Here is a 54,965-nt window from a genome sequence, read left to right on the forward strand (position 1 = left end):
CCGGAACTGGTCCGAACCCGATACCATCCCCACAGGACTCACCGCCTGAGTGGCTACAAGATCCGTACGCAGGTCAGTCCAACTCACCATCCTTCTTTAGGCGCTGAATATCGTTAGAGATCGTCTTCTGTGAGCGAAGCGTCAGCTTTGCGATCTCGGTTTGTGTGAAGCCCTCTTGAAATAGTTGCTTCACCGTCTGCCTACGCTCATCAGCGGGCTGCCTTTCGATGCGGGTTTCTTGTTCTCGTATCAAGCCGGGCCTTACATCTCTGCTACGGATAAGCCTTTGGGCGCCATCCGGCGAATCTACAGTAAGCGTGACGGTATTGGAGGTCTGCTTGAGTTCGTACTGCGTGATGGTTCCGGTACGGATTCCGTCTACCAGTGCCTGCAATTGGTTGGCTACGGCAATCGCGTTATGAGAGGTAGCGGCATCAGGTGTGAGCGAAATCGGAAGATTAGGGTCAGGCGGATCAAAAGGAGAGTTAGGCATGCCTAGGGTCTCTTGGGTTGCGGGGCATGCACTTTAGTAGATTCTAGTAATTTTCGCAATATCCTAGTAATTTCTCCTTTGCCGACGACCTAGTGCAGGTCGCGCAGGTCGAGGTCGCGCAGCTTCGGCGCGCGCCAGGCGGTCAGGCCGACCACGCCGAGGGTCACGCAGCCGCCGATGACGACCGCGTGGATCAGGCCGAACGCCCGCGCCATCACGCCGTCGTAGAACGCGCCGAGTTCGTTCGACGAGCTGATGAAGATGCTGTTGATCGACGACACCCGGCCGCGCATGTGGTCGGGCGTCACCAGTTGCAGGATGGTCGAGCGCATCACCACCGAGATGCCGTCGCAGACGCCGTAGGCCAGCAGTATCGCGAACGACAGCAGCAGGTGGCGCGACAGCGCGAAGGCGATCGTGCACAGGCCGAATCCGGCGACCGCGAACAGCAGGATGCGCCCGGCGTTGCGTTCCAGCGGATGCCGCGCCAGCCACAGCGCCACGCAGACCGAGCCCAGTGCCGGCGCCGCGCGCAGGAAGCCCAGCGCGTCCGGGCCGGCGTGCAGCACGTCCTTGATGAAGGCCGGCAGCATCGACACCGCGCCGCCCAGCAGCACCGAGAACATGTCCAGCGCCATCGCGCCCAGCATCACCTGCTGCGAGAACACGAAGCGCAGGCCCTCGGCGATGCTGGCGAACACCGGGCCGCGCGCCTCGGCCGGCGGCGGTTCGCTCACGCGCAGCGCGACCAGCGCGCCCGCGGCCGCCAGCGCGACCGCGATGCCGGTGGCGTAGGCGACCGACTTGCCGGCGACGCCGATCAGCACGCCGCCGATCGCCGGGCCCAGCACCAGCGCCGCCTGGAACACCACCGCGCCGATGCTCGACCCGCGGGTGAACCGGTCGCGGGGCAGGGCGCGCGCGAACAGCGTGTTGTAGACCGGGCCGAGGAACGAGCGCACCGCGCCGGTGAACACGATCGCGGCGTAGATCATCCACGTCTGCGCCCGCGGGGCATCGGCGTGCAGCCAGCCCTGCGCGATCGCCAGCAGCAGCGCCGGGGTGATCGCCAGCCCGAGGCAGGCGACGATGCCCAGCCGCCGCTTCGGCAGGTGGTCGACCAGATGACCCGCGAACGGCGCCACCGCGAAGAACGGCAGCACCTCGGCGAGGCCGACGAGGCCGAGCTTCCACGGGTCGCGGGTGAGTTCGTAGATGTGCCAGCCGACCGTCACCGCCACGATCTGGTACGAGAGGATCGTGAACAGCCGGTACGCCATCAGCGCGACGAACGCGCGGCTGCGCAGCGGCGAGGCCTGCGCGGGGGTGGCGTCGGCGGCGGTTTCCATCGCGGCGCGGTCAGTGCGCCGCGTCGCGGGCGGCCTGTGCGCGGGCCTTGATGAACGCCAGCAGCGCGGCCAGACCGTTGTTGCGCGTCGGCGAGAGATGCTTCGCCAGCCCGATGTCGGCGATGTAGCGCGTCTCGGTGGCGAGGATCTCCTCCGCGCTGCGGCCGGCATACACGCGCAGGGCGAGGAAGATCAGGCCGGAGACGATCGCCGAGTCGCTGGCGGCGGTGAAGTCCAGCCGCGCCGCGTCGCCGTCGGCGACGATCCACACCATCGACTGGCAGCCGTGCAGGCGGTGCGCGTCAGTCTTCAGCGCGTCGTCCATCGGCGGCAGCTTGCGGCCGAGGTCGATCAGGTACTGGTAGCGCTCGGACCAGTCGCCGAAGAACGCGAACTCGTCGCGGATGGCGTCCTGGGCGTCGCTGGCGGTGGGTTCGAGGGGGAAGGTGGTCATCGGCGACATTGTAGACGCCACGTCGGGCGCGACCGGATGCGCCAACGGTCGACTGCGTTCCGCTCGGTGCGGTCGCGGATTTCCCCTCTCCCGCGGGAGAGGGGCAGGGGAGAGGGCCGGTCTGCCGCGATGCCGGATCGGCATCGTGCATTCCACGCCCTCATCCGGCGCTGCGCGCCACCTTCTCCGGCGGGGAGAAGGGCGTGGCGTCGAACGTTACGGCGTCAGGCGCGCTTCCACCGAACTCCTTGTGGCGTGTCTTCCAGCAGGATGCCTTCGTCGGCGAGCTGCTTGCGGATGGCGTCGGCACGGGCGAAGTCGCGGGCCTTCTTGGCGTCGTTGCGTTCGTCGACCAGCGCCTGGATGCGCGCATCGTCGTCGCCGGAGGCGCCGCGGGCGAACCACGCTTCGGGCGCCTGCTGCAGCAGGCCGAGGGCGAGGCCGGCACCGAGGAGCGCCGATTTGATTCCTGCAAGGTGGGAGTGTTGATCGGGGTGAGTGGATCGATACCCCATGGCAAGCAGTCGCCTTGCTTCACTGGCGTAGTTGTTCATTTCCGCGATTGCGGAGGGTGTATTTAAGTCTTCGCTGAGAATGTTTTCTATGCCTGGCGTGATTTCCGCTCCAGCTTCGACATCCGCGAGGTCGCGCAGCGTGCCGTACAGCCGGTCCAGCGTCTTGATCGACTGCTCGATCAGCGCGTCGGACCATTCCAGCGGCTGGCGGTAGTGCGCCGACAGCAGCGCGTAGCGCAGCGCTTCCGGCGGGTATTCCTGCACCAGGTCGTGCACGCGCTTGATGTTGCCGACCGACTTGGCCATCTTGGCGCCGCCGAAGTTCAGCATGCCGTTGTGCAGCCACCAGCGTGCGAACGTCGTGTGCGTGTGGCCGTGCTTGTGCGCGCACTCGCTCTGCGCGACCTCGTTCTCGTGGTGCGGGAACATCAGGTCGTTGCCGCCGGCGTGCAGGTCGATGGTCTCGCCGAGGTGGGCCTCGGCCATCGCCGAGCACTCGATGTGCCAGCCCGGGCGGCCGCGACTCCACGGCGAATCCCAGCCCGGCAGGTCGTCGGTGGACGGCTTCCATAGCACGAAGTCGCCGGCGTTGCGCTTGTACGGCGCCACTTCGACGCGGGCGCCGGCCAGCATCTCGTCGATGTCGCGGCGCGAGAGCTTGCCGTACTCGGGGAAGCTGTCGACTGCGAACAGCACGTGGCCCTCGGCGGCGTAGGCGTGGCCGTTGTCGATCAGGCGCTGGATCATCGCGATCATGTGCGGGATGTGCGCGGTCGCGGCCGGCTCGATGTCCGGGGCGAAGTCGCCGGCCACGCCCAGCGCGGCCATGTCCTCGCGGTAGGCGGCGGCGAACTTGTCGGTGATGACCGAGATCGGCACGCCCTGTTCCTTCGCCGCGGCGTTGATCTTGTCGTCGACGTCGGTGATGTTGCGGGCATAACGCAACTTGCCGTAGCGACGGCGGAGCAGGGCGGCGAGCACGCCGAACACCACCGGGCCGCGCGCGTTGCCGATGTGCACGTAGTTGTAGACGGTGGGTCCGCAGACGTACATCGTGGGCCCGGAAGCGGGGTCGCGGGGTTCGAAGGCCTCGACCCGGCGGGTCAGGCTGTTGTAGAGCTGCAGGGACATGTGGGGGTCATCCATGGAAGGCATCACGATTCTAGCCGCCCCGTTCCCGCCACGACAGCCGCGATTCAGCCAGCGCCCCCCATGGCCGCCTACACTCGGCGGTCCCATGCGTCCCCATCCCCTCGCCTTCCTCCTGTCGCTGATCCCCTGCCTGACCGCCGCCGTGCCGGCGCGCGCGGAGGATCCCGGCATCACGCCGAACGTGCGCACCGAGTACGCCCAGGTGCTGCGGGTGGATCCGGTCTACCAGACCCTGCGTGCCCAGGCGATCGAACAGCGCTGCGACCACCCGGCGGAAGCGACCGGCGTGGCCCCGACCAACCGCAACTGCCGGCCGGTGCGGGTGACGCGCGAATTCCAGCGGCCGGTGGCTTACGACGTCGACTACATCCATCGCGGCGTGAAATACCGCTCCCGCCTGCCGGTCGACCCGGGCAAGCGCTTGCGGATCAAGATCTCGATCACCCCCGACATCCCCCCCGGCGAGCGCCGCTGAGCCCGCAGGTGCCGGCGCAGCCGCCGGCAACGCACCGGCGGTCCATCCGACCTTGGTCGGAACAGGGTGGGAAATCCCCGCCGATTGCGGCCAAAACCCCGGTTTTGCCCTTGCGCGCCCGCGCCACGCGTGCGAGCATGCGCCCCCATGACGCACGCCCAGCCCCTGTCGACGAGCAGCGCCCGGATGGCCTCCGGCATGACCTCGCGCGCGCGCCGACCGGAACCCCACATTCACGCTGGGTAATCCGGAACGTCGTCCCTACGCAACGACACAAGTTTCCAGGAAAGGCCCGGCTCCCGCCGGGCCTTTTCGCTTTTCCATTCTCCATTCTCCGTTCCCTCTCCCGAGACCCGCCATGAAGCATTTCCTGAACACCCAGGACTGGAGCCGCGACGAACTGGACGCCGTGCTCACGCAGGCCGCGCTGTTCAAGCGCAACCGGTTGGGCGACCAGCTCAAGGGCAAGTCGATCGCGCTGGTGTTCTTCAACCCGTCGATGCGTACCCGCACCAGCTTCGAGCTCGGCGCGTTCCACCTCGGCGGGCACGCCGTGGTGCTGGCTCCGGGCAAGGATGCGTGGCCGATCGAGTTCGACCTCGGGACGGTGATGGACGGCGACACCGAGGAGCACATCGCCGAAGTCGCGAAGGTGCTCAGCCGCTATGTCGACCTGATCGGCGTGCGCGCCTTCCCGAAGTTCGTCGACTGGTCGATCGATCGCGAGGACCGCGTGCTCAAGTCGTTCGCGAAGTACGCGACGGTGCCGGTCATCAACATGGAGACGATCACCCATCCCTGCCAGGAACTGGCGCACGCGCTGGCGCTGCAGGAACACTTCGGCACCCACGACCTGCGCGGCAAGAAGTACGTCCTGACCTGGACCTACCATCCGAAGCCGCTGAATACCGCGGTCGCGAACTCCGCACTGACCATCGCCACCCGCCTCGGCATGGACGTGACCCTGCTGTGCCCCACGCCGGAGTACGTGCTCGACGAGCGCTACATGGGCTGGGCCGAGCAGAACGTCGCCGAGAGCGGCGGCTCGCTGACCATCAGCCACGACACCGACAGCGCCTACGCCGGCGCCGACGTGGTCTACGCCAAGAGCTGGGGCGCGCTGCCGTATTTCGGCAACTGGGCGCCCGAGAAACCCATCCGCGACCAGTTCAAGCACTTCATGGTCGACGAACGCAAGATGGCGCTCACCAACGACGCCGTGTTCTCGCACTGCCTGCCGCTGCGCCGCAACGTGAAGGCGACCGACGCGGTGATGGACGCGCCGTACTGCATCGCCGTGGACGAAGCCGAGAACCGCCTGCACGTGCAGAAGGCGGTGATGGCCGCGCTCGCGCACCAATGACCCTCTCCCACGAGTCGCCCCTCCCCATGAACGCATCCAACGACATCGTCCTCGCCTTCTCCGGCGGCCTCGACACCAGCTTCTGCGTGCCCTACCTGAAGGAGCGCGGCTGGAACGTCCACACCGTGTTCGCCGACACCGGCGGCGTCGATGCAGAAGAACGCGCCTACATCGAAGCGCGCGCGCATGAACTCGGCGTCGCCTCGCACGTCACCGTCGATGGCGGCCCCGCGCTCTGGGACGGCTTCGTCAAGCCGTTCGTGCGCGCCGGCGAGGCCTATCAGGGCCAGTACCCGCTGCTGGTCTCGGACCGCTACCTCATCGTCGACGCCAGCCTCGCGCGGGCGCGCGAGCTGGGCACCAATGCGATCGCGCACGGGTGCACCGGCATGGGCAACGACCAGGTGCGGTTCGACCTCGCAGTGAAGGCCAGCGGCGATTTCCGCATCGTCGCGCCAATCCGCGAAATCCAGAAGGAACACACCCAGACCCGCGCCTACGAGCAGAAATACCTCGAAGAGCGCGGCTTCGGCGTGCGCGCCAAGCAGAAGGCGTACACCATCAACGAGAACCTGCTGGGCGTGACGTTGTCCGGCGGCGAGATCGACAAGTGGGAAGCCCCGGGCGACGGTGCGCGTGGCTGGTGCGCGCCGCGCCGCAACTGGCCGGACGAAGTGCTGCACGTGACCGTGCGCTTCGTCGAAGGCGAGGCGGTGGCGATCGACGGCAACGCGATGGCAGGCGCGCAGCTGCTGGCGCGGCTCAACACCATGTTCGCACCCTATGGTGTGGGCCGCGGCATGTACACCGGCGACACCACGATCGGCCTGAAGGGCCGCATCGTGTACGAAGCGCCGGGCCTCGTTGCGCTGCTCACTGCGCATCGCGCGCTGGAGGAAGCGGTGCTGACCAAGCAGCAGAACCGCTACAAGCCGGATGTCGCGCGCAAGTGGGTGGAACTGGTGTACGAAGGCTTCTGGCACGATCCGCTGAAGGCCGACCTCGAAGCCTTCCTCGCCTCGTCGCAGCGCCAGGTCAACGGCGACGTCGTGCTGGAAACCCGCGGCGGCCGCGTCGACGCGGTGGCCGTGCGTTCGCCGCACATCCTCAACGCCAAGGGCGCGACCTACGCGCAGTCGGCGGACTGGGGCGTGGAGGAAGCCGAGGGCTTCATCAAGCTGTTCGGCATGAGCAGCACGCTCTGGGCCGAAGTCAACGGCGCGGAATGAACGCGACGATCGACATGCGCGACGAGATCCTCACGCACCTCGCGGCCCTGGTCGCGTTCGACACCCGCAATCCGCCGCGCGCGATCGTGCCGGCGGGCGGCATCTTCGGCTACCTGCGTGCGCAGTTGCCCGGCTTCACCTGCACCGTCACCGACCACGGCGACGGCGCGGTGTCGCTGCTCGCGGTGCGCGGCAAGCCGACGCGGGTGTTCAACGTGCACCTCGACACCGTGCCGTCGTCCGAAGCGTGGACCGCGGACCCGCTGCGCCTGCGCGTGACCGGCGATCGCGCGATCGGCCTCGGTGCCTGCGACATCAAGGGCGCCGCTGCGGGCCTGATCGTCGCCGCGCGCCATGCGAAGGGCGATGCCGCGTTCCTGTTCACCACCGACGAGGAAGCGAACGATGCGCGCTGCATCGCCGCGTTCCTCGCTGCCGGCCATCCGTTCCGCGACGCCATCGTCGCCGAGCCCACGCGCTGCGAAGCCGTGCTCGCGCATCGCGGCATCAGCTCGGTGCTGCTGAAGTTCCGCGGTGCCGCCGGCCATGCCTCGGGCGCCAACGCGATGCAGAGCAACGCGCTGCACCACGCGATGCGCTGGGGTGCGAAGGCGCTGGACGTGGTCGAAGGCGAAGCGCACCGCCGCTTCGGTGGTCTCACCGGCCTGCGGTTCAACATCGGCAAGGTCGAAGGCGGCATCAAGGCGAACGTGATCGCGCCCAGCGCCGAGGTGCGTTTCGGCTTCCGGCCGCTGCCGTCGCACGGCATCGACGACCTGCACGTGCGCTTCGGCGCCTGCGCCGCGCCGGGCACGCTGGAGCGCTACCAGGAAACCTTCCGCGGGCCGTCGCTGCCTGCGGGCGACGTGGCCGATGCGGAGAATCGCCGCCTCGCCGCGCGCGATCTCGCCGATGAACTCGGCCTGCCGATCGGCAACGCCGTCGATTTCTGGACCGAGGCCTCGCTGTTCTCGGCCGCCGGCATGAACGCGATCGTCTACGGGCCCGGCGACATCGCCCAGGCCCACACCGCCGACGAATGGGTCGCGCTCGATGATCTCGAGCGCTACACCGCGTCGATCGTCCGCATCCTTTCCGGTAGTCAAGCGGCATGAACCTGTTGCCCGAATCCGGGGTCCACGACCCCCAGACCCGGCAGACCATCGTGCGTCTGCTCTCCAGCATGGCCGGCGCCAAGGAAATCTCGCAGTACCTCAAGCGCTTCTCGCAGCTGGATGCCGCGCGCTTCGCGGTGGTCAAGGTCGGCGGCGCGGTGCTGCGCGACGATCTCGATGCGCTGACGTCGTCGCTGGCGTTCCTGCAGGACGTGGGGCTGACGCCGATCGTGATCCACGGCGCTGGCCCGCAGCTCGACGAGACGCTGTCGGCCGCGGGCATCGAGAAGCACACCGTCAACGGCCTGCGCGTGACCTCGCCCGAGGCGCTGGCGATCGTGCGCAAGGTCTTCCACGTGCAGAACCTCAAGCTGGTCGAGGCGCTGCAGGCGCGTGATGCACGCGCGACCTCGATCGTCAGCGGCGTGTTCGAGGCGGACTATCTCGATCGCGACACCTACGGCCTCGTCGGCGAGGTGAAGCGCGTCGACCTCGCACCGATCCACGCCAGCCTGCAGGCCGGTTCGATCCCGGTGATCGCCAGCCTCGGCGAGACCGCCGGCGGGCAGATCCTCAACGTCAACGCCGACTTCGCCGCGAACGAGTTGGTGCAGAAGCTGCAGCCGTACAAGATCGTGTTCCTCACCGGCACCGGTGGCCTGCTCGACGGCGACGGCAACGTCATCGACTCGATCAACCTGTCGACCGAGTACGACGCGCTGATGGCGCAGCCGTGGATCAATGGCGGCATGCGCGTGAAGATCGAACAGATCAAGTCGCTGCTGGATGCGCTGCCGCTGTCGTCGTCGGTGTCGATCACGCGCCCGGACGAACTGGCGAAGGAACTGTTCACGCACAAGGGCTCCGGCACGCTGGTGCGCCGCGGCGAGCGCGTGCTCGAAGCGCGCACGTGGGCCGACCTCGACACCGATCGTCTGCGCATGCTGATCGAATCCGCGTTCGGCCGCACGCTGGTGGCCGACTACTTCACGCGCACCACGCTGCATCGCGCCTGGGTCAGCGAGAACTACCGCGCCGCGGTGGTGCTGACGCTGGAAGACGGCGTGCCGTACCTCGACAAGTTCGCGGTGCTGGACGACGCGCAGGGCGAAGGCCTCGGTCGCGCGGTGTGGCAGCTGATGCGCGAAGCTGAGCCGCGGCTGTTCTGGCGCTCGCGCCACGGCAATCCGGTCAACGCCTTCTACGATGCCGAAGCCGATGGCGTGGTGAAGCAGCCGCGCTGGCGTGCGTACTGGTACGGCCTCGGCGATCCCGAAGGCGAGGCGATGACGACGATCCGCGCCTGCCTCGCGCACTGCCGCACGCGGCCTGCGACGCTGGTGGATCGCGCATGAGTGCCGCGTGGTCCACGCCGACGCTGAGCGGCCGCCATGTGCGGCTGGCACCGTTGTGCGCGGACCATGCCGACGGGCTGCGCGCCGCGGCCGCCGACGGCGCGCTGTGGACACTGCGCTTCACCAGCGTGCCCGGACCCGATGCGGGCGAGGCCGAGGCCTACATCGCCGCGGCGCTGGCGCAGCGCGCTGCAGGTGCGGCGCTGCCGTTCGCGGTGTTCGATGCTGAAGGCACGCTCGTCGGCAGCACGCGGTTCTACGACATCGACCGGGGCGTGCCACGGCTGAAGATCGGCTACACCTGGTATGCGGCGCGCGTGCAGCGCACCGCGCTCAACACCGAGGCGAAGCAGTTGCTGCTCGGCCATGCCTTCGACACGCTGGGCTGCGAATCGGTGACGCTCGAGACCAGCCACGAGAACCTGCGCTCGCAGGCGGCGATCCTGCGCCTCGGGGCGCAGCGCGACGGCATCCTGCGCGCGCATATGCGCCATCGCGACGGCACGCTGCGCGACACCCACGTCTTTTCGATCCTGCGCGCGGAGTGGCCGGCGGTCGCCGCGAACCTGCGCGCGAAACTGGAAGCGAATTCCCATGTTCCCGTCCAAGACTGACACCGCGCCGATCCGGGTCGGCATCGTCGGCGCCCGCGGCCACGTCGGCGCCGAGCTGATCCGCCTGATCGCCGCGCATCCGCGGTTCGTGCTGCATTTCGTCAGCTCGCGCGAACGCGACGGCGAGCGCGTCGCCGATCACCACGACGGCGTTGGTGGCGACCTGCGCTATACCGCACCGTCGCACGAAGACCTGCCGACGCTCGGCGCGGACGCGGTGGTGCTGGCGCTGCCCAATGGCAAGGCTGCGGCCTGCGTGGCGGCGTTCGATGCCGCGGGCGTTGACCCGGTCATCGTGGATCTCTCCGCCGATTATCGCTTCGACGACACGTGGTATTACGGCCTGCCCGAACTCACCCGCGACGCGTACCGTGGCCAGCGCCGGATCAGCAATCCCGGCTGCTACGCCACCGCGATGCAGTTGGCGGTCGCGCCGATGCGCGGCCTGCTCGCCGGTCCTGTGCAGTGCTTCGGCGTGTCCGGCTACTCGGGCGCCGGTACCACGCCGTCGGACAAGAACGATCCGGAGAAACTGCGCGACAACCTGATGCCGTACGCGCTGACCGGCCACGTGCACGAGCGCGAGGTCACGCGGCACCTCGGCCATCCGGTCGAGTTCATGCCGCACGTCGCGCCGCATTTCCGCGGCCTGACCATCACCGCGAACCTGCCGCTGCGCGAGGCGACGACGCGCGACACCGTCCTCGCACGCTACCGCGACGCCTATGCCGGCGAGCGGCTGGTGCGCGTGTGCGACGACGCGCCGTGGGTCAGGGAGATTGCCGGAAAGCACCACGTCGACCTCGGCGGGTTCGCGCTGTCGGAGGACGGCCGCCGCCTCGTCGTCGTCGCCACCGAGGACAACCTGCTCAAGGGCGCGGCCACGCAGGCGCTGCAGAACCTCAATCTCGCGTTCGGGCTCGACGAGATGGCCGGGATTCCGGTGTGAATCTTCCTGTCATCCCGTACGCGCTCTACTTGCGGTCATCCTCGCGCAAGCGAGGACCCAAACATGATCGCCCATCGAACCTGGGTCCTCGCATGCGCGAGGATGACGGCGCTTTTGTACCGTATGTTCCGTCGATCAGCGTGGTCGATTTCCCGAGGACAATCCCATGAGCGGTCTCCTGTGGCAGAAACCCGGCGTGCAGGTCGACGCGCGCATCCAGCGCTTCCTCGCCGGCGAGGACGTGGTGCTCGATCGCGAGTTCTTCCTGTTCGACATCGAAGCCAGCCGTGCGCATGCGCACGGCCTGCTGCGCATCGGCATCCTCGCCGCCGACGAACTCGCGGGCATCGACGTCGAGCTGACGAACCTCGCCGAGGATTTCCGCAACGGCGACTTCGTGCTCGACGAGCGCTTCGAGGACGGCCATTCGGCGATCGAGGCACGGTTGATCGATCGCCTCGGCGATGCCGGCCGCAAGATCCACACCGGCCGCAGCCGCAACGACCAGGTGCTGGTCGCGACGCGCCTGTGGCTGAAGGATCGCCTCGCGCGGCTGCAGGCGCTGTGCGTCGAGAGCGCGCAGGTCGCGCTGGCGCGCGCCGAGACCGAGGCGTCGGTGCCGCTGCCCGGCTACACCCACCTGCAGCGTGCAGTGGTGTCGTCGCTGGGCATGTGGTGGGCCGCATGGGCGGAAGGATTCATCGACGATGCGCAGCGCGCGCGTGACACGCTGGCCTGGGTCGATGCCAACCCGCTGGGCAGCGCTGCGGGCTACGGCGTCAACCTGCCGCTCGATCGCGACCATGTGACCGAAGCACTCGGTTTCGGCCGGCTGCAACTGTCTGCGGCGTACGCGCAGCTGTCGCGCGGCAAGTTCGAGATCGCCGCGGTCGAGGCGTTGGGTTCGGCGCTGCTCGACCTGCGCCGGCTCGCGTGGGATCTCAGCCTGTTCACCAGCGCCGAGTTCGCGTTCGTCGCGCTGCCGGCGCAGTACACCACCGGCAGTTCGCTGATGCCGAACAAGCGCAATCCCGATGTGGTCGAACTGATGCGCGCCAGTTACGCCAGCGTCGCCGCCGCGCGCAGCGAGATCGAACAACTGCTGTCGCTGCCGTCCGGCTACCACCGTGACCTGCAATTCAGCAAGGGCGCGATCTTCCACGCCTTCGGCCGCGGCCTCGGCGCGCTGGAACTGCTGCCGGACCTGCTGCGCAACCTCGAATGGAAGACGGACGCGATGCGTGCCGCGCTTGATCCGTCGATGTACGCGACCGATCTCGCGGTCGACCTCGCGCGCCAGGGCGTGCCGTTCCGCGATGCCTACAAACAGGCCGCCGATCCTGCGCGCTGGTCCGCCGGCGATCCCGACGCCAGCCTCGCCGCGCGCACGTCGCCCGGTGCGGCGGCGGCCTTGCGGCTCGATGCATTGAAGGCGCGCCTGTCGGCACTGTGAGACCGCGATGACCACGCCTGCTGCCTTCACCGAACAACCATTGCCCGCATGGAAGCGCGCCGTGCTGAAGGTCGGCAGCAGCCTGCTGGCGGGCGAGGGCGGCCTGACGCCGCGCAACGCCGAACATCTCGCCGCGTTCGTGCGCCACGCGCAGGCGCAGGGCCGCGAGGTGGTGATCGTGTCGTCCGGCGCGGTCGCCGCCGGTCGCGCGCTCCTGCATGCCGCACCGCATCCCGGTGCGGCGATGGCCGAACGCCAGGCACTGGCCGCGCTGGGCCAGGCAAAGCTGATGGCGTTCTGGCAGGGCTTCTTCGATCGCCCGGTCGCGCAGGTGCTGCTGACGCACGACGATGTGCGCAATCGCCGACGCTATCTCAATGCCCGCGCGACGTTGCAGGAACTCCTGCGTTGCGGCGCGCTGCCGATCGTCAACGAGAACGACACCGTCTCGGTCGACGAACTCAAGCTCGGCGACAACGACACGCTGGGCGCGATCGTCGCCGCGCTGATCGACGCCGACGTGCTGTTCATCGCCACCGACATCGACGGCCTCTACGACCGCGACCCGCGCAAGCACGCCGACGCCAGCCCGGTGCTGACCGTGACCGAGATCGGCGAGGACATCCTCGCGATGGCCGGCGGCGCCGGCAGCGCGGTGGGGACGGGCGGGATGCGGACGAAAATCCACGCTGCCCGCGGTGCGTCGGTGTCCGGAGTCGACACCGTGCTCTTCAACGGCACGCGCGCGGACGTCGCGAAACGTCTGTGCGAAGACCGGCTCGCGGGTACGCGTTTCGTGTCCGAACGCAGTCGCCTGCTGGCTCGCAAGCAGTGGATGCGTCATGCGCCTACCCGTGACACGATCATCGTGGACGATGGCGCCGCGGCAGCGCTGTGCGAGCGCGGTGCATCCTTGCTCCCGAGCGGCATCCTGATGGTCATGGGGGAATTCGGTCGCGGCGATGTGGTGAGGATCGCTTCGAGAGCGGGCGATGTCGTCACCGAGATCGCTCGCGGCATCACGCAGTATTCCTCGGCCGACGTGCGTCGTCTCTTGCGCAAGCGTTCTTCCGACATTCTCTCCATCCTCGGCTATACCTACGGCGACGCCATCGTGCATCGCGACGATCTCGCGTTGATCGAATCGGGCCACGCGTTCCGGGCGCGGCGACAACGAAGCGACGAGGGACGCGTCGAGATCGATGCCGGAGCCGCGCGGGCGATCCTCGAACGCGGCGCGTCGCTGCTGCCTGTCGGCATCGTGTCCGTGCCCGGACATTTCGGGCGTGGCGAACTGATCGATGTCTGTGTCCGGAGCGCCGACGGCGCCCTCGCGTCGATCGCGCGCGGTGTGACGCGGTATTCCGCAGAAGAAGTGCGACGCCTGATGGGCCGACGTTCCGCGGACATCGATGCGGTCCTCGGCTATTCCAAGGGCGACACCATCATCCACCGCGACGATCTGTCGCTGCTGACCACGCCGCAGAAGGAGCGCGCGGAATGAACGATTCGACGATCCGCGCGCAGGCGCTGGCCTGCCGCGAAGCGGCGCAGGCGGTGGCGGCGTTGTCCACCGCGGCCAAGGACGCGCTGCTGCGCGCGATGGCCGACGCGCTCGATGCCGATGCGCCGATCATTCTCGCCGCGAACGCCGAGGATCTGCGCGCGGCGGAAGCGAAGGGCATCGCCGGCGCGATGCTGGACCGGTTGAAACTCGATCCTGCGCGACTGGCGGCGATCGCGAACGCGGTGCGCGAAGTCGCGACGCTGCCCGATCCGGTCGGCATGGTCACGCGGCGCGAGACGCGGCCGAACGGATTGTCGATCGAACGCGTGCGCGTGCCGCTCGGCGTGATCGCGATGATCTACGAGGCGCGCCCGAACGTCACCGCGGATGCCGCGGCGCTGTGCCTGAAGGCCGGCAACGGCGTGATCTTGCGCGGTGGTTCGGAGGCGGTGCGCTCGAATATCGCGATCGGCGGTGCGCTCAAGCGTGCGCTGGAAGCGCACGACGTGCCCGCGGCGGCGATCACGCTGGTCGACGACCTGCGCCGCGAGACGATGCTCGAACTGCTGCAGCTCAACGACATCGTCGACCTCGCGATCCCGCGCGGCGGCGAGGGCCTGATCCGCTTCGTCGCCGAGCACGCGCGCGTGCCGGTGATCAAGCACTACAAGGGCGTTTGCCATCTCTACGTCGATGCCGCGGCCGACCTCGACCTTGCGCTCGATCTGCTGCTGGACGGCAAGGTGTCGCGACCCGGCGTGTGCAACGCGCTGGAGACGCTGCTGGTGCATGCGGACGTCGCCGACGCCTTCCTGCCGCGTGCCGCGGCGATGCTGGACGAACGCGGCGTGCAGTTGCGCGCCGACCCGCGGGCGCTGGCGCGCATGCCCGGCGCCGTGCCCGCACACGACGACGACTGGGACGCGGAATTCCTCGACCTGATCCTCGCGGTGCGCGTGGTCGATACGCTGGACGACGCGATCGCCCACATCCGCCGCCACGGCTCGGATCACACCGAAGTCATCGCCACCCGCGACGATGCGGCCGCGGCGCGCTTCGTCCATGCCCTGCGCAGCGCGGTGGTGATGGTCAACGCCTCGTCGCGCTTCTCCGACGGCGGTGAACTCGGCCTCGGCGCCGAGATCGGGATCTCGACCACCCGCCTGCACGCCTATGGTCCGATGGGCGCGGAGTCGCTGACGATCGAACGCTTCGTCGTGCGCGGGGCGGGGCAGACGCGGAATCTGTCGCGGCGCTGAGCGCATCCGGCTTCCGGGCGAAGCTCCGCGCTGCGGGCGAATCCGGCGAGCTGATCCCGGGAACGAAAAAGCCGCCCTTGCAGGCGGCTTTTCCATTGAATCGGTTGGTCGGGGAGACAGGATTTAACCGCGCAAGGCATGCGATGAAGCGCCCGGCCGTTCGGGCCGTCGCCACGGCTGGTGGCGTGGCCGCGGTGTGCGCCTGGAAAGCGTGGTCTTGCCGGCATGGAAGATGCTGCTCGAGTACGGCGCGAGACATGGAGCAGCGGCCTGAAGGCCGCTCTACCGGGCGGGTGCGGGATCGCGCAAAACGAAAAAGCCGCCCTTGCAGGCGGCTTTTCCATTGAATCGGTTGGTCGGGGAGACAGGATTTGAACCGCGCAAGGCATGCGATGAAGCGCCCGGCCGTTCGGGCCGTCGCCACGGCTGGTGGCGTGGCCGCGGTGTGCGCCTGGAAAGCGTGGTCTTGCCGGCATGGAAGATGCTGCTCGAGTACGGCGCGAGACATGGAGCAGCGGCCTGAAGGCCGCTCTACCGGGCGGGTGCGGGATCGCGCAAACGAAAAAGCCGCCCTTGCAGGCGGCTTTTTCATTGAATCGGTTGGTCGGGGAGACAGGATTTGAACCTGCGACTTCTACGTCCCGAACGTAGCGCTCTACCAGGCTGAGCTACACCCCGACGTTCGAGCCACGCATTGTAAAGACTCCCCCGGCGGTTCGGCAAGCCCGGACACGATCGAAAGCGATTCCCGGGCCGGAAAGGACCTCCGACCCGGGCCCGCCCGGGCGGCCAGCCGGTAAACTGGGGGCTTCGCTGCATGCCCCGGAGCTTCACTTGATCAAGCCGCGTACACCGCCCGGCGTCCTCGAACTGCTGCCGCGCGACCAGATCGCCTTCCAGCGCATGCTGGACACCATCCGCCGCACCTTCGAGCGGTACGGCTTCCTGCCGGTCGAAACCCCGGTGATGGAACTGACCGAGGTGCTGCTGACCAAGTCCGGCGGCGAGACCGAGCGCCAGGTCTACTTCCTGCAGTCCACCGGCGCGCTCGACAAGGGCAAGGACGGCCTGCCCGAACTGGCGATGCGTTTCGACCTCACCGTGCCGCTGGCGCGCTACGTCGCCGAGCACGAACACGACCTCGTCTTCCCGTTCCGCCGCTACCAGATGCAGCGCGTGTACCGCGGCGAGCGCGCCCAGCGTGGCCGCTTCCGCGAGTTCTACCAGTGCGACATCGACGTGATCGGCAAGGACGCGCTGAGCACGCGCTACGACGCCGAGCTGCCGGCGGTGATCGCCTCGGTGTTCGAGGCGCTGGCGATCGGCGAGTTCACCATCCAGTTCAACCATCGCAAGCTGCTGCGCGGCTTCTTCGAAGGCCAGGGCATCGCCGACGGCGAGCGCCAGGCCGCGGTGCTGCGCGAGATCGACAAGCTCGACAAGCGCGGCGAGGCCGCGGTGCGCGAGACGCTGGTCGGCGAGGAGTTCGCGCTGGCGCCCGAGGTGGCCGACACGCTGCTCGCGTTCTCGCGCGTGCGCGCCACCGGGCACGACGCCGCGCAGGCCGCGCTCGACGCGCTGGGCGACGGCACGCCGATGTTCGAGGAAGGCCGCGCCGAGCTGCGCGAAGTGCTGCGCCAGCTGCGCGCGCTGGGCGTGTCCGACAGTCGCTTCGCGCTGAACCTGTCGATCGCGCGTGGCCTCGACTACTACACCGGCATCGTCTACGAGACCACGCTGAACGCGAATCCGGAGATCGGTTCGATCTGCTCCGGCGGCCGCTACGAGAACCTCGCCAGCCACTACACCAAGTCGAAGCTGCCGGGCGTCGGCATCTCGATCGGCCTCACCCGCCTGTTCTGGCAGCTGCGCGAGGCCGGGCTGGTGGCGAGTGCCGACAGTTCGGTCGACGTGCTGGTGTCGCTGATGGAAGAGGCCGGGCTCGAACACGCGCTGTCGCTGTCGCAGAAGCTGCGCGCGGCGGGCCTGAACGTGGAAACCCAGCTGGAGCCGCGCAAGTTCGCGAAGCAGATGCAGTACGCCGATCGTGCCGGCATCCGCTTCGTCGTGATCCGCGGCGAGGACGAGGCCGCGCGCGGTGCGGTGGCGGTGAAGGACCTGCGCCGCGGCGAACAGTTCGAGGTGGCCGAGGCCGACCTCGCGCGCACGCTGCTGGTCGAGCGCGAGCAATGGCGCGCGCTGCCGCGCAGCGGGGCGCCGGCATGAAGCCGATCCGCCTCGACGGCCGCACCCTGACCCGCGAACGTCTGGTCGAAGTCGCCTGCGGCGCGCAGGTGATGCTCGACGAAGGCGCGCTGCGCAACGTCGCGCACGCGTCGGCGTTCCTCGCCGAACAGGTGCGCCGGCAGGAGCCGATCTACGGCGTGTCGACCGGCTTCGGCAGCAACGCCGACAAGCTGCTGGGCGCGCATCCGCTGCGCGACGAACTGCCCGGCGCGACGCCGTCGGCGCGGTCGCTGCACGAGGAATTGCAGCGCAACCTGATCATCTCGCACGCGGTCTGTGTGGGCGAGCCGTTCCCGGCCGACGTCGTGCGCGCGATGCTCTGCATCCGCATCAACACGCTGCTGCGCGGTCATTCCGGCGTGCGCGTGGAAACGCTGCAGGCGCTCGCGGCGATGCTCAACGCCGGCGTGGTGCCGGTGGTGCCGCAGCTCGGCTCCGTGGGCGCTTCGGGCGACCTCGCGCCGCTGTCGCATCTCGCGATCGTGCTGCTGGGCGGCGGCGAAGCCTTCTACGACGGCGAGCGCCTGCGCGGCGACGAGGCGCTGAAGCGCGCCGGCCTCGCGCCGGTGTCGCTGTCGTACAAGGAAGGCCTCGCGCTGAACAACGGCACCGCGCAGATGCTGGCCTGCGGCGTGCTCGCGCTGCACCGGCTGGAGGATCTGCTCGACACCGCCGATCTCGCCGCGGCGATGACCATCGACGCCTTCGCCGGCCGTCTCGGTGCGTTCGCCGAGGAAGTGCATGCGCTGCGTCCGCATCCGGGCCAGGTCGAATCGGCGGCGCACGTCCGTCGCCTGCTCGCAGGTTCGACGCTCGCCGACATTCCCTATCACCTCGTGCCGAAGTTCCGGCCGTGGCTGCCGTCCAGCTGGGATACCGCCGATGCGCAGGCGCTGACGTTCGACATCGGCTGGGACTGGGTGCCCGCCGGCCAGCGCCACGGCCGCGAGAAGTTCTACACGCGGTTCAAGCCGTTCCGCGGCGGCAAGAAGCACCAGCCGCAGGACAGCTATTCGCTGCGTTGCGTGCCGCAGGTCCATGGCGCCGTGCGCGACGCGATGCTGCAGGCGCGCCGCGTGCTGGAGATCGAACTCAACGCGGTCACCGACAATCCGCTGGTGTTCCCGGACGCGCGTGCCGAACACGTCGAGCAGCAGGTGATCTCCGCCGGCCATTTCCACGGCATGCCGCTGGCGCTGGCGATGAGCTACGTGAAGGCCGCGATCCCGGTGCTGGCCTCGATCAGCGAACGTCGCCTCAACAAGCTCGTCGATCCCGCGACCAGCGACGGCCTGCCGCCGTTCCTGATCGGCAACGAGGACGCGACCGAGTCCGGCTACATGATCGTGCAGTACACCGCGGCGGCGATCGTCAACGACCTCGCCAGCCGCGCGCATCCGGCGTCGGTGTACTCGATCCCGACCAGCGCGAACGCCGAGGACCACGTGTCGATGGGCGCGAACGAGGCGCGGCACGTGCTGGCGATGGTCGAGGACCTCGGCAAGGTGCTGGCGCTGGAGCTGATGACCGCCGCGCAGGCGCTGGACCTGCGTCGCGACATGATCAACGCCGCGCGCGATCTCGCCGATCGCGCCGACGCCGCGGCGCTCGCCGCGAAGGTGCAGGGCGGGCCGCTGCCGGGCGCGCCGGGTTACGACGACTTCCTCGCTGAGGTCGAAGCGCTGCGCATCGAACTGTCCGCCGCGGAGCCGTTCCATCCGGGCGAAGCCGTCGCCGCCGCGCATGCCGCGATCCGCGAGGCGGTGCCGTTCCTGGCCCGCGACCGTGCGCTCGACGTCGACCTGGCCGCGATGCTGGCGCTGATGCGCAACGGCGGCGTCTACGCCGCGGCACATCCGGACGGCTGAGCCGCAGCGCCTTCGTGCATGCTCACGCGCCGGCGTGGGCGTGCCACGTGCCCGCGCGTTCCCCGCGCCTGCGCCGACGCAGCGCGACCGCCTGCGCGTCGGCGACCGCGGCGTCGTGCCAGTCTTCGGTCAGCGAGGCGCGCGATTCCGGGCCGATGGTGCGGCGCACTGCGCAGGTCACGTCCCAGGCCAGCGCCTCGATCGCCGGGTCGCGCGTCACCGGCAGCCCCAGCGCACGCAGTTCGTCGCCGTCGATCGCGTAGTCGTGCGAACCGTAGCCCTGCAGCAGCGTGCGGACGATGGCGGCGCGGACGTCGGGCGACGCGACGTGTCGCGCCAGCAGTGCGTCGCCCGTGACTTCGAGCGCGCGGACGGTGCGCTCGAACGTCGCCAGCGTCTCCGGCGCGATGCGTGCGGCGAGCAGCGCCTGCGCTTGCGCCGTCGCGACCTCGGGCGAGAGGCCGAACCAGGCTTCGATCGCCTCCGGCAGCCGGCGCAGGTCTTCCGCCGACAGTACGGCGGGCAGGTCGGGGCGGTCGCCGGCGCCGGCGAGGTGCGGATCGATCGGCGAGAACATCGCCAGCGGCCCGGTGAGGATCTCGTCCGCGGCCAAGGCCAGGATCGTGCCTGACGACGCGCAGAAATGCGGCACGACGAAGCGCAGCCGCGGCGTGGCGGCCTGCAGTCGCAGCGCCAGGAGGCGCGCGGCCTCGACTTCGCCGCCGCGCAGGTACACGACGACGTCGAGCCGCGGCACGGCGCCGATGCGCGCCAGCGCGTCGTCCAGCGGCGGCAGCAGGTCGAGGTCGATGTTCGACGCCGCCAGCAGCAGCGTGCGCACGCCGGTGTGCGCTTCGAGCGCGCGCAGGCGGTCGCGCAGGTCGTCCGCGGACACGCGCTCAGCGCCGCCCGTGCGCGCCGGCGATCAATCGGTCGGCGACGGCGTCGAGCATGCGCAGTTCCGGCACGAGTTGTTCGACGAACAGGAACTGGCCGCCGGGATTGTTCTCGAGGAACACGTGGCGGCCGTCGGTCGTGACGATCAGGTCGATCGCGCCGTATTGCAGGCCGTAGCCGTGCACGAATGCGCGGCAGCGCGCTTCCAGCTCCGGCGCCAGCGTTTCCGCCTCGTAGCGGATCGGCGCGCTGAAATCGCGGAAATCCAGCTGCGTGCGCGGGTCGTCCTGCGAGTGGATGCGGGCGGCGAACACCTGGTCGCCGATCACGGTGACGCGCAGTTCGTGGCGCTTGGCGACGAGATGCTGGAACTGGCAAGGCGGTTCGGAGACGGCGTCGAGCAGCGCGGCGTGTTCGGCGCCGATGCGCGTCGTGCCGATCCCGCCGCTGACGCGCTCTTCCGGGCGCACGTGCTCGCCGCCGAGCGAGGTCGACGCCAGGCATTTGAAGACGATCTCGCCGCCGGCGTCGACGTGGAACGCGCGGGCGCTGGCGGCACTGCCCGTGATCAGTGTGTCGGGCACGTCGAAGCCCATGCGCGCCGCACGCGCGAGTTGTTCGCCCTTCCACTGCGCGCCGCGCACGGCCAGCGGATGGCTCATCCAGTACACGTCCTGCAGTCCGTACAGCAGTCCGGACAGCGCGTGCTGGGTTTCCTCGACGGCGAAGGCCCGCTCCTGCGCGCCCATCTCCGGGTTCGAGAAGGTGAATTCGGCGGTCTTGCGCGTCCACACGGCGCCGATGTCGGTCACCGCGAGCGTGTCGCCGCTCGGCAGGTGGCGCAGGTGGCCGGTCCATGCCGGGGTGCGGAAGTGCAGGTCGAGTTCGTAATCGACCGGGAACCGGTCGAGGTCCAGCCGGAAGGCGGGAAGGTCGCGGGCGGCGATGCGTTCGGCGACGAGATCCGCGTGCAGGTCGGCGCTGTGGGTGACGATCAGGATGCGTCGGGGCACGGGAAGTCGATGGCGGGAGAAACGGAAGTCCGGCGGCGGAGCGCCGCCGGACGCGGTGCGGTCAGCAGTAGGCGCGGCCGTCGCCCCAGGGGAAGGCTTCGCGCAGGACGCCGTTGGCCTTGGGGTCGGTGCAACCGGCAATGGCGATGCCGTCGCGGGGTTGCCATTGTGCCTGCGGTGCAGCGGGCTCCGGCGCTGTCCGGGTATCGGCGAGGCGGAAGGCGAACGAGGTGCGATCGCGTGTCATGGCGGTGCCTCCGGGGAATGCGGGGTTCATCGGCGGCGGGAACCCGTGCCGGCAGGCGCGGGCCCCGTGCGGTGGTTCAGCACCAGAAGCCGCCATCGCTCCAGCGATAGTCGCCGACGCGTTTCGGATCGGTGCATCCGGCGGCGGCGACGCCGTCGCGGGCCTGCCACTGCGTGGTCTGCGGGGAGTCGGCCTGCGCGTCCTTGCGGGCGTCGACGAGGCGGAAGGCGAACGGGGTGCGGTTGGATTCCATGATGACCTGCCTCCTTGGCGGGTTCGAGGGGGCTGCGCGGGCCGGAGCGGCCCGCGCAGCGGATCACGCAGGACTCAGCAGTAGATGCCGTTGTCCTTGCCCGGATAGCGGCTGGCACGGGCATCGATGCCGCTGCAGCCGGCGACGGCGACGTCGCTGCGGACCTGCCACTGGGCCTGCTGGGGCTTGTCCTGGGCATCGGCCAGGCGGAAAGCGAAGGGGGCGGTCGTTTCCTTGGTCTGCTTCATGTCGAACTCTCCTGCGGTGGTGACGGAGGCGCGCGGCAAGGGCTGTCGCCGTGCGCGGGGGGAACGCTGGGTGGATCAATCCGGAAGGATCAGCACCACACGCCGTTGTCGCGGCCGAACGTGGTGTTGTAGCGGTAGTCGCCCTGCTTGGTCGGGTCGGTGCAGCCGGCGACGGCGACGTCGTCGCGCATCGTCCACGCGGTCTGTTCGCTCGCGGTGTCGCGGGCGTCGGCCAGGCGGAAGGCGAAGGGGGCGCGTTGGTTATCCATGGTCCTGTGTCCTTGTCGTTGACGAAGCGGGCGTCACGCACCCGCGGCGGTGGATCGGATTGACGGGATTGCGGTGGCGAAGATCGCGCGGGCGGGCATCGCCCGGGCGCGGAGTGGTGCGGTCAGCACCAGATGCCGTTCTCGCCGCCCCAGATCGTGGTGGCGCGGTAGTCGTCGGCTTTCTTCACGTAGGTGCAGCCGGCGATGGCGACGCCATCGCGGATCGCCCACGGGGCTTGCGCGGCATCCGCGGTGGCGGTGTTCTCGCGCTCGGCAAGCCGGAAGGCGAAGGTCCTGGTTTCCATGTGCATGTCCTTTCGTTTCGATGATCGAAGCACTGATGGCGCGCCGGTGGATGGATCGGACCGGCGGCGTCATCACTAGCATGCGTCGATCGGGGGCGTCAATCGATCGGCGACCATCGGCACCGGCTCCGTGCCGGGATGCATCCTGAATGCGACGGCGTGCCGGAAACGGCCATGCGCAGGCGGATGGTGCGCGCGGTTGACGCGCTGCGTCGCAGCAGGTTAATGTGATAGCGCATTAATACATGATCGATTCCGCGGCCACCTCCTTCCGATGAAGCAACGTCCCCAGCCACTGCCCGATCGCGATGCCCGTGCCGGGCTGGATGCGCTCGCCGGCACGCTGGCCGGCCTGCGCCGTCCCGAGGACGTGCGTGCGTTCCTCGAGGACCTGTGCACGCCGGCCGAGCTGGAGGCGATGGCCGATCGCTGGAAGGTGGTGCCGCTGCTGGTCGAAGGAGTGCCGTACCGCGAGATCCACGATCGCACCCTGGTCAGCGTGACCACCATCGGCCGCGTCGCGCGCACGCTCGAACGCGGCGCCGGCGGTTACCGCCTCGCCATCCGTCGCCTGTCCCGCGGCCCGCGCCGCACGACCGGCACCCCCTGAAGGATTTCCCCATGCAACGTCCCGCCGCCGGCTCCACGCGCGATCGCCTGCGCATCGCCATCCAGAAGAGCGGCCGGCTCAGCGAGCCCGCGCTGGCGCTGCTCGCCGCCGCCGGCCTGAGCTGGCAGGAGAGCCGCGACAAACTCTTCTACTACGGCGAATCGCTGCCGATCGACCTGCTGCTGGTGCGCGACGACGACATCCCCGGGCTGATCGCCGACGGCGTCTGCGACCTCGGCATGGTCGGCCGCAACGTGCTGCTGGAGCAGGGCTGCGAGCGTTCGGCCCGCGGCGAGGCGGTGCCGTTCGAGGAGTGGCGCGCGCTGGGGTTCGGCCGCTGCCGGCTGATGTTCGGCATCCCCGACACCTGGGACTGGGACCCGCAGGCGCAGTTGCCCGGCACCCGCATCGCCACCAGCTACCCGGCGTTGCTGTCGCGCTGGCTGGCCGAGCGCGGTATCGCGGCCACGCCGGTGACGATGTCCGGTTCGGTCGAACTGGCGCCGCGGCTGGGTCAGGCCGACCTGGTCTGCGACCTGGTGTCCAGTGGCGCGACCCTGGCGTCCAACCGGCTCAAGCCGATCGAAGTGGTGCTGGACAGCGAGGCCGTGCTGGCCGGTCCGGTCGAGCCCTTCGTCGACATCCGCGCGGGAATCGCCGAACTGCTGCTGCGGCGTCTCGACGGTGTGATGAAGATTCGCGACAGCAAGCTGCTCATGCTGCAAGCTCCGCGGTCGATCCTGCCGCAAGTCCTGCAACTGCTGCCCGACGCCGAACCGCCCACCGTCATGTCCCTCGACGGCTCGGCGGGCGGCGACGTGGCGGTGCAGGCGCTGTGCCACGGCGCCATGACCTGGCAGCGGCTGGAGGAACTCAAGCGCGCCGGTGCGCGCGGCCTCATGGTGTTGCCCGTGGAGAGAATGCTGGCATGAACACGTCGACGAAGGCGCCACTGGCGAGCCGGATCGATCTCAACCTCCTGACCTGGTCCGCCCTCGACGAAGCCGGCCGCCGCGCCGCGCTGCGCCGGCCGACCCAGGATTCCGCTGCCGCCGTGCGCCTGGGCGTGGGCAAGATCATCGCCCGAGTCCGCGGCGACGGCGATGCCGCGCTGCGCAAGTACACGCGGCTGCTCGACCACGCCCTGCTCGAGACGTTCGCCGTCTCCGACGCCGAGTTCGATGCCGCCGAAGCCGCGCTGGATCCCGCGCTGCGTGCGGCGATCGTTGACGCCGCGTCGCGCATCGAGGCCTTCCACCGCGAAGGCGGCATGCGCGAATACGCGGTCGACACCGCCGACGGCGTGCGCTGCTCGCGCATCGTCCGTCCGATCTCGCGCGTCGGCCTGTACATCCCCGCCGGCAGCGCGCCGCTGCCCTCGACCATGCTGATGCTGGGCATCCCCGCGCGGATCGCGGGCTGCGACGAGGTGGTCGTCTGCACGCCGCCGCGTCCCGACGGCAGCGCCGATCCCGTCGTGCTGTTCGCCGCGCGCCACTGCGGCGCGAGCCGCGTGTTCAAGCTCGGCGGCGCGCAGGCGATCGCGGCGATGGCCGTCGGCACCGAAAGCGTGCCCGCCTGCGACAAGCTGTTCGGCCCCGGCAACGCCTGGGTGACCGAGGCCAAGCGCCAGGTCTCGACCGTCGAGGGCGGCCCGGCCATCGACATGCCGGCCGGTCCGTCGGAGCTGCTGATCATCGCCGACGGCGGCGCCACGCCCGCGTTCGTCGCCGCCGACCTGTTGTCGCAGGCCGAGCACGGCGCCGATTCGCAGGTGATCCTGCTGTCGGATTCCGCGCCGCTGATGGCGCGGGTCGCGGCGGAACTGCCCGGCCAGCTGTCGCGCCTGCCGCGCGCCGACATCGCGCGCCGCGCGCTGTCGAAATCGCGGCTGATCCTCGTGCCATCGCTGGAGACCGCGTTCGAGGTCAGCAACCGCTACGCGCCGGAGCACCTCATCCTCGCCCTGCGTGATGCTGAGCCCTGGCTGGGCCACGTGCGCTGCGCCGGCTCGGTGTTCCTCGGCGACTACGCGGCCGAGGCGCTGGGCGACTACTGCAGCGGCACCAACCACGTGCTGCCGACCGGCGGCGCCGCGCGCGCCTGGAGCGGCCTGTCGGTGTCCAGCTTCCAGACCGCGATCAGCGTGCAGCGCGTGAATGCCGACGGCCTGCGCACCATCGGCCCGTCCGCGGTGCGCCTGGCCGAAGCCGAAAGCCTGCAGGCCCACGCCACTGCAGTGACGATGCGCCTGGCCGCACTGGATGCCGGGAAGTGAGTGCGGCCTCGCCCGACGCGCGGCGCAGCCACGTGCTCGACCTCGTGCGCGAGGACCTGCGCGCTTTCGCCGGCTATTCGTCCGCGCGCAGCCACGCCGTCGACGGCACGGTCTGGCTCAACGCCAACGAATCGCCCTGGAACAACGACGCCGATCCCGACGGCGCGCTGCGCCGCTATCCCGCGCCGCAGCCGGAGGCGCTGCGCACACGGCTCGCGGCGCTGTGGGGTGCGCGTCCGGAGCAACTGCTGATCGGCCGCGGCAGCGACGAGGCCATCGACCTGCTGGTGCGCGCGCTGTGCCGTGCCGAGCGCGACCCGGTGGTGATCGCGCCGCCGGTGTTCGGCATGTACGCGGTGTGCGCGCGGCTGCAGGGCGCGCCGATCGTGGAAGCGCCGATGCGCGACCATCCCGACGGCTGGGTCACCGACCTCGCCGGCATGCGCGATCTCGCCACCGCGCGGCGCGCGAAGATCGTCTTCCTGTGCTCGCCCGGCAATCCGAGCGGCGAGTTCATCCCGCTGGTCGCGATCCGCGCGCTGGCGCAGGCGCTCAAGGACCACGCGCTGGTGGTGGTCGACGAAGCCTATCTCGACTACGCGGATGCGCCGTCAGCGGTGTCGCTGATCGACGAATACCCGAACGTCGCCGTGCTGCGCACGCTGTCGAAGCTGCACGCGCTGGCCGGCGCGCGCATCGGCGGCGTGATCGCCGATCCGGCGCTGATCGCCGTGCTGCGCCGCTGCCAGGCACCATATCCGGTGCCCGAGCCCTGCGCGGCGCTCGCGTTGCGCGCGCTCGCGCCCGAGGCGCTGGCGCAGGCGCGAGAACGCGCCACGCTCGTGCGCGAACAGCGTGGCCGCGTGTTCGACGCGCTGTCGACGCTGCCCGGCGTGCGCCGGGTGTATCCAAGCGCCGGCAATTTCCTGCTCGCGCGCTTCGACGATGCCGAAGGCGTGTATCGCCGCCTGCTCGCTGCCGGCGTGGTGGTGCGCGACATGCGCGCGACGCCGGGGCTCGGCGATGCGCTGCGGATCACGATCGGTTCGCCCGAGGAGAACGACGCGGTGTTCGCCGCCCTGCGTCCGGTGGAGGCCGCGTCGTGAGCGCGAAACGTCCGATCCTGTTCGTCGATCGCGACGGCACCCTGATCCGCGAGCCGGCCGATTTCCAGATCGACCGCTTCGAGAAGCTGGCCTTCGTCGACGGCGTGATCCCGGCGATGCTGAAACTGCGCGACGCCGGCTACGAGTTCGTGATGGTGACCAACCAGGACGGCCTCGGCACCGACGCCTTCCCGCAGGCCGATTTCGACGGCCCGCACGCGCTGATGGTGCAGATCTTCGAGAGCCAGGGCGTCGTCTTCCGCGACACGCTGATCGACCGCAGCTTCCCGCACGAGAACGCGCCGACGCGCAAGCCGAGGCTCGGGCTGGTGCAGCCGCTGCTGCGCGACCACGGCATCGACTGGGCGCGCTCGGCGATGGTCGGCGACCGCGAGACCGACATCGAATTCGCGGTCAACCTCGGCATCCGCGGCTTCAAGCTGAAGTCGCCGCAGTTCGGCGACGGCGTCGACTGGGCCGAGATCGCGCACGTCCTCGCCGACGTGCCGCGCACCGCGAAGGTCGTGCGCCGCACGAAGGAAACGAAGATCGAGGTCGAGGTCGATCTCGACCGCGAGGCCGATCCGGACGTGAAGACCGGGCTCGGCTTCTACGACCACATGCTGGAGCAGCTCGGCAAGCACGGCGGCTTCGCGCTGCGGCTGCACTGCGACGGCGACCTGCACATCGACGAGCACCACACCGTCGAGGACTGCGCGCTCGCGCTCGGCCAGGCGCTGCGCGAGGCGCTGGGCGACAAGCGCGGCATCGCGCGTTACGGCTTCACGCTGCCGATGGACGAGGCGCTGGCGACCGCGGCGCTCGACTGGTCGGGACGGCCGTACTGCGTGTTCGAAGGCACGTTCGAGCGCGAGATGGTCGGCGGGCTCGCCACCGAACTCGTGCCGCACGTGTTCCGTTCGCTGTGCGAGACCGCGGGCCTCAACCTGCACCTCAGCGTGCGTGGCGACAACGATCACCACAAGATCGAAGCTTGCTTCAAGGCGGTGGCGCGCGCGCTGCGGCAGTCGTTCCGTCGCGAAGGCGACGCGCTGCCGAGCACCAAGGGGGCGCTGTGAGCGCACGCCCGAACGGCGGCGACCTGGCGCTGATCGATGCCGGCGGCGCCAACCTCGGCTCGGTCATGTACGCATTGCGCCGCATCGGCGCCGCGCCGCGGCTCGTGCGCGATGCCGACGCGCTCGGCGATCCCGAACGCATCATTTTGCCCGGCGTCGGCGCCGCCGCGCCGTCGATGGCGCTGCTGCGCGCACGCGGGCTCGATGCCGCGCTGCGCGCGAGCGAAGCGCCGCTGCTTGGTGTCTGCGTCGGCCTGCAACTGCTGTTCGAGGGGTCGGAAGAAGGCGACGTCGACTGCCTCGGCCTGCTGCCCGGTCGCGTGCGAAAGCTCGCCGGCGGACCGGGCCTGCGCATCCCGCACATGGGCTGGAACACGCTGCGCTTCCGCGCGCCAATCTCGCCGCTGCTCGCAGGCATCGACGACGGCGCGCACGCCTACTTCGTGCACAGCTTCGCCGTGCCTGCTGACGAGGCCGGCGATGTCGTGCTGGCCGACACCGACCACGGCGCGCGCTTCGCCGCGGTGGTCGGACAGGGCCGCCGCTTCGGCGCGCAGTTCCATCCCGAGCGCTCGTCGGCCACCGGCCTGCGCCTGCTCGACAACTTCCTCAAGCTGCCCGCATGACCGACGCGACCTTCACCGCCTATCCCGCGATCGACGTGCGCGATGGCCACGTCGTGCGCCTGCTGCAGGGCGATTACGACCGCGAGACGCGCTACGCCGACGACCCGTTCGCGGTCGCGATGCGCTACGCCGACGCCGGTGCGCAGTGGCTGCATCTGGTCGATCTCGACGCTGCGCGCGCCGGCGGCTACACATTGGCGCCGCTGCTGCGCCGGATCGCCGACGACGGCCGCCTGCGTGTGCAGACCGGCGGCGGCGTACGCGACGAAGCCGCGGTCGCGGCGATGCTCGATGCCGGTGCGTCGCGCGTGGTGATCGGATCGCTCGCGGTGCGTGAGCCGGAGCGTGTCGTCGCCTGGCTCGCGCGTTTCGGCGCCGAGCGGCTGACGATCGCGCTCGACACGCGTCGCGACGATGCCGGCCTCTGGCGCCTGCCGGTGCACGGCTGGACCGAGCATGCGGCCCGCGATCTGGATGCGTGCCTCGATCTCTACCGCGATGCGGGCGCGCGCCACCTGCTGTGCACCGACATCGCCCGCGACGGCATGCTGCAGGGGCCGAACCTCGATCTGTATCGCACGATTCTTGCCCGCGGCGACGGTTTCGCGCTGCAGGCCAGCGGCGGCGTGCGCGACGTCGCCGACGTGGCCGCGGCCCGCGACGTCGGCTGCGCCGGCGCGGTGCTCGGCAAGGCGCTGCTCGAAGGCCGGATGACGGTCGCGGAGGCGCTGGCATGTTGAGCCGCCGCATCGTGCCCTGCCTCGACGTGCGCGACGGCCGCGTGGTCAAGGGCGTGCGCTTTCGCGACCACGTCGACATGGGCGACATCGTCGACCTCGCGTGCCGTTACCGCGACGCCGGTGCCGACGAACTCGTGTTCTACGACATCTCCGCCAGCCCCGACGGCCGCTCGGTCGACGTCGACTGGGTTGAGCGCGTGTCGTCGGTGATCGACATCCCGTTCTGCGTCGCCGGCGGCATCCGCACGCTGGAGACCGCGACGCGCGTGCTGTTCGCCGGCGCGGACAAGGTGTCGATCAACACGCCGGCGCTGGAGCGCCCCGAACTGATCACCGAGATCGCCGAGGCCTACGGCCGCCAGTGCGTGGTGGTCGGCATCGATTCGATCCGCGAGCCCGACGGCGTCTGGCGCGTGCGCACGCACACCGGCGATCCCGACCGCGCGCGTGCGCCCGGCCGCACCACGCTCGACTGGGTGCGCGAGGCACAGGAGCGCGGCGCAGGCGAGATCGTGCTCAACTGCATGGATAGTGACGGCGTGCGCTGCGGCTACGACATCGCGCAGCTGCAGGCCGTCCGCGCGCTCTGCGACGTGCCGCTGGTGGCGTCTGGCGGCGCGGGCACCGTGCAGCATTTCATCGACGCCTTCCGCGAGGCCGACGTCGATGCGGCGCTGGCCGCCAGCGTCTTCCATTCCGGCGCCATCGCCATTCCCGACCTGAAACGCGACCTGCGCGCCGCGGGCATCGAGGTGCGTCCATGACCGAATCGTCTTCCATCGCCGCGACGTTCGACGGCGACGCACTCGCCTGGGACAAGCAGGACGGCCTGCTGCCCGCGGTCGTGCAGGACGCGGAAACGTACCGCGTGCTGATGCTCGGCTACATGAACCGCGAGGCGCTGGCAAAAACGCTGGAAACGGGGCAGGTCACGTTCTTCAGCCGGAGCAAGGGCCGGCTGTGGACCAAGGGCGAGAGCAGCGGCCACGTGCTGTCGCTGGTCGCGATCGAGACCGACTGCGACGCCGACACGCTGCTGGTGCAGGCGCGGCCGCAGGGCCCGACTTGCCATCTCGGCACGACCAGTTGCTTCCCGAACGCACCGGGCGACGTGCTCGGCGAACTCGATGCGCTGATCCGTCGCCGCGAGGCCGAGCGACCCGCGGGCAGCTACACCACCAAGCTGTTCGAGAGCGGCATCAAGCGAATGGCGCAGAAGGTCGGCGAGGAGGGCGTGGAAACCGCGCTCGGCGCGCTGGCCGACGACGACGCGGGTTTCCTCGGCGAGGCCGGCGACCTGCTGTATCACCTGATCGTGCTGCTGCGTGCCCGCGGCTTCTCGCTGGAAGACGCCAAGCGCGTACTGATGCAGCGCCGCGGCTGATGGTGTCAGGCCGCTCTGCCGGGCCATGACGAACACGCCGAGGCACGGCCGCATGGGCCATCGGTCATGCGGCGGCGGACGCATCACGCCTGCTAGATTGCGCGCGACGGCCGCCATCCGGGCGGCATGCCCCAGGAGATCCGCGTGTTCAAGAAGCTCGCCGCCGAAGCGCTCGGCATCAGCGACATCGGCGTCATCGTGTCCCCGTCCGATTACGACAAGGTCGATGCCGACGACTACCTGTTCCACGAGGATGGCGAACGCATCTTCTTCCTGATCAAGTCGAAGAAGGACGAATACTGCTTCACCAACCTCGCCCTGATCCACGTCGACGGCGATTCCGCGGTGTCCAGCAAGCGCATGATCAAGCGCTACGAGTACGTGAACCAGCGCGCCGGCTACGTCGCGATCGAGACCGCCGGCACCATCGACATGGACGTGGAGCTGAAGTTCTCGCTTGGCGATTCCGCGTTCAGCATCGACATCCGCAAGAACTTCATCGAGCAGCTGAAGGACATCTACAAGGCGCTGATCGCCATCGGCCGCCAGCAGGCGCGCGACGGCGTCGCCCGCGAGAACGCGATCCGCACGCTGGACGCGATGGGCGGGATGCTCAAGCTCAACAACCTCGGTGGCGAGGCCGGCGTGGTGTCGCACTACAACGCCGTGCTCGACAACCTCAACGCCGCGGTGCTCGATCGCCACACCACGCGCGACTACACCCGCGTGTTCGAGCGCTACATCCACAACATCACGACGACCTCCGCGCCGCCGCCGCTGCCGGGCGCCTGATCGACCCCACGTGGTCCCGAGGATGCGAAGGGGCGCTGCGTCGGCGCCCCTTCCGTCGCGTCCTGCGGCGGTGATGTCGGGCTCGATCTGATGACGTGGAGCGAAGCTTCGCTGTGGCTTTTCCGGCGACGGGGAGGCGGCGCTTTGCTCCTGTCTGCAGATGGTCCGCGAAGATTTGCGTCGCTTACGCTGCGGTGATCGACGTGCGTACGCAGTCGCGGCCGTTGGCTTTCGCGGCATACAGCGCCTGGTCGGCGACCGACAGCACGGCGTCGGAATCGACCTCCATGCCGGCGTCGACGGTGTGCACGCCGATGCTCGCCGACACGCGCAGTCGGTGTTCGCCGGTGGGGCAGAGCTCCTCGACCAGCCGCCTGCGCAGAGATTCGGCGACGCCGACCGCGCTGCCGAGATCGTGCCCCGGCAGCACCACCACGAATTCCTCGCCGCCGAAACGCGCCAGCAGCGAGGTCTCGTGCGCGCGCAGGGTCTGGCCGATGCGCTGCGCGGCCCAGCGCAGGCAGTCGTCGCCGGCAAGGTGGCCGTAGCGGTCGTTGATCGACTTGAAGTGGTCGAGGTCGATCATCAGCAGCGACACCGGTTGCTGCTGCTCGCGGCCTTCGCGCAGCAAGGTCTCGAAGGTCTCGTGGAAATGCGTGCGGTTGTAGAGGCCGGTCAGGCCGTCGCGGCGGCTGGAGTCGCGCAGGCGGCGATGCGCGTCCTCCAGCTGCATCAGGGTGCTGCGCACTTCCTGCGTGCGCTGCGCGACCTTGCGTTCGAGTTTCTGGTTGGCCTCGGCGGCGATGCGCTCGTTCTCGTTGCGCAGGGCGGCGTAGCGATGGCTCAGCGCGATCGACAGCAGCAGCATTTCCATCGCCGAGCCGATCTGCACGCCGTACTCGGTCAGGATGTTCTTCGGCAGGATGCCGAACGCCAGCGCGGCGATCATCGCGGTACCCGACAGGAACAGCGCCCACGCCAGCAGGAACAGCCGCGCCGGCATGTAGCCGCGGCGCACGCCCACGATCGCCGCGGCGACCACCCAGAGCACGCCGATGATCACGATGCGCGTGGCCCACGGCGTCGCGACGCTGTACGGGATCCACATCGACGCCACGCCCAGTCCGAGGCACACCACGATGAAGCCGATGCTGACCAGGTTGCCGCGCGGGAAGCGGGTGGGCATTTCGAGGAAGGCGCGCGCGAACTGCTGCATGCCGACCATCGCCAGGCAGATCGACGCCGGCACCGCGACGTTGGCCAGCCACGGATCGTGCGGCCAGAAGTATTCGAAGCTGTAGCCGTTGAGCGTGAACAACACCAGCCCGAAGGCCGTGATGTGGAAGAGGTACCAGAAGTAGTTGCGGTCGCGCAGGGTGATCCACAGCACGAGGTTGTAGACGAACAGCGCGATCAGGATGCCGTAGTACAGCCCCATCACGAACTGCGCGTCGCGCGAGAGCGAGGTGAACGCCTCGGGCGTGTACAGGTCCAGCGGCACCTGCATCGAGCTTTCGCTCTGGGTGCGGACCAGCAGTTGCACCGTTTCGCCGGGCGGCAGGTCGATGCGGAAGTTCGGATGGCGGTAGGGAATGCTGCGCGCCGAGAACGGCAGGCGGTCGCCGCTGGCCTGGTGCACCACGCGGCCGTCCTGGTAGCGGACGTAGACGTCGACGCGATCGAGCAGCGCGAAGCTCTGCACCAGCATCCAGTAGGGCTGGTCGCGGTCGCGGTTGTCGAGGACGGCATGGAACCAGAACGCGCCCGGCTGGAAGCCGAATGCCGTCTTGCCCGCGGGGACCGGCTCGAACTTGCCGGCGTCGTTGAGCCGCCAGGCGTCGTCGGCGTCGTCGACCGCGCTGACGTCGTGGTAGTAGCTGAGGTAGGGCGAGAGCGAAAGCGACGGCGTGCGCGCATCGAGTACCGCCACCGGCGGCGCGCGTTCGGCGACCGCACTGGCCACTCCGGACAGCGTCAGCAGGACCAGTGTCGCGATCACGCGGCACCAGACGCCTCGGAACGGCATCCCTTTCCCCCATCGACGGTTCGATCGCGATCTTACTGCACGGCGCCTCGCCGCGGGGCGTCGGCCGCATGACGGCCGCTGCGGCATAATCCTGTACCGGTCCGGACAGGAAATGAGGCGCAAATGAGACGAACTGCCTGGTTGGCATTGTCCTGGTGCACCTGTTTCACGCTCTGTGCGCCGGTCCGCGTCGGTGCGGAAACGATTTCCGCCGAGGAATCCGCCGCCGTGTTGCTGGGCGGCACGCTCTACGACGATCGCGACGGCGACGGTCTTCGCGATCGCGGCGAGCCCGGGGTGCCCGGTGTCGCCGTCTCCAATGGCCGCGGCCTCGCCGTGACCGATGCCGACGGCCGGTATCGCATCGCCGTGGCGCCGGGGCAGACCGTGTTCGTGATCAAGCCTCCGGGCTGGCGGCTGCCCGGCGACGATCCGGCGCGCCCGCACGTCTGGCGCAACGCGCCGGCGCGCGGCGCCACGCCGAAGTACGGCGGCCTCGGCAGCGCGCGGCTGCCGTCGCGGTTCGATGTCGGCCTGCGTCGTGCCGCGGCCGCGGCGGGACCGCTGTCGGTGCGCGTGTTCGCCGATCCGCAGCCGAAGTCGCAGGTCGATGTCGGCTACTACGGCCGCGACATCGTCGACAGCGTGCGCGGCGAGTCCGGCGCGGGCATGCCGCCGCCGGCGCAACTGGGCGCGAGCCTCGGCGACATCGTCAACGACGATCTCCCGCTGTATCCGGCGATGAACGCGCAGACCCGGCGCATCGGCGTGCCGTGGCTGCACGTGCCGGGCAACCACGATCTGGATTTCGACGTCGACGGCGACGAGGATTCCTTGCAGAGCTGGCGACGCACGTTCGGCCCAGACACCTTCGCCTGGGAAGAACCGCAGGCGACGTTCATCGGTCTCGACGACGTGATCTACCGTCCCGGTCCGCCGCAGGGTTACATCGGCGGTTTCCGCGAAGACCAGTTCGCGTTCCTGCAGGCGTACCTGCCGCGCGTGCCGAAGGACCGCCTGCTGGTGCTGATGGTGCACATCCCGCTGTTCGAGGCCGAAGCCGGCAAGGATTCGTTCCGCGATGCCGACCGCGAACGCCTGTTCGCGCTGCTGCGCGATTTCCCGCACGTGCTGCTGCTGAGCGGGCACATGCACACGCAGCAGCATTGGCGGCACGACGCGAAGACCGGCTGGCACGGCGCTGCGCCGCTGCACGAATACAACGTCGGTGCTGCCTGCGGCGCCTACTGGAGCGGCGTGAAGGACGCCGCCGGCATTCCCGACACGACGATGCCCGACGGCACGCCGAACGGCTACGCGAGTCTCGTGATCGACGCCGGCGGTACCTACGCGTTGCGCTGGCATGCGGCGCGCGCGGCCGGCGATCCGGCGATCGGGCTGCATGCACCGAAGGTGCTGCGTCGCGGTGCGTATCCCGCGTGGGCCGTCTACGCCAACGTGTGGATGGGCCAGGACGGCGACCGCGTCGAGTTCCGCGTCGATGGTGGCGACTGGACGCCGATGCGCCAGGTGCTGGCGCCGGATCCCGCCCTGACGACCGAGAACGCCCGCGACGACCTGGCCGACATGCTGCGCGGCTACGATCGTTCGCCCGAGGCGACGCCGTCGCCGCATCTGTGGCGCGGTGCGCTGCCGACGGGACTCGCGGTCGGCGCGCACCGCGTCGAAGTCCGCGCGTTCGACGCCTGGCGCGGCGAACTGCATGCCGAGACGACCTATCGCCTGGAGGAGGCCGCGCCATGACCGCCGTGCCCGACGACCTGCCGGTGCTGCCGTGCGCCGATGCCGACGCCTGGGAGGCATGGCTGGTCGCGAACGTCGACGCGAAGGGCGTGTGGCTGAAGATCGCGAAGAAGGACAGCGGCCACGTCACCGTCACCTATGCCGAAGCGCTCGACGTCGCGCTGTGCCACGGCTGGATCGACGGCCAGAAGCGCGGTTTCGACGCGGCGTGGTTCCTGCAACGGTTCACGCCGCGGCGCGCGAAGAGCCTGTGGTCGAAGATCAACGTCGGCCATGTCGAGCGCCTCGTCGTGGCCGGTCGCATGCGTGCCGCTGGCTTGCGCGAGGTCGAGGCCGCGAAGGCCGACGGGCGTTGGGACGCGGCCTACGACGGCGGTCGTTCGATGGAAGTGCCGCCGGAACTGGCGCATGCGCTGTCGCTGGCGAAGAACCGCAAGGCGAAGGCGTTCTTCGAGACGCTCAACGCCGCCAATCGCTATGCCGTGTGCTGGCGGGTGCAGACCGCGAAGAAGCCGGAGACGAAGGCGAAGCGGGTGGAAACGCTGGTGGCGATGCTCGCCCGCGGCGAGAAATTGCACTGACGCTGGAATCGCTCAGCGCTTGCGCCGTTTGCGCTGCGTCTGCGGTTTGGTGTTGGACGGCGGCGGTTCGGCCGTCGCCGGGATCTCGGTCACCACCGGTGTGGACGCGGCCGGGGCGTAGGCGATTACCGGCCCGGGCACCAGCTGCGCGCGCCAGGCGGCGAGTTTCGGCGCGATGCGGTCGCCCATCTCCATCTGCGGCCGCGACGGCTTGAAGTTGCCTGCGCGCTCGCGCTCGGCGATGCGCAGCTTGGCCTGCTCGAACGCCGCGGCGAAGTCGGGCGTCGCGTTCAGGCCCTCGATCAGCCATGCGCGGCCGAAGTAGGTCGCGTCCGAATCCGCGCCGCAGCCGAACGAGGGCCGGTTGCGGTGCGAGGCGGTCATGATCAGGGTGTCGTCGTTTTCCAGCAACGGAATGAAGCCGCCGGAATAGCAGGCCGAGATCACCAGCACGCGGTTGCGGATGCCGGCGTCGTCCAGCGCCTTGCGCAGCCACGTCGGGTCGATCAGGTCGACGTATTTCGGCGCCATCCGCAGCAGCAACTGGTGCTGCTGCGTGCCGTGCATCGACATGAACAGCATCAGGATGTCCTGCCGGGGGTCCATCGCCTTGCCCATCGCGGCGAGCGTCGCGCGCAGGTTGCCCGGCGTGGCCAGCGGATGCGGCGACGCGCCGAGGCTGTCGGCGTGGTTGATCAGCGCGATCGTGCGGCCCTGCGCGCCGAAGCGCTCGTTCATCACCCGCTCGAAGTACGACGCTTCGTTGCGGAAGACGTTCTCCTCGCTGTCGCCGCCGAAGCCGATCGCGTACAGGTCCGGCTGTCCCGGGCGCTGCGGGGCCAGCGCGGCGAGCGCGGCATCGAGGCGCTGGCGGTCGCGTTCGCGCAGGTCGGGGTCGGGCAGCTCGCGCGCCTGCGCGAGACCGGCGAAGCAGAACGACAGCAGCAGGGCGGCGAGCGGGGCGAACGGCAGGGGACGCATGGCGGCGCTACGGGGCTTCGGGATCGATGGCGTCGAAACGCTCGACGCGGCGGTGGCCGTGGGTCGCCTCGCCGAGGCGGGGCGCGGGGTAGTCGTCGAGGCGATCGATCAGCACCGTGCGCATGCCGGCGTCGCGGGCGGCGTCGAGTTCCTCGACCACGTCGGACAGGAACACGATCGTCTCCGGCGCGCGGTCCAGCCGCTGCGCGATGGTGCGGTAGCTGCCGGCGTCGCGCTTGTGGCCGACCTCGGTATCGAACCAGCCGCCGAACAGCCCGGTGAGGTCGCCGGCATCGGTGTGGCCGAAGAACAGCTTCTGCGCCGGCACCGAGCCCGATGAATACACCGCGAGTGGCAGCCCGGCGGCATGCCACGCGCGCAGCTGCGTCGCGGCGTCGGGATAGATGTGCGCGGTGAAGTCGGCGCTGCGGTAGCCGTCGCTCCAGATCATGCCCTGCAGCGCCTTCAGCGCCGTGTGCTTGCGGTCCTCGTCGATCCAGCCCTGCAGGATCTCGACGATCACGCCGTCGTCGCAGACCGCGCCGTGCTCGGTCGCGACCGCGTCGAGCCAGCGCCGCACTTCAGGCTCGTGCCCGTGCTCGCGCACGAACCCGGGCAGCGCCCGCCGCGCATACGGGAACAGCACGTCCTTCACGAACGAGATGGAGGAGGTGGTGCCTTCGATGTCGGTGAGGATGAGCATGTGCTTTAAGTATTAGAAGAAAATTTCTTGGAAAGCTTCGTCTTGCTCTCGCAAGAGGACTTCTCCGATGTCCCAGAAGTGGTCGCAAGCTTTTTTAAGCGCAGGACTCAGTCCATTCTTTAGCGCCCAGAGTACGACTTGGCGGCCCTCGCTCTTAACTGCTTCAACCAAAGGCACATAGTCTTCATCGCCGCTCACAAGAACGGCTATGTCATAGTTCTTGCGATGTGCGTGGGTGAGCATTTCCGTTGCGAGTGTTATGTCGACCCTTTTCGATCGCTTTTCCCTAGATGGTTTGTGGAAGACCCGCGGGGCTTCAATTCCTGCTCTCAAAAGTCTTTCTTCAATGTCGCCAATTGCTTCGGTGCCACCCTGTGCGGAGGTGTAGTAGTGGCGGCGTATGTAATTCTGGGGGCCATGAATACGACTCGCGTATGGTGACCACACGAACACGTCTGGCTCATAGCTGACGTGGGATACGGGGGGAATGCCTCCAAGTTCTGCTTTGTAGCGAATGGCAAGGTTTTCGCCGTCCACAAAAACCATGACGCGGCTATGCGTTGATGCTGTGTAAGGAAGGAAAAGGGGCATGGCGAGCTACGCTGATTGCCCGGCCTCATACCGCGGAAACCGCTGCGCGATGTCGGTGCCGGTGAAGTGGCCGACCCAGCCGTCGGGTTGCTGGAAGAAGCGGATGGCGACGAAGTTCGGTTCCGGGCCCATGTCGAACCAGTGGGTCGCGCCGTCGGGCACGGAGATCAGGTCGCCGGCCTCGCACAGCACTTCGTAGACCTTGCCGTCGACGTGCAGGTCGAACAGGCCCGAGCCGGCGACGAAGAAGCGGACCTCGTCTTCCTTGTGGACGTGTTCGTCGAGGAACTTGGCGCGCATCGCCTCGCGGTTCGGGTTGTCGGGCGCAATGCTGACCACGTCGATGGTGACGAAGTGGCGCTCGGCGCTGATGCGGTCGATGTCGGCGCGGTAGGCGGCGATGATCGTCTCCGGCGCGTCGCCCGGGGCGATCGGCTGCGCGGCGTCCCAGTGCTCGAAATCGACGCCGATCTTCGCCAGTTCGGCGGCGATGCCGGCGTGGTCGTGGATGACCGACAGCGGGGCGTCGGGGCGGTCGTCGGCGAAGAGGCGCAGGCGGCTCATGGCGGTCCGGGGGCGGCGTGGGGGTGCGCCATGATGCGGCGCAGCGCGGGGGGGATCAACGCCGTCCGCGGGATGTTTTGGCGCGCGGATCGGGTCATCCGCGGCCGGCCCGGCCCGCCGGTTCAGCGGCGCAGCTGCAGCAGGTCCAGCTCGCAGGTGATCAGGAACTCGAACGCGTCCAGATGCCGCCGCGCTTCGGCCATGTCGCGGCCCCAGGCGTAGAGGCCGTGGCCATCGATCAGATAGCCCCAGAGCGGGCCGGCGTCGAGCAGCGCTTCGACCTGCGCCGCCAGCGCCGGCATGTCCTGCGTGTTCGGCAGCACCGGCAGGTCCAGCGCGGTCTCGTGCGTGGTGTTGCCGGCGAAGGCCTTCAGCAGTTCGTAGCCTTCCAGATGGATGCGGCCGGCGTGGCCGAACAGCCGCGAGGCGACGGTCTGGTGGCGCGAATGCGTGTGCAGCACGCAGCCGATCTGCGGGAAGCGCCGGTACAGCTGGGTGTGCAGCAGGGTTTCGGCGGACGGGCGGCGCGTGGTCGCCACCGGCTGGCCGTCGAAGTCGACGACCATGATGTCGTCGCGCGTCAGCCGGCCCTTGTCGCGGCCGGAGACGGTGATCGCGGCGTGGCGGTCGTCGAGGCGCTGCGAGAAATTGCTGCTGGTGGCGGGCGTCCAGCCGAGTTGGGCCAGCTCGCGGACATTGGCGATGAGATCGTCGGCGAGTACGCGCAGGCGGTCGGCGTCGTAGGGCAGGGTCGTCATGCGCGCAGTGTAAGGGAAGCGCTCGCCGGTGCGGCGGAAAATGCGAATGATTCGCGTTGCAAGGCCTTCGAAAACCCGCTGTTACCATGCGCTTCCGTCGAATCCCGATGCGGCAGCGCAACTCACTTGATCAAGCCACTTGATCCGGCGCAAGGCCATCGCCGGAACCGCTCCGGATACTGACGCCCATCTTCCTTCCTCCACCGATACGGTCACCGCCATGTCCCACGATGTCTCCCGCCGTCGTTTCCTGACCATCGCCGTCGTCGCCGCGGCCGCCGCCCCGGTCGCGCTGCGTTCGATGAACGCCGAAGCCGCCGCGCCCGCCGCCCCGGCCGCCCTGCCGAAGCTGGCGCCCACCGATGCCACCGCGAAGGCGCTGGGCTACGTCGAGGACGCCACCAAGGCCAAGCACGCCGCGTTCAAGCCGGGCAGCAGCTGCGCCAACTGCAATTTCTTCAAGGGCGCGAAGGGCGCCGCCACCGGTCCCTGCACCATCTTCCCGAAGAACTCGGTCGCCGCGAAGGGCTGGTGCAGCGCCTACGCCAAGAAGCCCTGATCGATCCGGCTTCGCCGGCACGACAAACGAGCACAAAAAAACGGCGCGGGTGACCGCGCCGTTTTCGTTTGTCCGCGAGGAGCGACCGTCACGGACCCGAGCTGGGACCTTCGTGCGCGGCCGGTTCCGGCGCCAGCGGGGCGTCGTTCGAGTGGGCGTGCAGCTTGTGCTCGTTGCCCGGTGCCAGATGGCTGCGGCCGCGGGCGTAGAGGAAGTACACGATCAGGCCGAGGATCGCCCAGCCGCAGAAGAACTTGATCGTCGGGTTCCAGCCGAGGCTGAAGAACAGCAGCACGCAGCCGGCCATCGCCAGCGGGCCGACGACCCAGACCAGCGGAGTCTTGAAGGGACGGGCGCGGCCGGGATCGGTCTTGCGCAGGATCATCACGCCCGCCGCGACCATGAAGAACGCGAACAGGGTGCCGGCGTTGGAGATGTCGGCCAGGATGTCGACCGGGAACAGCGCGGCGAAGAACGCCACGAAGACGCCGGTGATCCAGGTGACGACGTGCGGGGTGTGGAACTTCGGATGCACCTTGGCGAGGCCTTCGGGCAGCAGGCCGTCGCGCGACATCGTGAACAGGATGCGGGTCTGGCCGAACATCATCATCAGCACCACCGACGGCAGCGCGATGATCGCCGCCGCGGCAACCGCGTCGCCGACCTTCGGCCAGCCGATCTCGCGCAGCACGAAGGCCAGCGGTTCATGCGACTGCGACAGGGCGCCGCCCGGCTGGGCGCCCATCGAGCCGACGGCGGCGTAGGCGACCAGCAGGTAGAAGATGGTGCAGATGCCGAGCGAGCCGATCAGGCCGATCGGGATGTTGCGGTTCGGGTTCTTGGTTTCCTCGGCCGCGGTGGAGACGGCGTCGAAGCCCACGTACGCGAAGAAGATCGATGCGGCGGCGCCCAGGACGCCCACGCCGGACAGCGGCGTGCCCCAGCCGTTCGGCAGCATCGGCTCGAAGTTGGCCTGGTTGACCGCCGGGAAAGCGAGGAACACGAACGCGGTCAGGGCGACGATCTTCACCATCACCAGCACCGCGGTGACCTTGGCCGACTTCGAGGTGCCGAGCACCAGCAGCACCGTGACCAGCAGCGAGAGCAGGAAGGCGATCAGGTTGAAGCCGCCCTTGTGGGTGACGCCGTCGACCATGTGGATATTGGCGCCGTCCTTCAGCTGCTCGACCCAGAACGGACCGGCGGTGAGGAAATCCGGTAGTCCCAATCCGTGGTGCGCGAGGAATCCGTTGGCGTAGCCGGACCATCCGACCGACACCGCGCCGGCGGCGACCGCGTATTCGAGGATCAGCGCCCAGCCGACCATCCAGGCGATGATCTCGCCCAGCACGGCATAGGAATAGGTGTAGGCGGAGCCGGAGACCGGCACCATCGCCGCGATCTCGGAGTAGATCAGCGCGGTGAGCGCGCAGACGATGCCGGCGATCACGAACGAGTACATCATGCCGGGGCCGGCCTTGTTGGCGGCCACCGCGGTCAGCACGAAGATGCCGGTACCGATGACCGCGCCGATGCCCAGCATGGTCAGGTCGAAGGCGCCCAACTGGCGCGTCAGCGACCGCTTGGCGGCGGTCTCGAGAATCAGGTCGAGCGGCTTTCTTCGCTGGAACAGCATCTGGAACTCCCCGGAATGGCTGCGACGATGACCGGCGCGGGACGCCGGCGCGACAACCCGGCGACCATACCCGGCCCGCCCGCGGTGCACAAGCGCGGGTCCAGGCGGTCCGGCGGCCGGTGCGGCGGCAGAGACGGCGGGCGATAATCCCTCGCCCCATCGATGATGCGTCGCACCATGAACGAGTCGATCTCCGGCGAATCGATCGCCGACACCGCCCCGCTGCGCGACGCCTTCCGCGCCTACGCCGCGCGCTGGCCGGGCGAAGCGGACGTCGCCGACGCGTTCCTGGCGTTGCTGGACGACGTGCAGGATCCATTCGTCCGCGCGCGGCTCGCCGGCCATTTCACGGCGTCGGCCTGGCTGGTCGACCGCGCGGGCGAGCGGCTGCTGATGACCCATCACCGCAAGCTCGACCGTTGGCTGCAGCTCGGCGGCCATGCCGACGGCGACCGCGACCTCGCCGAGGTCGCGCTGAAGGAAGCGGAAGAGGAGTCGGGGCTGGTCGACCTCGTGGTCGAATCCGTGCTGTTCGATCTCGATCGCCACTGGATCCCCGAACGCGGCGACGTGCCCGGGCACTGGCATTACGACGCGCGTTACGTCGTGCGCGCGACCGGCAGCGAGGCGTTCGCGGTCAGCGACGAATCGCACGCGCTGGCGTGGCGACCGATCGCCGCGTTGCTCGACGAACCGGGCATCGACCCGTCGATCGTGCGCATGGCGAGGAAATGGATGAGCGGACACGCGTAGGGCGGGCCCAGGCCCGCCGTCGCGGCCTTGCAGGTGGCAGGCGTGGTGATCGACGCCGTTTCGATCATCGTTCGAGGTGATCGGATGTTTCGTGATGGCGGGCCAGGGCCCGCCCTACGAGATCATGTCGACCGCGATCACTCGATGTCGTCCTCGAAATCCGCCAGCGCCGCGGTCACCGCGGCGTCGTTGCGGTAGCGGGCCCGCAGTCGCGCGAGTTCGGCATCGGTGCCGGTGCAGAGTTTCGCGAGTGCGGACTCGATCTGCCGGCGGCGTTCGCCCTCGGAATCTTCCTCGGGCTCGGGCACCGGTTCGCCGCGGAAGTGGTCGCAACCTTCGCGGCGTTCGATGAAATCGCGGACCTCGCGCGGCAGCGGCTTCGAATCGCCCGCGGCGGACGCGCAGGGCGTGCCGCCGAGCAGGACGATCGCGAGGCTGGCCGTGATCGCGAGGCGCATCGTGCTTACTCCGCGCGACCGCCGAATTCGCCGGTGGTGGTGTTCACCCACACCTTCTCGCCGTTGGCGATGTACTCCGGCACCTGGATCTCGATGCCGGTGTTGAGCTTCGCCGGCTTCGGGCGCTTGGTCGCGGTGCCGCCCTTGAGCTCCGGCGGGGTCTCGACCACTTCCAGCACCACGCTCTGCGGCAGCTGCAGGCCGACCGGCGCGTCGTCGATCACCTGCACGTAGCAGCCGGTCAGGCCGTCGGTGATGTAGCCGGCGCCGTCGCCGACGACATCGGCGTCGAGCGTGTACGGCGTGAAGTCCTCGTCGTCCATGAACACGAACGCGTCGCCGTCCTTGTACGAGAACGTGGCCTGGCGGCGGGCCAGATCGACTTCCTTGAGGTCGTCGTCGCCGCCGACGCTGATGTCCAGCTTGTTGCCGCCGGGCACGCTGTACATGGTGAAGCGGTACTTCACGTTGCCGCCGCGGCCCTGCGGCGAGCTGCGTTCGATGTCGCGGATCTGGTACGCGCCGCCGTTGTATTCGACGACGTTGCCCTTCTTGATGTCGTAAGCCTTCATTGCATGGGTTCCGTGGTAGGGCGGGTCTTGACCCGCCGTCGCGACCGTTCCTTGGAAGGTCGCCATGATCGGGGTGGTTTCGTGGGAGGTCCGGGGTGGCCGGATGCGCCGTGATGGCGGGCCGGGGCCCGCCCTACGCACGCCGGATCATTTCGGTGCGAGTCTCGTCGCGCCGTCGAGGCGGATGGTCTCGCCGTTGAGGTAGACGTTGCCGAGGATGTAGGCCACGAGGTCGGCGAATTCCTCCGGCTTGCCCAGGCGCGAGGGGAACGGGATCGACGCCGACAGCGACTGCTGCACGCTCTCGGGCATGCCGTCGACCATCGGGGTCCAGAAGATGCCGGGGGCGACGGTCATCACGCGGATGCCGAAGCGGGAGAGTTCGCGCGCCATCGGCAGGGTCATGCCGACCACGCCGCCCTTCGACGCCGAGTACGCGGCCTGGCCGATCTGGCCTTCGTAGGCCGCGACCGACGCGGTGTTGACGATCACGCCGCGTTCGCCGTCGGCGTTGGCGTCGTTGGCCTGCATCAGCTGCGCGGAGGCCTTGGCGACGTTGAAGCTGCCGACCAGGTTCACCAGCACCGTGGTCTGGAACTGCGACAGCGGCATCGGGCCTTCCTTGCCCAGCACGCGGCCGGCGCCGAGGATGCCGGCGCAGTTGATGGCAGCGTTGAGGCCGCCGAGGAACTCCTTCGCCGCGGCGACGTTGGCGACCACGCCGGCTTCGTCGGTGACGTCGGTGCGGAAGTAGCGGGCGTTGGCCTCGCCCAGCCCGGCGACCGCGGCGGCGCCCTTGTCGTCGTTGACGTCGAACAGGGCGACCTTGCCGCCGTGGGCGACGAGGTGCTTCGCCACCGCGAAGCCGAGGCCGGAAACGCCGCCGGTGACGACGGCGCGGGTGTCGGAAAGCTGCATGCGCATGGTCCGTGAATGCGAAAGGCGGGATTTTAGCGCACCGGCCCGCCGCGCCGGCCGGCGGACGACCGGCGCGGGCCCGGGACAGGCGGCGGGGCGGCGTGGTATATCTGCCGGACATGCATCGGCCCCGGCCGGCATGCCGACAATCCCGCTTTCCAGTCGTATCCCTTCAGAGACGCGTCATGGCTGATACGAGACTGCCGGCAGTGGCCACTGCCGGATGCCACGGGCGCCTGCGTGCGTCCGCGCCTGCCGCGCATCACGCCGGGCGTTGCCGATCGGCCCGCCGGGCCGCTCCCCCGCAGGCCGCCGCGCGCCTGCCGTTCCTGCTTTCCACACCGGTTTTCACACCCGTTCCCACCCTTTACGGGGCCGCCCGCTCCCCCGCAGCCGTCGCGTCTGTCCGTCTCCCCCGAGTCCACGGCGGCGCGACGGTTTCGCCCTGTCCGCGGGCGCGTTCCCGTTTTCTTGCACCGCCCGCCGTGGCCCGGGGGCGCGCATGACCGCCGCCCCGGCCGTTTCGACCCGGGCCGCGGCCGCGCTGGCTCTGTTGCTGGCGCTGGCCGGTTGCCGCGAGGCTTCCGTGCCCGCCGCGCCGGCCTCGACGCCGACCGCCGCGCCACTGCCGGCCGCCTCGCCCGTACCTGCCGCCGCGGCCACGCCCGCGGCCGCCTCCCAGGGGAAGACACAGATGACGGAACTCGACGCTCTCCTCGCGCTGTACGTGACGGACGCGGGGGCGCAATGGCGCGCCTACGACGGCCTCGCGCAGGTCCACTGGAACGATGCCGCGCCGGTCGAGAACGACGCGGTCGCCGATCCGGCGCTGCGCTTCTCGCGCAGCGGCCGCGTGCTGCTGGCGGGTTTCGGCGAGGCCGCGCTGCCCGACGGCAACGCCGGCGCCGATGCCGGGGTGCGCATGGGCAACGAAGGCGAGGCCGGGCTGACGCTCAACGGCGACGCCGACCGCGTGAACGAGGTCGCGATCGTCAAGTTCTACCCCAGCGACGACTACGCCCGGGTGCTGGCGGCGCAGTTCCCGGCCGCTGCGGTTGCGTCGGTCGCCGACCAGTGCACGGTCGATGCCTACGGCGGCGAGAACGTGCAGCACAACGCGTTCTATCGCATCGACCTGGGCGGCGAACGCGCGGTTTTCGTCGAGGCCTACGTCGACGAGGACGGCGGTTCCGCCGGTCCCGGTTCCACCACGTTCGTGTTCACCCGCGACAAACCCGCTGCGCGCATCGCGTCGATGCGTTGCCGCGAACGCTGACCGGCGCCTGCGCCGGTTCCTTTCCACCACGTCGATATCCACTCGAGGGGCAACACCATGGCTGATGATCGACAGAGGGCAGTGGCCACTGCCAATGCGTACCACCAGGGCAACATCGCCGGTCTGGATCAGGCCGAGACCCGGCGCCTGGTCGCGTCGACGGTACTCACCGAAAGCAGCGGCGGCGACCTTGCCGTCACCAACAGGCAGGGCTACGTCGGCCGCTACCAGGCCGGCGCGGGCTGGCTGGTCGAGGCGGGCCTGGTCGACCGCGAGAAGTACGACAAGGCGTTCAAGGCCTCCGGCGCCCGCACCGAATGGGAGTGGGCGAGCAACGGCGGCATGACCCGTTTCCTGAAGGACGATCACAACTGGAAGGACGGCCTGAGCCTGGAGAGGTACAAGGCCTCGGCCGACGTGCAGGACAAGGCGTTCAAGACCAACTGCGACAAGCTGTACGCCCGCGCCGTGCGCGAACACGTGCTCGACGAACACGCTCCGGCCGAGCGCGTCGCCGGTTTCCTCAAGGCCTCGCACCTCGGCGGTTACGGTGCCGGCAAGGCGGTGCTGGAAGGCCGCCCGGTGCATGCCGACGCCAACGGCACCACGCCGTACAAGTACTACAACGACATCGCCCGCAACGGCGACGGCCTCGACCAACTGATGGCCCGCGGCGGTCGCGACCACGAACACGTGCGCACGGTCGACGCGCAGGCACCGTCGCCCGCGCGCACGGCGGCCGCATCCGAGCCGTTCGCGGCCAGCGCGTTCCTGCGCCAGCAGACGCCGGAAGTGCGCGCCTACCTCGATCTGGTGGCGTGGAAGGAAGTCGGGCATTCGCTCAATGCCGACGGTTCGCCGTCCGGTTACCGCGAACGCAACGGCGTGCCGGGCAGTCGCGGACTGATGCCGGAATCGGCGATCGCCGACAACGGCACGCTGCCGCGCGACGAGCTGCGCTACAACGTCGGTCGCTACCAGATGAAGCTGGTCGACGTCGAGGACATGCGCAATCGCTACGACCGCAAGATCGACGACTTCTCGCCCGAGAGCCAGGACCGCATCGCGGTGGCGAAGATGCGCGATCGCGGCGTGATGCGCGAACTGGAGCAGGGCGACATCCGCGGCGCGATCGAACGCGGCGGCAAGGAATGGGCGTCGCTGCCCGGATCGCCCTACGGCCAGGTGCAGCGTGGCTACACGGTCGATCAGGCGGTCGATTACTACGAGCAGCGGCTGGCGTTCCATCGCGCGCTGGATCGCGGCCAGCCGCCGCCGGCGCAGACCGGGACGCCCGCGGCGTCGCGCGACCCGATGGCCGACGGCGTGCTCAAGCACGGCGAGCGCGGCGATGCGGTGAAGCACCTGCAGGAAGCGCTGAACAAGGCCGGCGTCCGCGACGACAAGGGCCAGCCGCTGCCGACCACCGGCTACTACGGCGACATGACCGAAGCCGCGGTGCGCAAGTACCAGACGCAGCACGGGCTGTCGGTGGACGGCAAGGCCGGCCACGACACGCTGGGGGCACTCGGCCTGCCGCAGAAGCCGGGCCAGGAGCGCGCGCCGACGCCGGTGCATCCGGCGGAGACGCAGGCGCATCCGCAGCAGACGCATCCGCAGCAGCCTCAGCAGCCGCCTCAGCAGCAGGCGCCCGCGCATCCGGGCGAATCCCACCCGTCGCCGCAGCGCAGCGATGCCGGTGCGACGCCGCCGCCGAAGCCCGACGCGCCGGCGCACCGCGGTGGGCAGCCGTCGATCGCCGATCCGAAGCACCCGGATCACCGGCTGTACGAGCAGGCCCTGGCGAACCTCCAGCAACTCGGCCCCGGCGGCGGTTTCAAGTCGCAGGACGAGCTGACGAAGGCGGCCGCGGCCGTGGCCGCCGACGCGAAGGCGAGCGGTCTGGGCTCGATCGACCACGTCGCCAAGGCGAACACGCCGAACGGGCAAACGCTGCTGATCGCGGTCGAAGGCAATCCGACCAACCCGGCATCGAAGAACTCGTACGTCGACTACACGCAGGCGACCACGCAGACGGTGGAGCAGAGCAGTCGCATGGCCGAAGCGGCGAAGCCGGCCGAGGCGCAGGTCGCGCAGGAGCAGGCCCGGAGCGTGTCCGGCCGCTGAGGCCGGCGTCGGGCATCGGGCGGGGCCGCGTTCGCGCGGCCCTGCTGCGGCGGATCAGGCCAGCAGCGTCTCGATCAGCGCGCGGTGGCGCACGGCCTGCGCTTCGCGGCGCAGGCGGCTGGCGGTGAAGATCGCGCACATCTCGTCGACCGCGGTCTCGAACGTCTCGTTGACGATGACGTACTCGAATTCGTCGTGGTGCGACATTTCCTCGCGCGCGTTCGCCAGCCGACGCGCGATGGTGTCCTCGCTGTCCTGGCCGCGTTTGCGCATGCGCTCTTCCAGCGCCTCGCGCGACGGCGGCAGAATGAACACGCCCACCGCGTCCTGCACGTGCCGGCGCACCTGCTGCGCGCCCTGCCAGTCGATCTCCAGCAGGACGTCATGGCCGGCGGCGAGCTGCGGCTCCACCGACTGCCGCGCGGTGCCCTTGAGGTCGCCGTGGACGTTCGCCCACTCGAAGAAGTCGCCGGCATCGATCATCCGCCGGAACTCGTCCTCGCTGACGAAGTGGTAGTGCTGCGCGTGGCGCTCGCCCGGGCGCATGCCGCGCGAGGTGAACGAGATCGACAGCGCGATGTCGGGGAAGCGCGCCAGGCAGGCGTTGACGATGCTGGACTTGCCGGCGCCCGACGGGGCCGCGACGATGAAGAGGGTTCCGCGCATGTTCGCTTTCGCTGGCTCGATTCGTTGTTCCGGCGGGCGAGGCGGCGCAGGCCGCCCGGGCCGGGGGGAGGGGAGTGTACCCCGTTCCCCGGCCGGCGACCGTTCGCCCGTCGGGGCGGCCGGGTCACTCGATGTTCTGGGCCTGCTCGCGGATCTGGTCGATCAGCACCTTCAGCTCCACCGCCAGCGCGGAGGTGCGCGCGTCCACCGACTTCGAGCCGAAGGTATTCGCCTCGCGGTTGAACTCCTGCAGCAGGAAGTCCAGCCGGCGGCCCACCGCCTCCTTCTGCTTCAGCGCGCGGCGCAGTTCGGCGATGTGGCTGTCGAGGCGGTCCAATTCCTCGTCCACGTCGAGCTTCTGCAGCGCCAGCACCAGCTCCTGCTCGAAGCGGCCCGGGTCCAGCGGCTGCGGCAGGTCGGCGAGGCGGTTCTCCAGCTTCTGCCGCTGTCCGGCGCGGATCGCCGGCATCAGCATGCGCGCATCGGCGGCGTGCTTCGCGATCGCGTCCACCCGCTCCAGGATCACTGTCGCCAGCTTGCCGCCCTCGCGTTCGCGGGCCTCGACGAACTGCGTCAGCGTTTCGTCCAGCAGCGACAGCGCCTCGGCGTGCAGCGCCGCCGGATCGTCGGTGTGCGACTGCAGCACGCCGGGGAATTTCAGCAGATCGGTCATTTCCACCCGCATCGCCGGGAAGTGCTCCTGCAGGTTGCGGCCCAGTGCCGCCAGTTGCGCCACGCGCGCGGCGTTGAGCTGGAGTGCGTCGTCGCGCTCGTCGGCGCGCAGGCGCATGGTCAGGTCGAGCTTGCCGCGCGACAGCCGCGCCGCGATCCGTTCGCGCAGCGCCGGCTCGGCCGCGCGCAGGTCGTCGGGCAGGCGCGTGCCGATTTCGAGGAAGCGGTGGTTCACCGCGCGCAGCTCGCAGCCGAGCGTGCCCCAGGGCGTGCTCCGCTCGGCGGCGGCGAAGGCGGTCATGCTGCGGATCATCGGAAGTCCTGGCCGGGCGCCGGAGTCGGCGGGGGCGCCATTGTCCGCCATCCGGCGCGCGGGTGGGGCCGGTGCCCGGTGCGATGGCCGCCGGTGCCCCGGTGCCCCGGTGCTAGACTGCGCCGCCCGCACGCCGAGCACCGCCGCATGACCATCGCCCGCCCCAGTGGCCGCCGTCCTGACCAACTGCGTCCGGTCCGCATCGAACGCGGCCACACCCGCCACGCCGAGGGCTCGGTCCTCGTCTGCTTCGGCGAGACCCGCGTGCTGTGCACCGCCAGCGTCGAGAACAAGGTGCCCGGTTTCCTGCGCGGCAAGGGCGAAGGCTGGATCACCGCCGAATACGGCATGCTGCCGCGCGCCACGCACACCCGCAGCGACCGCGAGGCCGCGCGCGGCAAGCAGGGCGGGCGCACGCTGGAGATCCAGCGCCTGATCGGCCGCGCGCTGCGCGCCTGCGTCGACCGCAACGCGCTGGGCGAACGCACCATCACCCTCGACTGCGACGTGCTGCAGGCCGACGGCGGCACCCGCACCGCGGCGATCACCGGCGCCTACGTCGCGCTGATCGATGCCGTGCGCTGGCTGCAGAAGCGCAAGGAGATCACCCGCGACCCGATCCACGGCGCGGTCGCCGCGGTGTCGGTCGGCGTGTATCGCGGCGTGCCGGTGCTGGACCTCGACTACGCCGAGGACAGCGACTGCGACACCGACATGAACGTGGTGATGAACGACGGCGGCGGTTTCATCGAATTGCAGGGCACGGCCGAAGGCCACGCCTTCCGTCGCGACGAACTCGACGCGCTGCTGGGCCTCGCCGAACACGGCATTCGCGACCTGTTCGAGGCGCAGCGCGCGGCGCTGGCGGGCTGAGCATCGTGACGGCACGCAAGCACATCGCCTGCTTCGCGCTGGTGGTCGACGACTACGACCGCGCGATCGATTTCTACGTCAACGCGCTCGGCTTCGAGCTGCGCGAGGACCGCCTGCTCGGCGCCGTGCCCGGCAACGCCGCGAAGCGCTGGGTGGTGGTCGCACCCGCGGGCGCCGAGACCGGCGTGCTGCTGGCGCAGGCCGCGAACGATGCGCAGCGTGCGAGCATCGGCCGCCAGACCGGCGGTCGCGTCGGCTTCTTCCTGCACACCGACGACTTCCACCGCGACCACGCCGCGATGCTCGCCAAGGGCGTGCATTTCGTGGAGTCGCCGCGCGAGGAGGCCTACGGCACCGTGGTGGTGTTCGAGGACCCGTACGGCAACCGCTGGGACCTGGTGGAACCGCGCGGATGAAGCTCGTCCTCGCCAGCGGCAACGCCGGCAAGCTCGCCGAACTGCGCGACCTGCTGGGCGATCTCGACGTCGAGCTGCACGCGCAGTCCGAATTCGGCGTCGAGGACGCCGACGAGACCGGCCTGACCTTCGTCGAGAACGCGATCCTCAAGGCGCGGCATGCCGCGCGCGCCACCGGCCTGCCCGCACTGGGCGACGATTCGGGCATCTGCGTCGACGCGCTTGACGGCGCGCCCGGGCTGTACAGCGCGCGCTACAGCGGCGTGCACGGCGACGCCGCGGCGAACATCGCGAAACTGCTCGACGCGCTGCGCGACGTGCCCGACGCGCGTCGCAGCGCGCGCTTCGTCTGCGTGCTCGCATTGCTGCGCCATGCCGACGATCCGCAGCCGCTGATCGCCGAAGGCACGTGGGAAGGCCGCGTGCTGCATGCGCCGCGCGGCGCCGGCGGTTTCGGCTACGACCCGGTGTTCTTCGATCCGGAACGCGGGCAGGGCGCGGCCGAACTCGACGCCGCGCTGAAGAACCGCATCAGCCATCGCGGCCGCGCGCTGGACATGCTGCGCGCGCGTTTTTCGGAAATTGCGCAGCACGATGCGCGCGCGGATGCCATCCATGGCGGCGGGTGATCGCGAGTCGAATCCCCGGCCCGGCCTTCCATGGCCGGGCGTTCAGCAGCGCGCGGACCAGTGGTCCGCACCCGCGCTGCTTCACCCGCCGCTCTCGCTCTACGTCCACCTGCCATGGTGCGTGCGCAAGTGCCCGTACTGCGACTTCAACTCGCACGAATACCGCGACGGCGCCGGCGGACCGCCGCCGTTCGCGGGGTACGTCGATGCGCTGATCGCCGATCTCGACTTCGACCTGCCGCTGGCGTGGGGCCGCACCGTGCACAGCGTGTTCTTCGGCGGTGGCACGCCCAGCCTGTTCCCGGCCGAGGCCATCGACCGCTTCCTGCAGGCGGCGAGCGCGCGGCTGCGCTTCGCGCCCGGCTGCGAGATCACGCTGGAGACCAATCCCGGCACCGCCGAGCACGGCCGCTTCGGCGATTACCTGCGCGCCGGCGTCAATCGCGTGTCGTTCGGCATCCAGAGTTTCGACGACGGCTGCCTGCGCCGGCTGGGCCGCATCCACGACAGCGCGCAGGCCGAGGCCGCGGTGAAGCTGGCGCAGGACGCGGGCCTCGACAACCTCAACCTCGACCTGATGTACGCGCTGCCCGGGCAGACGTTGCCGATGGCGCTGCACGACCTCGACCGCGCGTTCGCGCTGGCGCCGGCGCACATCAGCCATTACCAGCTGACGCTGGAGCCCAACACCGTCTTCGCCGTGCGCCCGCCCGAGCACCTGCCCGACGAGGACCTCGCCTGGGACATGCAGGAGCAGGGCCAGGCCGCGCTCGCCGCCGCCGGCTACGCGCAGTACGAGATCAGCGCCTACACCCGGCCCGGCCGCCAGTGCGCGCACAACCTCAACTACTGGCGCTTCGGCGACTATCTCGGGATCGGCGCCGGCGCGCACGGCAAGCTCACCCTGCCGGCCGGGTTGGAAGACGCTGGCGAAGGCGGCGAAGGCCGGATCCTGCGGCGCTGGAAGCACAAGCATCCTGCCGCCTACCTGGCCCAGGCCGGTACCGCGGCAGCGATCGGCGGCGACACCGACATCGCGCCGGCGCAGCGGCCGTTCGAGTACATGCTGAACCTGCTGCGGCTGCGCGAGGGCTTCGCATTGGCGGCGTTCGAGGCGCGCACCGGGCTGCCGCGGGCGGCGATCGCCACGCCGCTGGCGGAGGCGATGGACGTCGGCTGGCTGGTCGTCGAAGGCGAGCACGTGCGGCCGACCGAAACCGGGCTGCGCTTCGCCAACGACGTGATCGCGCGGTTCCTGCCCGACGCCGCCGAATCCGCGGAGACCGGCGCCCGGCCGGTGGCCTGAGGCCGCGGATGTCGTTGACCATCCGTCGGATTGGCCGTGGAAGTTGGCTCGAAGTGGCCGGACATGTTAAGAAATGCGGCTACCGTCGCACTTCGACAGGTTGAGATGGCAGCGCCGACCGACCCGCATGACCCCGTGCCGAAGACCCTGGCCACTGCCGGGCTTCCTCGCCGCGTGCGGCGCACGCTCGACCGGACGCTGGCGCTGGTCAGCGAGGAGCTGGAGCGGAACCTCGTCACCGCCATCTCCGATTTCGAGGAAGAACTCTTCCGGCTGGCCGAGCGTGGCGGCACCACCGGCGGCGGTGCCGTCGGCACCGACTACATGCACATCCTGCGCGTGGTGCGGTTGAACCGGCACGACCTGGTGCCGCGCTTCATGCAGCTGCTGGAGGCCGGCCTCGCGGGCCTGCGCCGGCCCGGCGTGGTGCCGAGCCTGTCGCGTCCGCCGTCGACACCGCCGCAACCGCTCAATTTCCGCAACCTCAGTCTCGTCGACGAATCGATGATGGACGAGGGTGCGGTGCTGCACGAGATCGCGTCGCGCCAGGAATCGCGCACCAACCTCGTCCTGCACCTGCTGGGCCAGCGCTTCGCGGTGCTGGCGGCCGCACCGGCCTTCGACGGCGAACGCATCCCGCTGGGCCCGCAGGCCCTGTGCCGCGCGATCCGCCACGCCGCCGAGCCGCTCCAGCTCGACCACAGTGCACGGCTGCTGTTCTACCGCACGTTCGACCGCCGGGTGATGGTCCAGTACCCGGCGCTGTGCGAGAAGCTCGATGCGCTGCTGCTGGAGGAGGGCGTGCTGCCCGGCCTGAGCTACGTGCCGATGCGCTCGCGCAGCGGCGCCGCCAGCGAGGACGACGTTGCGGCCACCGTGCGGCCGCTGTCCGAGCCGGCGGCGAAGCGCGGGTCCGAACCGGCCGGTGGCGCGCCATCGCCGCAGGGCGAGGGTCGCACCGGCGGCCCGCCCCGCGCCAGCGGGGCGGAGGGCACGTCCGGGATGTCCGGTGGTTCGCGCGGCGGCTTCGGCAGCGGTCCCGGTGGCGGTCAGCCCGCCGGCAGCGGCGCGCAGGGTGCCGGCGCGGGCGGCGGTGGCGATGCCCCGTACGACGCCAATCGCCCGCACACCGTCTGGCTCGGCCAGGCGATGCCGCAGACCGAAGTCAACGAGATGCAGGCGTTCCGTGAACTGCACCAGTTGCTCAGCCAGCGCCGGCTCCAGAACGAACGCCTGAATCCGGTTCCGCCGGGGGCACGCACCGAAACCCCGATTACCACCCGCGACCTGCTGCAGACGCTGGGGCGGATGGACGCCGAGCCCACGATGCCCGGCGGCGCGGCGACCATCGAGGACATCAAACAGTCGCTGCTGGCCCAGGCCCGCAAGCAGTACGGCAAGCCGGTGGCGCTGGCCCCGGCCGACAACGACACCTTCGACCTGCTGGGCCTGCTGTACAACCACCTGCAGCAGGAAATCCGTGACGACGCCCCGGCGGCGGCGCTGGTCAAGCGCCTGCAGGTCACGCTGCTGCGCGTGGCGCTGCAGGACCGCGCCTTCTTCGTCCGCCCGAACCACCCGGCCCGCCAGCTGCTGAGCACGGTGTCGGAAACCGCGGCGAAGTGGCTGGGTGACGACGACATCGACCCGGCGCTGCTGTCGCCGCTGCAGGAGGCCGTCACCCACGCGGTCAAGCATTTCGACGGCGACGTCACGGTCTTCGAGCACAGCAACCAGCAGCTGAGGACCCACATCGACGCGCAGGTGAGGCGCGCCGAAACCCTCGAAAAGCGCCACGTCGAAGCCGCGCGCGGCAAGGAAAAGCTGGAGGCCGCCAAGCAGCGCGCCGAACAGGTCCTGGGCGAGGTGATGGGCGACGCGTCGCTGCCCAAGTTCACCCGCGCCCTGCTCAACCAGTCGTGGGCCGATGTGCTCACGCTCACCTTCCTGCGCCACGGCGAAGGCTCGGAGGAGTGGAAGCGCCAGCTCGACGCCACCCGCCAGATCGTCGCGGCCTGCACCCATCGCGACACCGACGCCGAACACCCGGCGCTGAAGACGCACGTCGAGAGTGCGCTCAAGCAGGTCGGTTACCACGACGAGGAAGCCGACGTCATCGCCCGGCGCCTGTCGAGCAGCCTGCGTGAGGACGAGGACGGCGAGTCCCGCACCGAACTGACGATGAAGCTCAAGGCGCGCGTGCGCCTGGGCGAGGAAGCGCAGAAGGCGCGCAAGCCGGACCTGCCGACGCGCAGCGAGCACGAACAGGAATGCTACGAACAGCTGCGCCTGCTGCCCTTCGGCACGTGGCTGGAATTCGTCACCAACCAGCAGGGCGACGTCATCCGCCGCCGCATGTCGTGGTTCAGCCCGGTCACCGGCAACGCGCTGTTCGTGAACCAGCGCGGCCAGCGCGTCGGCGAGCACTCGCTCGACAGCCTGGCGCGGATGATGGCCAAGGACCAGGTGCGCATCGTCACCGCGCAGCGCGCCGGCCTGGTCGACCGCGCCTGGCACGCCGCGATGAACGCCCTGCGCAGCCTCACCGGCAACCGTCGCGAGGATGCCGGCGACGAGCC

Annotated in this window: 56 protein-coding genes, 1 tRNA gene and 1 pseudogene (1 of these 58 running past the window's edge); 34 read left to right on the forward strand and 24 right to left on the reverse strand. The window is 69.6% G+C overall.

Going from position 1 to position 54,965, the window contains the following annotated elements:
- Nucleotides 1-73 precede the first annotated feature (73 nt).
- From ACT53R_RS10220 to cysS, 4 genes are all read right to left on the reverse strand, one after another.
- A complete protein-coding gene (locus ACT53R_RS10220) occupies nt 74-493 on the reverse strand; it encodes a hypothetical protein (RefSeq protein ID WP_476171768.1) in 420 nt (139 codons plus the stop codon).
- Nucleotides 494-582: 89 nt separating this feature from the next.
- A complete protein-coding gene (locus ACT53R_RS10225; RefSeq protein WP_476171769.1) occupies nt 583-1,842 on the reverse strand; it encodes an MFS transporter in 1,260 nt (419 codons plus the stop codon).
- Between the two features lie 10 nt (nt 1,843-1,852).
- Nucleotides 1,853-2,296: a SufE family protein gene (locus ACT53R_RS10230; RefSeq protein WP_476171770.1), complete on the reverse strand. Its 444-nt coding sequence runs from the start codon at nt 2,294-2,296 to the stop codon at nt 1,853-1,855.
- Between the two features lie 224 nt (nt 2,297-2,520).
- Nucleotides 2,521-3,942, reverse strand: coding sequence for a cysteine--tRNA ligase (gene cysS / locus ACT53R_RS10235; protein WP_476171771.1), 1,422 nt, complete (start codon nt 3,940-3,942; stop codon nt 2,521-2,523).
- Between the two features lie 106 nt (nt 3,943-4,048).
- Here cysS and ACT53R_RS10240 point away from each other — a divergent pair, with 106 nt between their 5' ends.
- The 11 genes and pseudogenes from ACT53R_RS10240 to ACT53R_RS10290 all read left to right on the forward strand — a co-directional run bounded on the left by ACT53R_RS10240 (nt 4,049) and on the right by ACT53R_RS10290 (nt 15,282).
- Nucleotides 4,049-4,438 carry a hypothetical protein gene (locus ACT53R_RS10240; protein WP_476171772.1) on the forward strand — a complete coding sequence of 130 codons (390 nt, stop codon included), beginning with the start codon at nt 4,049-4,051 and terminating at the stop codon, nt 4,436-4,438.
- A gap of 358 nt (nt 4,439-4,796) precedes the next feature.
- Nucleotides 4,797-5,801, forward strand: coding sequence for an N-acetylornithine carbamoyltransferase (locus tag ACT53R_RS10245; RefSeq protein WP_476171773.1), 1,005 nt, complete (start codon nt 4,797-4,799; stop codon nt 5,799-5,801).
- The gene (locus ACT53R_RS10250) at nt 5,798-7,030 is read left to right on the forward strand and encodes an argininosuccinate synthase (protein ID WP_476171774.1); all 1,233 of its coding nucleotides are present in this window, start codon (nt 5,798-5,800) and stop codon (nt 7,028-7,030) included. The genes ACT53R_RS10245 and ACT53R_RS10250 overlap by 4 nt, the downstream gene beginning before the upstream one ends.
- The gene (locus ACT53R_RS10255) at nt 7,027-8,145 is read left to right on the forward strand and encodes an acetylornithine deacetylase (protein ID WP_476171775.1); all 1,119 of its coding nucleotides are present in this window, start codon (nt 7,027-7,029) and stop codon (nt 8,143-8,145) included. The genes ACT53R_RS10250 and ACT53R_RS10255 overlap by 4 nt, the downstream gene beginning before the upstream one ends.
- Complete coding sequence (locus ACT53R_RS10260; RefSeq protein WP_476171776.1) at nt 8,142-9,500, forward strand: acetylglutamate kinase; 1,359 nt, start codon at nt 8,142-8,144, stop codon at nt 9,498-9,500. The genes ACT53R_RS10255 and ACT53R_RS10260 overlap by 4 nt, the downstream gene beginning before the upstream one ends.
- The gene (locus ACT53R_RS10265) at nt 9,497-10,114 is read left to right on the forward strand and encodes a GNAT family N-acetyltransferase (protein ID WP_476171777.1); all 618 of its coding nucleotides are present in this window, start codon (nt 9,497-9,499) and stop codon (nt 10,112-10,114) included. Before ACT53R_RS10260 ends, ACT53R_RS10265 begins: the two co-directional genes overlap by 4 nt.
- The gene (gene argC / locus ACT53R_RS10270) at nt 10,095-11,063 is read left to right on the forward strand and encodes an N-acetyl-gamma-glutamyl-phosphate reductase (protein WP_476171778.1); all 969 of its coding nucleotides are present in this window, start codon (nt 10,095-10,097) and stop codon (nt 11,061-11,063) included. The genes ACT53R_RS10265 and argC overlap by 20 nt, the downstream gene beginning before the upstream one ends.
- Before the next feature lie 166 nt (nt 11,064-11,229).
- Nucleotides 11,230-12,516 (forward strand): argininosuccinate lyase, encoded by a 1,287-nt coding sequence (gene argH, locus ACT53R_RS10275; RefSeq protein WP_476171779.1) that lies wholly within the window; start codon nt 11,230-11,232, stop codon nt 12,514-12,516.
- Between the two features lie 7 nt (nt 12,517-12,523).
- A pseudogene (proB, locus tag ACT53R_RS10280) lies at nt 12,524-13,657 on the forward strand (glutamate 5-kinase); the annotation flags it as partial.
- Nucleotides 13,631-14,020: a PUA domain-containing protein gene (locus ACT53R_RS10285; protein ID WP_476171966.1), complete on the forward strand. Its 390-nt coding sequence runs from the start codon at nt 13,631-13,633 to the stop codon at nt 14,018-14,020. The pseudogene proB and the gene ACT53R_RS10285, both read left to right, overlap by 27 nt.
- The gene (locus tag ACT53R_RS10290) at nt 14,017-15,282 is read left to right on the forward strand and encodes a glutamate-5-semialdehyde dehydrogenase (RefSeq protein ID WP_476171780.1); all 1,266 of its coding nucleotides are present in this window, start codon (nt 14,017-14,019) and stop codon (nt 15,280-15,282) included. The genes ACT53R_RS10285 and ACT53R_RS10290 overlap by 4 nt, the downstream gene beginning before the upstream one ends.
- Nucleotides 15,283-15,883: 601 nt before the next feature.
- Here ACT53R_RS10290 and ACT53R_RS10295 read toward each other — a convergent pair.
- Nucleotides 15,884-15,960, reverse strand: a tRNA-Pro gene (locus tag ACT53R_RS10295).
- A gap of 156 nt (nt 15,961-16,116) precedes the next feature.
- Here ACT53R_RS10295 and hisS point away from each other — a divergent pair.
- Both hisS and ACT53R_RS10305 read left to right on the forward strand, forming a co-directional pair.
- Nucleotides 16,117-17,508: a histidine--tRNA ligase gene (gene hisS / locus ACT53R_RS10300; RefSeq protein WP_476171781.1), complete on the forward strand. Its 1,392-nt coding sequence runs from the start codon at nt 16,117-16,119 to the stop codon at nt 17,506-17,508.
- Nucleotides 17,505-19,397 carry an HAL/PAL/TAL family ammonia-lyase gene (locus ACT53R_RS10305; RefSeq protein ID WP_476171782.1) on the forward strand — a complete coding sequence of 631 codons (1,893 nt, stop codon included), beginning with the start codon at nt 17,505-17,507 and terminating at the stop codon, nt 19,395-19,397. The genes hisS and ACT53R_RS10305 overlap by 4 nt, the downstream gene beginning before the upstream one ends.
- Before the next feature lie 22 nt (nt 19,398-19,419).
- Here the strand turns inward: ACT53R_RS10305 and ACT53R_RS10310 are convergent, their stop codons facing one another.
- From ACT53R_RS10310 to ACT53R_RS10340, 7 genes are all read right to left on the reverse strand, one after another.
- Nucleotides 19,420-20,292 carry an SDH family Clp fold serine proteinase gene (locus tag ACT53R_RS10310; protein WP_476171783.1) on the reverse strand — a complete coding sequence of 291 codons (873 nt, stop codon included), beginning with the start codon at nt 20,290-20,292 and terminating at the stop codon, nt 19,420-19,422.
- 4 nt (nt 20,293-20,296) lie between these two features.
- Nucleotides 20,297-21,307, reverse strand: a complete 1,011-nt coding sequence (locus ACT53R_RS10315) for an ATP-grasp domain-containing protein (protein WP_476171784.1) — start codon at nt 21,305-21,307, stop codon at nt 20,297-20,299.
- Nucleotides 21,308-21,368: 61 nt separating this feature from the next.
- Nucleotides 21,369-21,554 (reverse strand): hypothetical protein, encoded by a 186-nt coding sequence (locus tag ACT53R_RS10320; RefSeq protein WP_476171785.1) that lies wholly within the window; start codon nt 21,552-21,554, stop codon nt 21,369-21,371.
- A gap of 76 nt (nt 21,555-21,630) precedes the next feature.
- The gene (locus ACT53R_RS10325; RefSeq protein WP_476171786.1) at nt 21,631-21,807 is read right to left on the reverse strand and encodes a hypothetical protein; all 177 of its coding nucleotides are present in this window, start codon (nt 21,805-21,807) and stop codon (nt 21,631-21,633) included.
- A 74-nt stretch (nt 21,808-21,881) separates the two neighbouring features.
- Complete coding sequence (locus ACT53R_RS10330) at nt 21,882-22,055, reverse strand: hypothetical protein (RefSeq protein WP_476171787.1); 174 nt, start codon at nt 22,053-22,055, stop codon at nt 21,882-21,884.
- Between the two features lie 89 nt (nt 22,056-22,144).
- Nucleotides 22,145-22,324 (reverse strand): hypothetical protein, encoded by a 180-nt coding sequence (locus ACT53R_RS10335; protein WP_476171788.1) that lies wholly within the window; start codon nt 22,322-22,324, stop codon nt 22,145-22,147.
- 122 nt (nt 22,325-22,446) lie between these two features.
- Nucleotides 22,447-22,629, reverse strand: coding sequence for a hypothetical protein (locus tag ACT53R_RS10340; protein ID WP_476171789.1), 183 nt, complete (start codon nt 22,627-22,629; stop codon nt 22,447-22,449).
- Nucleotides 22,630-22,903: 274 nt separating this feature from the next.
- On the opposite strand from ACT53R_RS10340, the gene ACT53R_RS10345 reads away from it, so the two are divergent.
- The 10 genes from ACT53R_RS10345 to ACT53R_RS10390 all read left to right on the forward strand — a co-directional run bounded on the left by ACT53R_RS10345 (nt 22,904) and on the right by ACT53R_RS10390 (nt 31,244).
- Nucleotides 22,904-23,239 carry a YerC/YecD family TrpR-related protein gene (locus ACT53R_RS10345; RefSeq protein ID WP_476171790.1) on the forward strand — a complete coding sequence of 112 codons (336 nt, stop codon included), beginning with the start codon at nt 22,904-22,906 and terminating at the stop codon, nt 23,237-23,239.
- 11 nt (nt 23,240-23,250) lie between these two features.
- Nucleotides 23,251-24,171 carry an ATP phosphoribosyltransferase gene (hisG, locus tag ACT53R_RS10350; protein WP_476171791.1) on the forward strand — a complete coding sequence of 307 codons (921 nt, stop codon included), beginning with the start codon at nt 23,251-23,253 and terminating at the stop codon, nt 24,169-24,171.
- Entirely contained in the window at nt 24,168-25,517 is a 1,350-nt protein-coding gene (gene hisD / locus ACT53R_RS10355) for a histidinol dehydrogenase (protein ID WP_476171792.1), read from the forward strand. The genes hisG and hisD overlap by 4 nt, the downstream gene beginning before the upstream one ends.
- A complete protein-coding gene (gene hisC / locus ACT53R_RS10360; RefSeq protein WP_476171793.1) occupies nt 25,514-26,623 on the forward strand; it encodes a histidinol-phosphate transaminase in 1,110 nt (369 codons plus the stop codon). The genes hisD and hisC overlap by 4 nt, the downstream gene beginning before the upstream one ends.
- Nucleotides 26,620-27,702, forward strand: a complete 1,083-nt coding sequence (hisB, locus tag ACT53R_RS10365) for a bifunctional histidinol-phosphatase/imidazoleglycerol-phosphate dehydratase HisB (protein ID WP_476171794.1) — start codon at nt 26,620-26,622, stop codon at nt 27,700-27,702. Before hisC ends, hisB begins: the two co-directional genes overlap by 4 nt.
- Entirely contained in the window at nt 27,699-28,328 is a 630-nt protein-coding gene (hisH, locus tag ACT53R_RS10370; protein ID WP_476171795.1) for an imidazole glycerol phosphate synthase subunit HisH, read from the forward strand. The genes hisB and hisH overlap by 4 nt, the downstream gene beginning before the upstream one ends.
- A complete protein-coding gene (gene hisA, locus ACT53R_RS10375; protein ID WP_476171796.1) occupies nt 28,325-29,068 on the forward strand; it encodes a 1-(5-phosphoribosyl)-5-[(5-phosphoribosylamino)methylideneamino]imidazole-4-carboxamide isomerase in 744 nt (247 codons plus the stop codon). The genes hisH and hisA overlap by 4 nt, the downstream gene beginning before the upstream one ends.
- Nucleotides 29,062-29,832: an imidazole glycerol phosphate synthase subunit HisF gene (gene hisF / locus ACT53R_RS10380; RefSeq protein ID WP_476171797.1), complete on the forward strand. Its 771-nt coding sequence runs from the start codon at nt 29,062-29,064 to the stop codon at nt 29,830-29,832. Before hisA ends, hisF begins: the two co-directional genes overlap by 7 nt.
- Complete coding sequence (hisIE, locus tag ACT53R_RS10385; protein ID WP_476171798.1) at nt 29,829-30,452, forward strand: bifunctional phosphoribosyl-AMP cyclohydrolase/phosphoribosyl-ATP diphosphatase HisIE; 624 nt, start codon at nt 29,829-29,831, stop codon at nt 30,450-30,452. The genes hisF and hisIE overlap by 4 nt, the downstream gene beginning before the upstream one ends.
- Nucleotides 30,453-30,596: 144 nt before the next feature.
- On the forward strand, nt 30,597-31,244 hold the full coding sequence (locus tag ACT53R_RS10390) for a PH domain-containing protein (RefSeq protein ID WP_476171799.1): 648 nt from the start codon (nt 30,597-30,599) through the stop codon (nt 31,242-31,244).
- A gap of 184 nt (nt 31,245-31,428) precedes the next feature.
- Here the strand turns inward: ACT53R_RS10390 and ACT53R_RS10395 are convergent, their stop codons facing one another.
- Nucleotides 31,429-33,270, reverse strand: a complete 1,842-nt coding sequence (locus tag ACT53R_RS10395) for a diguanylate cyclase (RefSeq protein WP_476171800.1) — start codon at nt 33,268-33,270, stop codon at nt 31,429-31,431.
- Between the two features lie 123 nt (nt 33,271-33,393).
- On the opposite strand from ACT53R_RS10395, the gene ACT53R_RS10400 reads away from it, so the two are divergent.
- Nucleotides 33,394-35,034, forward strand: coding sequence for a calcineurin-like phosphoesterase C-terminal domain-containing protein (locus ACT53R_RS10400; protein ID WP_476171801.1), 1,641 nt, complete (start codon nt 33,394-33,396; stop codon nt 35,032-35,034).
- Nucleotides 35,031-35,615 carry a YdeI/OmpD-associated family protein gene (locus ACT53R_RS10405; protein ID WP_476171802.1) on the forward strand — a complete coding sequence of 195 codons (585 nt, stop codon included), beginning with the start codon at nt 35,031-35,033 and terminating at the stop codon, nt 35,613-35,615. Before ACT53R_RS10400 ends, ACT53R_RS10405 begins: the two co-directional genes overlap by 4 nt.
- A gap of 12 nt (nt 35,616-35,627) precedes the next feature.
- Here the strand turns inward: ACT53R_RS10405 and ACT53R_RS10410 are convergent, their stop codons facing one another.
- The 5 genes from ACT53R_RS10410 to ACT53R_RS10430 form a co-directional block, all read right to left on the reverse strand.
- Entirely contained in the window at nt 35,628-36,596 is a 969-nt protein-coding gene (locus ACT53R_RS10410) for a C13 family peptidase (RefSeq protein ID WP_476171803.1), read from the reverse strand.
- A 7-nt stretch (nt 36,597-36,603) separates the two neighbouring features.
- Entirely contained in the window at nt 36,604-37,299 is a 696-nt protein-coding gene (gene mtnC / locus ACT53R_RS10415) for an acireductone synthase (RefSeq protein WP_476171804.1), read from the reverse strand.
- A 12-nt stretch (nt 37,300-37,311) separates the two neighbouring features.
- Nucleotides 37,312-37,890 (reverse strand): NYN domain-containing protein, encoded by a 579-nt coding sequence (locus ACT53R_RS10420; RefSeq protein ID WP_476171805.1) that lies wholly within the window; start codon nt 37,888-37,890, stop codon nt 37,312-37,314.
- A gap of 6 nt (nt 37,891-37,896) precedes the next feature.
- Nucleotides 37,897-38,454 (reverse strand): 1,2-dihydroxy-3-keto-5-methylthiopentene dioxygenase, encoded by a 558-nt coding sequence (locus ACT53R_RS10425; RefSeq protein ID WP_476171806.1) that lies wholly within the window; start codon nt 38,452-38,454, stop codon nt 37,897-37,899.
- Between the two features lie 122 nt (nt 38,455-38,576).
- Complete coding sequence (locus tag ACT53R_RS10430) at nt 38,577-39,212, reverse strand: methylthioribulose 1-phosphate dehydratase (protein ID WP_476171807.1); 636 nt, start codon at nt 39,210-39,212, stop codon at nt 38,577-38,579.
- 220 nt (nt 39,213-39,432) lie between these two features.
- Here ACT53R_RS10430 and ACT53R_RS10435 point away from each other — a divergent pair, with 220 nt between their 5' ends.
- Entirely contained in the window at nt 39,433-39,771 is a 339-nt protein-coding gene (locus tag ACT53R_RS10435; RefSeq protein ID WP_476171808.1) for a high-potential iron-sulfur protein, read from the forward strand.
- Nucleotides 39,772-39,859: 88 nt separating this feature from the next.
- Here ACT53R_RS10435 and ACT53R_RS10440 read toward each other — a convergent pair whose 3' ends face one another.
- Nucleotides 39,860-41,407, reverse strand: a complete 1,548-nt coding sequence (locus ACT53R_RS10440) for an amino acid permease (protein ID WP_476171809.1) — start codon at nt 41,405-41,407, stop codon at nt 39,860-39,862.
- A 177-nt stretch (nt 41,408-41,584) separates the two neighbouring features.
- On the opposite strand from ACT53R_RS10440, the gene ACT53R_RS10445 reads away from it, so the two are divergent.
- Nucleotides 41,585-42,160, forward strand: coding sequence for an NUDIX hydrolase (locus tag ACT53R_RS10445; RefSeq protein WP_476171810.1), 576 nt, complete (start codon nt 41,585-41,587; stop codon nt 42,158-42,160).
- Between the two features lie 137 nt (nt 42,161-42,297).
- On the opposite strand, the gene ACT53R_RS10450 is transcribed toward ACT53R_RS10445, so the two are convergent.
- The 3 genes from ACT53R_RS10450 to ACT53R_RS10460 all read right to left on the reverse strand — a co-directional run bounded on the left by ACT53R_RS10450 (nt 42,298) and on the right by ACT53R_RS10460 (nt 44,108).
- Nucleotides 42,298-42,618, reverse strand: a complete 321-nt coding sequence (locus ACT53R_RS10450; RefSeq protein ID WP_476171811.1) for a hypothetical protein — start codon at nt 42,616-42,618, stop codon at nt 42,298-42,300.
- A 5-nt stretch (nt 42,619-42,623) separates the two neighbouring features.
- Nucleotides 42,624-43,190, reverse strand: coding sequence for an elongation factor P-like protein YeiP (gene yeiP, locus ACT53R_RS10455; RefSeq protein ID WP_476171812.1), 567 nt, complete (start codon nt 43,188-43,190; stop codon nt 42,624-42,626).
- Between the two features lie 147 nt (nt 43,191-43,337).
- Nucleotides 43,338-44,108: an SDR family NAD(P)-dependent oxidoreductase gene (locus tag ACT53R_RS10460; RefSeq protein ID WP_476171813.1), complete on the reverse strand. Its 771-nt coding sequence runs from the start codon at nt 44,106-44,108 to the stop codon at nt 43,338-43,340.
- Between the two features lie 502 nt (nt 44,109-44,610).
- On the opposite strand from ACT53R_RS10460, the gene ACT53R_RS10465 reads away from it, so the two are divergent.
- Together ACT53R_RS10465 and ACT53R_RS10470 are read left to right on the forward strand one after the other, a co-directional pair.
- On the forward strand, nt 44,611-45,384 hold the full coding sequence (locus ACT53R_RS10465) for a hypothetical protein (RefSeq protein ID WP_476171814.1): 774 nt from the start codon (nt 44,611-44,613) through the stop codon (nt 45,382-45,384).
- Nucleotides 45,385-45,441: 57 nt separating this feature from the next.
- On the forward strand, nt 45,442-47,511 hold the full coding sequence (locus ACT53R_RS10470; protein ID WP_476171815.1) for an XVIPCD domain-containing protein: 2,070 nt from the start codon (nt 45,442-45,444) through the stop codon (nt 47,509-47,511).
- Nucleotides 47,512-47,565: 54 nt separating this feature from the next.
- On the opposite strand, the gene gmk is transcribed toward ACT53R_RS10470, so the two are convergent.
- The gene (gmk, locus tag ACT53R_RS10475) at nt 47,566-48,177 is read right to left on the reverse strand and encodes a guanylate kinase (RefSeq protein WP_476171816.1); all 612 of its coding nucleotides are present in this window, start codon (nt 48,175-48,177) and stop codon (nt 47,566-47,568) included.
- Between the two features lie 124 nt (nt 48,178-48,301).
- The gene (locus tag ACT53R_RS10480; RefSeq protein ID WP_476171817.1) at nt 48,302-49,162 is read right to left on the reverse strand and encodes a YicC/YloC family endoribonuclease; all 861 of its coding nucleotides are present in this window, start codon (nt 49,160-49,162) and stop codon (nt 48,302-48,304) included.
- 147 nt (nt 49,163-49,309) lie between these two features.
- On the opposite strand from ACT53R_RS10480, the gene rph reads away from it, so the two are divergent.
- The 5 genes from rph to ACT53R_RS10505 form a co-directional block, all read left to right on the forward strand.
- On the forward strand, nt 49,310-50,035 hold the full coding sequence (rph, locus tag ACT53R_RS10485) for a ribonuclease PH (RefSeq protein WP_476171818.1): 726 nt from the start codon (nt 49,310-49,312) through the stop codon (nt 50,033-50,035).
- A 5-nt stretch (nt 50,036-50,040) separates the two neighbouring features.
- Nucleotides 50,041-50,451, forward strand: a complete 411-nt coding sequence (locus ACT53R_RS10490) for a VOC family protein (protein WP_476171819.1) — start codon at nt 50,041-50,043, stop codon at nt 50,449-50,451.
- On the forward strand, nt 50,448-51,080 hold the full coding sequence (gene rdgB, locus ACT53R_RS10495; protein WP_476171820.1) for an RdgB/HAM1 family non-canonical purine NTP pyrophosphatase: 633 nt from the start codon (nt 50,448-50,450) through the stop codon (nt 51,078-51,080). Before ACT53R_RS10490 ends, rdgB begins: the two co-directional genes overlap by 4 nt.
- Nucleotides 51,067-52,386 carry a radical SAM family heme chaperone HemW gene (gene hemW / locus ACT53R_RS10500; RefSeq protein WP_476171821.1) on the forward strand — a complete coding sequence of 440 codons (1,320 nt, stop codon included), beginning with the start codon at nt 51,067-51,069 and terminating at the stop codon, nt 52,384-52,386. The genes rdgB and hemW overlap by 14 nt, the downstream gene beginning before the upstream one ends.
- Before the next feature lie 135 nt (nt 52,387-52,521).
- Nucleotides 52,522-54,965, forward strand: partial view of a DUF1631 family protein gene (locus ACT53R_RS10505; RefSeq protein ID WP_476171822.1) — the 5' portion only. The gene runs 181 nt beyond the window's last position; the window shows 2,444 of its 2,625 coding nt (coding positions 1-2,444); it begins with the start codon at nt 52,522-52,524; its stop codon lies beyond the right edge, outside the window.

Source organism: Lysobacter sp. DMC104, from assembly GCF_056313665.1.

Excerpts from the sequence above, each read along its gene's own strand:
- ACT53R_RS10220 (WP_476171768.1), bottom strand. The coding sequence starts at position 493 with ATGCCTAACTCTCCTTTTGATCCGCCTGACCCTAATCTTCCGATTTCG.
- ACT53R_RS10225 (WP_476171769.1), bottom strand. The coding sequence starts at position 1,842 with ATGGAAACCGCCGCCGACGCCACCCCCGCGCAGGCCTCGCCGCTGCGC.
- ACT53R_RS10230 (WP_476171770.1), bottom strand. The coding sequence starts at position 2,296 with ATGACCACCTTCCCCCTCGAACCCACCGCCAGCGACGCCCAGGACGCC.
- cysS (WP_476171771.1), bottom strand. The coding sequence starts at position 3,942 with ATGTCCCTGCAGCTCTACAACAGCCTGACCCGCCGGGTCGAGGCCTTC.
- ACT53R_RS10240 (WP_476171772.1), top strand. The coding sequence starts at position 4,049 with ATGCGTCCCCATCCCCTCGCCTTCCTCCTGTCGCTGATCCCCTGCCTG.
- ACT53R_RS10245 (WP_476171773.1), top strand. The coding sequence starts at position 4,797 with ATGAAGCATTTCCTGAACACCCAGGACTGGAGCCGCGACGAACTGGAC.
- ACT53R_RS10250 (WP_476171774.1), top strand. The coding sequence starts at position 5,798 with ATGACCCTCTCCCACGAGTCGCCCCTCCCCATGAACGCATCCAACGAC.
- ACT53R_RS10255 (WP_476171775.1), top strand. The coding sequence starts at position 7,027 with ATGAACGCGACGATCGACATGCGCGACGAGATCCTCACGCACCTCGCG.
- ACT53R_RS10260 (WP_476171776.1), top strand. The coding sequence starts at position 8,142 with ATGAACCTGTTGCCCGAATCCGGGGTCCACGACCCCCAGACCCGGCAG.
- ACT53R_RS10265 (WP_476171777.1), top strand. The coding sequence starts at position 9,497 with ATGAGTGCCGCGTGGTCCACGCCGACGCTGAGCGGCCGCCATGTGCGG.
- argC (WP_476171778.1), top strand. The coding sequence starts at position 10,095 with ATGTTCCCGTCCAAGACTGACACCGCGCCGATCCGGGTCGGCATCGTC.
- argH (WP_476171779.1), top strand. The coding sequence starts at position 11,230 with ATGAGCGGTCTCCTGTGGCAGAAACCCGGCGTGCAGGTCGACGCGCGC.
- ACT53R_RS10290 (WP_476171780.1), top strand. The coding sequence starts at position 14,017 with ATGAACGATTCGACGATCCGCGCGCAGGCGCTGGCCTGCCGCGAAGCG.
- ACT53R_RS10305 (WP_476171782.1), top strand. The coding sequence starts at position 17,505 with ATGAAGCCGATCCGCCTCGACGGCCGCACCCTGACCCGCGAACGTCTG.
- ACT53R_RS10320 (WP_476171785.1), bottom strand. The coding sequence starts at position 21,554 with ATGACACGCGATCGCACCTCGTTCGCCTTCCGCCTCGCCGATACCCGG.
- ACT53R_RS10325 (WP_476171786.1), bottom strand. The coding sequence starts at position 21,807 with ATGGAATCCAACCGCACCCCGTTCGCCTTCCGCCTCGTCGACGCCCGC.
- ACT53R_RS10330 (WP_476171787.1), bottom strand. The coding sequence starts at position 22,055 with ATGAAGCAGACCAAGGAAACGACCGCCCCCTTCGCTTTCCGCCTGGCC.
- ACT53R_RS10335 (WP_476171788.1), bottom strand. The coding sequence starts at position 22,324 with ATGGATAACCAACGCGCCCCCTTCGCCTTCCGCCTGGCCGACGCCCGC.
- ACT53R_RS10340 (WP_476171789.1), bottom strand. The coding sequence starts at position 22,629 with ATGGAAACCAGGACCTTCGCCTTCCGGCTTGCCGAGCGCGAGAACACC.
- ACT53R_RS10345 (WP_476171790.1), top strand. The coding sequence starts at position 22,904 with ATGAAGCAACGTCCCCAGCCACTGCCCGATCGCGATGCCCGTGCCGGG.
- hisG (WP_476171791.1), top strand. The coding sequence starts at position 23,251 with ATGCAACGTCCCGCCGCCGGCTCCACGCGCGATCGCCTGCGCATCGCC.
- hisD (WP_476171792.1), top strand. The coding sequence starts at position 24,168 with ATGAACACGTCGACGAAGGCGCCACTGGCGAGCCGGATCGATCTCAAC.
- hisA (WP_476171796.1), top strand. The coding sequence starts at position 28,325 with ATGACCGACGCGACCTTCACCGCCTATCCCGCGATCGACGTGCGCGAT.
- hisF (WP_476171797.1), top strand. The coding sequence starts at position 29,062 with ATGTTGAGCCGCCGCATCGTGCCCTGCCTCGACGTGCGCGACGGCCGC.
- hisIE (WP_476171798.1), top strand. The coding sequence starts at position 29,829 with ATGACCGAATCGTCTTCCATCGCCGCGACGTTCGACGGCGACGCACTC.
- ACT53R_RS10395 (WP_476171800.1), bottom strand. The coding sequence starts at position 33,270 with ATGCCGTTCCGAGGCGTCTGGTGCCGCGTGATCGCGACACTGGTCCTG.
- ACT53R_RS10400 (WP_476171801.1), top strand. The coding sequence starts at position 33,394 with ATGAGACGAACTGCCTGGTTGGCATTGTCCTGGTGCACCTGTTTCACG.
- ACT53R_RS10405 (WP_476171802.1), top strand. The coding sequence starts at position 35,031 with ATGACCGCCGTGCCCGACGACCTGCCGGTGCTGCCGTGCGCCGATGCC.
- ACT53R_RS10410 (WP_476171803.1), bottom strand. The coding sequence starts at position 36,596 with ATGCGTCCCCTGCCGTTCGCCCCGCTCGCCGCCCTGCTGCTGTCGTTC.
- mtnC (WP_476171804.1), bottom strand. The coding sequence starts at position 37,299 with ATGCTCATCCTCACCGACATCGAAGGCACCACCTCCTCCATCTCGTTC.
- ACT53R_RS10420 (WP_476171805.1), bottom strand. The coding sequence starts at position 37,890 with ATGCCCCTTTTCCTTCCTTACACAGCATCAACGCATAGCCGCGTCATG.
- ACT53R_RS10425 (WP_476171806.1), bottom strand. The coding sequence starts at position 38,454 with ATGAGCCGCCTGCGCCTCTTCGCCGACGACCGCCCCGACGCCCCGCTG.
- ACT53R_RS10430 (WP_476171807.1), bottom strand. The coding sequence starts at position 39,212 with ATGACGACCCTGCCCTACGACGCCGACCGCCTGCGCGTACTCGCCGAC.
- ACT53R_RS10435 (WP_476171808.1), top strand. The coding sequence starts at position 39,433 with ATGTCCCACGATGTCTCCCGCCGTCGTTTCCTGACCATCGCCGTCGTC.
- ACT53R_RS10440 (WP_476171809.1), bottom strand. The coding sequence starts at position 41,407 with ATGCTGTTCCAGCGAAGAAAGCCGCTCGACCTGATTCTCGAGACCGCC.
- ACT53R_RS10445 (WP_476171810.1), top strand. The coding sequence starts at position 41,585 with ATGAACGAGTCGATCTCCGGCGAATCGATCGCCGACACCGCCCCGCTG.
- ACT53R_RS10450 (WP_476171811.1), bottom strand. The coding sequence starts at position 42,618 with ATGCGCCTCGCGATCACGGCCAGCCTCGCGATCGTCCTGCTCGGCGGC.
- yeiP (WP_476171812.1), bottom strand. The coding sequence starts at position 43,190 with ATGAAGGCTTACGACATCAAGAAGGGCAACGTCGTCGAATACAACGGC.
- ACT53R_RS10460 (WP_476171813.1), bottom strand. The coding sequence starts at position 44,108 with ATGCAGCTTTCCGACACCCGCGCCGTCGTCACCGGCGGCGTTTCCGGC.
- ACT53R_RS10465 (WP_476171814.1), top strand. The coding sequence starts at position 44,611 with ATGACCGCCGCCCCGGCCGTTTCGACCCGGGCCGCGGCCGCGCTGGCT.
- ACT53R_RS10470 (WP_476171815.1), top strand. The coding sequence starts at position 45,442 with ATGGCTGATGATCGACAGAGGGCAGTGGCCACTGCCAATGCGTACCAC.
- gmk (WP_476171816.1), bottom strand. The coding sequence starts at position 48,177 with ATGCGCGGAACCCTCTTCATCGTCGCGGCCCCGTCGGGCGCCGGCAAG.
- ACT53R_RS10480 (WP_476171817.1), bottom strand. The coding sequence starts at position 49,162 with ATGATCCGCAGCATGACCGCCTTCGCCGCCGCCGAGCGGAGCACGCCC.
- rph (WP_476171818.1), top strand. The coding sequence starts at position 49,310 with ATGACCATCGCCCGCCCCAGTGGCCGCCGTCCTGACCAACTGCGTCCG.
- rdgB (WP_476171820.1), top strand. The coding sequence starts at position 50,448 with ATGAAGCTCGTCCTCGCCAGCGGCAACGCCGGCAAGCTCGCCGAACTG.
- hemW (WP_476171821.1), top strand. The coding sequence starts at position 51,067 with ATGGCGGCGGGTGATCGCGAGTCGAATCCCCGGCCCGGCCTTCCATGG.